This is a genomic window from Nostoc sp. (assembly GCF_036918015.1).
Lineage (GTDB): Bacteria > Cyanobacteriota > Cyanobacteriia > Cyanobacteriales > Nostocaceae > Nostoc.
In genome coordinates this window covers 1-53218 of record NZ_JBALEO010000015.1, presented here as the reverse complement: position 1 = coordinate 53218, position 53218 = coordinate 1, and the positions used below count along the sequence as shown (strand labels likewise).

Here is a 53218-nt window from a genome sequence, read left to right as displayed (position 1 = left end):
TCAGCCTTTATTGACAGTAATCTGCTGTCGGGCTGGATTAGTTATTTGCGGACTGGATACCGTGATTTACTAATCAACGAATCGCACTATTTTTTGTCCTCTACCATCAATAAAGACTACTGCGCTGTAAATAAGAGGCCAGATACCCATAAGGTTGAATAGTGCTATGACTAACGGGTTAATATCTTGCCACTGGCCAATAGAAAGGTTTTTAATTAACTCGAATGTACCGGGTTGATCGGGAGGCGCGAGGAAAAAAGCATAGACCACAAATCCTAGCCACAGCAAGCCAAAGGCAATTTTTCTAACCATGAAAGATTTTGGTAGTATTAATTATTGATTTTGCCGCTATAAATTGGGCTATCTGCCTGCTATTATATTGTCTATTCGTTTACACCCTTAGTAGTTTATCCCTAAATATCACCTGATATGATTTAAGGATTGAAATAACTGAAAGCTTCTGAGAGGTAATCAGCAGCAGATGCTACTACTGCGATCGCACTTTCATAATCTAGGCGCGTTGGCCCCAAAACTCCCACACTTCCTACGGGTATCGAACCTCGGCGATAGTTAGAAGAAATCAAGGTGCAGGTGCGTATCGGTTCTAATGGATTTTCTGCGCCAATGCGAACCGTTACCTTTGGTTTTCCACCATCCTCTGGTTCTGGTTCTTCAAATATTAATCGCCACAGTTGGTCTTGTTCTTCTTCCAGCAGGTGGATAATTGTTTGTACTTGCTGTAACTGGGAAAATTCTGGCTGGCGCAAAACTTCTGACACACCCCGAACCATAATTTGGGTTGCAGTCGGCGCGAGAGTGCGACGAGTCAATTCGGCAACTGAGTTTTTCAAAAATTCCCCGTAGCGTTGGAATTCTTGATCTAGTTCGCTCCAGTTGAGGTTGCCTAATTCCAACAGACTTCGCCCCCGCAAGTGGGTATTCAAAAAGTTAGAAACAATCTGTAACTCGCGATCGATTACCTCTGAATCCCGCTGGGTTTCTTCTGGTGTTGGCGACAAATCCATCAATTTGGAATGTGTCTCGTAACCATCAGTCACCACAATCAACATGATCCGCCCAGCTTCAATTTGCACTAATTGCAGATGTCGCAATAACGCTGTAGTCGTTTGCGGCATTGTGATCAAGCTAATGCAACCACTCAAGGTTGCTAAAATCTGCGCGGCTCCTTGCAGCAAGGTTTCTAAACTGCGATCTTCCCACTGGAGATGCTTTTGCAGTGCTACCTCTACTTCTCGCCCTAAAGTTTCAGCACCACTTCCCTGCGGAACGCTGCGCGAACGCAGAGAAGGTGTAATTAGCTGGTCAACATAAATGCGATAGCCTGAATCTGAAGGTACACGTCCAGCAGAAGCGTGTGGTTGGTAGAGTAATCCAGACTTTTCTAAAACGCCCATCACATTGCGAATTGTCGCCGAGCTTACACCCAGATCGTACTCCTCAACCAAAGCCTTTGAACCAACTGGCTCTGCCGTAGCAATATAGTGACGTACCGTTGCCCAAAGTATATGCTGTTGTCGATTTGTTAACTGAACTTCCATTATGGTATGTTTTGCTGAAGGCAAATTTTAATCAAACTCTGAAGAAATTTTTGGATTTAATCGAAAACAGAGAATATTAATAATTTATTAAGGTATCAAATTATATAACTATATTATGATAAGTATTTTTAAAGTTTGTGTACAAAGCATTTTTTAAGAGTAGGGTTAGAATAGTAGCTCAATTTTTTTGCAAAAGCTGCTAGTTATAATGTACCCTTGTGATGCTTTTTCCTAACCGTACTTTTGCATAAATTTGTGATTGCAACAGTATTGTTAGATACGTATTTCTTGCAGGGGGCACTACCGAATTGTAATTTAGGGCAATCCAACATTTTTGTGCAGATGTACTTGATGCCCAAATTTCAAACTTTCCGGCAAGCCTCTAAACTGATGTACTTCTATCTTTAGCATAGCAAAAGTCAGATGGAAGAGTAAGTTCCATCTGAATGACGTATCCGAGCAGAAGCTAATACTGGGGAATTAAAGGGTCTACTAATTGGGAATAGGCATCAATACCACCCGAAATATTTTGCACATTTGTAAAACCTTGAGCAATCAACCATTGGCACATTTGGGCAGAGCGGATGCCGTGGTGGCATAGCACAAGGGTTTCAGCTTGGGGATTGAAGAGGGTAGGTACTTGATCTCCCCATTCGGTAAATTGACTTAAAGGTAGGTTGACAAAGCCCTCAATGCTAGCGATCGCCAATTCTCCTGGTTCACGCACATCTACTAGCTGAATACTTGCATCACTAGAAGAAAGACGTTGCGCCAGTTCTTCTACACTAATTTGATTCATGAGTTCCCTGTCATGAGGTTTTTGTAAACAGTCCTAATACTATTTATGGTGACAGAAAATTTCTGCCTTGACATCAGCATCCATTCTCAAGTGGGTTGATTAATTCTGCTAGGCTTTCTGCTTAAATGGCTGTAAACCGTCTTTTTTAATAGGTTTAATGTGAATAGGCAACGTTCATTTATCGGTTTTATCGTCGCTGGGGCGATCGCCCTGCTAGTAATTGCGATCGCAGGCTTTTACTGGTTTTTCGCTAAAAGTCCGGCTAACCTCATTGGTTCTAGCTCTGGGCCTGGTGCAGCCATATTTGTGTCGAAACTTTCTCCTGCAATGGTTTCATTATTGACGAATCCTGACCGTTTGCAGGCGTTGGAGCGCGAAGAGGAACTATCTAAACTCAAAACCAGTTTATTCGCCAAGAGTGGCATAGATTACAAACAAGACATTCAACCCTGGTTAGGGGACGAAATTACATTAGCGATCGCTACCTTAGATATCGATCGCGATCCAGAAAACGGACAACAGCCAGGGTATTTGTTAGCACTAGCAACCAAGCAACCGGAGAAAAGCCGCGAGTTTGTCGAATTGTTGTTTTCTAAACGAGCGTTAGCCGGAGCAACCTTAGCTGTTGAACAATATAAAGGTGTAAAACTGATTTCTGACAATTCTCAACCAGAACAAGATTTGCTTGCTGGTGCTGTTGTCGGTGAAGGCTTCGTCTTATTTGCCAACGATCCGAAAGTACTACGAGATGCTATCAATAACGTCCAAGCGCCCGATTTGAATTTAACTAGCTCCCCCGAATACCAAAAAGCTACCAAAGAACGGCTCAAAGGGGGATTAGCTGTAGCTTTCTTGAATCTTCCCATCGTGGCAAAATGGCAAGGCTTAGAGTTACCAGAACAACTTTATAACAGCCAAATTATATCCTTGGTGTTAAATTCCAAAGGATTACTGGCAGAAACCACCTTTTTGACTTCATCGGAAATTGTCCCTCCATCTGCACCGTTATCTAAACCTGTGGGAGCATTGCAATATGTTCCAGCATCCGCAGGTTTAGCAATTTCTGGCTCAAATTTGAGTAATTTGGGTGATAGCGATCTAGCCAAACTCTGGAAACAAGCCACAGCTACCATATATGGTTCTGGGGAAGATGTGGTTTCGCGGTTAGCAAAACCTTTGGCAGATGTTCAAAAACGCTGGGGTATAAACTTACCAGAGGATATTTTTAGCTGGGTACAAGGAGAATATGCCATAGCATTGTTACCTGCGAAAGACCAAACAATCCCTCATTGGATTTTTGTGGCAGAAAAATCCGAGAGTGTAGAAAAAGGCGTTGCTCGATTAGATGCGATCGCCTCATCCAATGGACTCAGTATTAATCCCTTAACTATAGACAAGCAAAAAATCTTCGCTTGGACAGAGTTAACTACGGCTACAAAAAAAAGTGATGTTAAAGAAGGATCATCTTTCAGCATTGAAACAAAAGTACAGGGATTGCATACAACTTTAGGAAATTACGAAATTTTCACCTCTGACTTAGAAACGATGGATGAAATCCTTACAATCAAGGATAATTCCTTAATTGACAATCCCAATTTCAAAGATAGTATCGCGGCAATTCCCTTACCAAACCAAGGTTATGTATATCTTGACTGGACAAAGAGTCAGAATTTGTTAGAGCGTCAAGTACCTGTTCTCAAACTAGTGGAAGTCTTAGCGAAACCGTTTTTTAATAATCTGCGATCGCTCACAGTCAGTAGTTATGGAACTGACACGCGATCGCTTAAAGGAGGCGTTTTCTTCAAACTCAATAATTCGTGAGATTTTCATAGAAGCTCAGGTGCAGAAGGTAAAGGTAAAAGAATTCTTTACCTTTACCTTCTGTACTTTCTTGCCTCATCACATTTACGTAGGTTTTATGTAATATTTGCTAGTTAATAGTTTGAGTGCCAAAATTCCTCACTCGGATGCGATTTAATGCTGCTGTCGAGATCCAGAAAGAACCTAGCAATTAGCTGTCCACTTTCCAAAACATTAACTGTGGCACATTTGAATGTGGCACAACCAACTGAAATTTCACTGGAATTTTTTCACTAGAATATGTATATATCATCACTAATTTAAAAGCCTGTTGGAGGGCTACTATGAAATACTGTTGCCCCCGACTTCAGTTTCGCGGCAGTTGGCTGTTGGCTATACTTACCACCATCACAGCTACCCCTGCAATAGCACAGACAGCAAACTTTGGCAGTTTCAATTTATCAACAAACTTTGATTCAGCACAAGGAACAGTGCAAGGGTTTACAGGTGGTTCTTACTCATTGTCTGCCATAAGTAACCGCGATCGCGATCAAAAAGCCTGCATTGGCTTTGCCGATCCCAATCCAGATCACATTATGGTTTTGGAAAAAGACTTTTCCCAGCTAACAATCCAAGTCGATAGCAACAACAACGACACCACTTTAATCATTCAAGGCCCAGATAAAACAACAATTCGTTGCGGCGATGACACTGGCAAAAGTAAAGATGCTAGCGTTAGCGATCGCAACTGGAAAAGGGGCACGTATCGGATTTGGGTAGGTACATTTAACCCTGGAGTTAAGCGTGATTATACTCTGAAAGTGGAGCAACAGTGAATTGGGCATGGGGAAGATGAACCAAGCAATGCCCAATGCCCCATTCCCACTTGCCCTGAGCGTACCCCTACGGGGAAGCAAGCTACGCGTAGCGTCTCGCAGAGAAGGGATGCCCAATTTTTAGGTGTAACACCTGAGAGGATAATATGGGAGAGTAGCTTGTTGTGCTTTCCGAGGGTGCTATCTCGTGCTATCTATACTGCGTGCTGACTTTCGTATCATATTTGAACGTGACCCAGCTGCCCGTAACTGGTTGGAAGTTTTATTTTGTTACCCTGGTTTGCAAGCCCTGTTATTCCATAGGCTGGCTCACTGGCTGTATAGTGTTGGTCTTCCCTTTATTCCCCGCCTGATTTCTCACTTGGCTCGGTTTTTGACTGGAATTGAAATTCACCCTGGTGCAACAATTGGGCAAAGTGTGTTTATTGACCACGGGATGGGTGTAGTAATTGGTGAAACTGCGATCGTGGGAGACTATGCTCTAATTTATCAAGGTGTCACCCTTGGAGGTACTGGTAAAGAATGTGGTAAGCGCCATCCTACTGTGGGTGAAAATGTCGTAGTCGGAGCTGGAGCGAAGGTACTGGGCAATATCCAAATTGGCAATAATGTCCGTATTGGTGCTGGTTCTGTTGTTTTAAGAGATGTGCCTTCAGACTGTACTGTGGTAGGTGTGCCTGGGCGCATTATGTATCGTTCTGGAGTTCGGGTTTCACCTCTTGAACACAATAACTTACCAGATTCAGAAGCTCAAGTAATTCGTGCGTTAGTAGACCGCATTGAAGCGTTGGAAGAACAAATACAAACTCTTCAGCGCAATTCTTCAGAGAAAACTCCTGTTTTAGTGGGTTGTTTAGCAGCGAAAGAGGATGAGCTAATCCACGATACTCGCTGGTGCAACCTCAAGGATAAGACTATCCAGGAATTTCTAGATGGTGCTGGCATTTAAAAAGTGAGAAGTTAAGAGTGAGGAGTGAGGAATAAAAATTATAAATGCAGGTTTGCAGTTTCCAACTCCTAACTCCTGTAGAGACGCAATTAATCGCGTCTCTATTCCAATATTTAAGGATTAATCGCTTGGCTAGACCACTCTTGCCGATCGTTACGGTGGTAAAGACATCGATTTTGTGGTTCGCCACGTAATTCTAAGTGATCAACCTGCACTGGATCGAGTAGCAGTAGACAAAAATTAGGCACTGGCTGCACGGGTTCGGGTGCTGGTGGTGCAAAAGCTTCTGGGTTTTCAACTCTGAGTTTTCCAGGATGCGGCCAACCAAACTGTAAACGCGCCGCATCACTTAATTCTTGCCACATGGCAATCCGTGCTGGCTGTAAATCCTGGTCAGAATCATCACCGCTTACCAGAGTCAAACAGCCAGTGATGCGAAATTGTTCTCGTGTATTGGGGAAGTACCAGCAAACTTCTGCCCAAGGTTGTTGCTGTATCTGATCGACTTTGGCGCTACGGTTATCGGTGATAAATTTTAGCTGGTTTGTATTTTCCAGGAAACCGCGAAAGACTAGGGTACGATTGGCGGGGCGACCATTCGCTTGTAGCGTTGCTAGTTGCAGGTAACGGGCATAAACAAGGCTGCGATTGCGATGGAGTGCATGAGCGATCGCACCTCGCCAAGGAGCAAGAGACATATTAATTCGTAATTCGTAATTCGTAATTCGTAATTTTTGAAAGTCAGATTTAATCTGGGTTTTCAGATTTGGGTCTGTTGCCTTATTTTAGACAATTGGTACAACACTAAGTAAATAATTTTGCAATCTTCTCTGTGTCTGTAGGTGAAGCTTATCGCCAATTCAACGCATAATATACAGAATCTTGTATAAATTCGTAGGTGATTTAATGGCAGGAATTCAAGTTGGAATTGAAGGGGAAGGCGCACCAGCAGCAGCCGAAGCTTTGCTAGAAATTCCTGGAATATCGGGAAGCTATGAAGTTCCGACGCAAAAAGAGGGAACTTTGGCGGCGATCGCTACTATTATCGGTATTGTGGGTGGTGTTGCGGCTTTAGCTGAACAAATTCGCAAGTGGTATCAAGAATGGCAGAAATCCCATCCAGGTAAGCAATTTGATGTGGTAATTCTTGACCCTGATACTGGAAACAGGATTTTACTCGAAGAAGCTACTATAGAGGAAATCACGGAAATCCTCAAATCTATCAGCAAATAAGTGCAAACTATCCGCATTCAACTTCGGGAATGTACGCAGGAAACAGTTGAACTCAGGTATTGGCTGCCTCAAATAAAGCACTATGAATCACGTCGCCTGAAATTAGCAGAAATCGCTGATTTCCTCAAGCAAGGTGAACGAGATTACTATAAACTGCTGCCCAATCTACCAGGAATCGGGCAGCAGTTATTTTTTTGGTTGGATGGGGATGGACGCTGGTTGAGTCGGGGAATTGCTAACTGTCGTGGTGAGGGGTTGGTAATTGCTATTGATACCGAGCAAAAACTGGCACATCTACCTTGGGAAGTGCTGCATGATGGTGAGGATTTTTTGGTGAAGCGGGTTAATCCAGTGGTGTTACCTCTGCGCTGGATTGAGAAAGAAACGGAAGGGTTTTCTGTGGAAGCACGACAATTGCGAGTATTGTTTATGGCAACCGACCCGGAAGATGTGGAACCAAAGTTAGAGTTTGAACAGGAAGAGGCGAGAATTCTGGCAGATACGCAAGATTTTGCTGTAGATTTGCGGGTGGAAGAAAGCGGTTGCGTTAGCGAGTTGGGTAAGGTGTGGAGTCGCTATTTTAATGACTTTGATGTGTTTCACCTCACAGGACACGCCTCAATTACTCCTGCTGAAGCGGAAAAGAACCCCACCCCCAACCCCTCCCCGCAAGCGAGGAGGAGAGATTTAGAGCCGAATACGCCTTATTTTGTTACGGAGACGGAAATCGGGGAACGCCACGAAACCACAGCCGCAGAACTGGCGGAAGTCTTTCGGTTTCGCTTTCCTAAGTTGGTGTTTTTGTCTGGGTGTCGGACTGGACAAGCACCAGATAAAGGGGCTGTCCCTTCAATGGCTGAGGCGCTAATTGCACAAGGGGCTAGGGCGGTTTTAAGTTGGGGGCGGCCTGTGGAAGATCGGACAGCTACAGCCGCCGCCGCGCACCTCTACGGGAAATTGGCGGCTGGATATGAATTAGCTGAAGCACTCGCTAGCACTTACCAGCAGTTGTTTAAACAGAATGTGCGTGACTGGCATTTGTTGCGGTTATATGTCCAGGGAGAATGTCCCGGTGCGTTAGTGGATGTGTTGGGAGATGTGCCACCCTCTGCGCCGGAACCTGCTTATCAACAGTTTTTAGATCCCGATACCCAACTGGTGCGGGTGGCGAAACCCTCTGAGTTTGTTGGCAGACGGCGGACTTTGCAACGTTGTCTCAAAGCTATTCGCACTTCATTAGGGGTACTAATTCACGGACTGGGGGGTGTGGGTAAGAGTACTGTGACGGCGCGACTTCTGGAAAGGATGGTTGGCTATCACAGGCTGGTGAACTTTCGGCAACTGGATGAGGACAAACTGCTCAAAACCCTTGCTGAACAATGTACCTCGGAACGGGGGCATGAAATTCTCAATGGCAAGTTACCGTTGATGCAGCGCCTCACCAAGTTTTTCACTGAAGGACTGAATACCAAAGAACAGCGCTTTGCCTTTGTGCTGGATGACTTTGAGGCTAATTTGGATTTACGAAATGGGGTTTATGTCTTGCAACCACAAGTTGTGGATGTACTGCTGGCGTTGCTGAAGGCGATGCAAAATTCCCAACTTCCCCACAAGGTAATTATTACCTGTCGCTACAATTTCACATTGTCGGAACTGAATCATCGTCTGTACCGCGAACCTCTGGGGGCTTTGGGTGGGGCAGATTTAATTAAAAAGTATAATCGTCTGGATTCGTTTAATGGCAGTTGGCAATTTCAGCCAGAATTGCCCGAACGTGCCAAACAAGCAGCTGATGGAAATCCTCGGCTGTTGGAATGGTTAGATAAGATTTTGCAAAATTCCCCGAAGTCGCCAGAAGCCGAGAGGGGAGTTGAGATGATTCTGCAAAAGATGGCAGATAAGGAAAAGGAATTTCGTGAGGATATTTTGGCTGAAGAATTGCTGAAGCAGCAAACTCCAGCTTTGCGTCTTATGCTGGGGAAGTTGTTGGTGTATGAGTTACCTGTTCCTCAAGCTGCGATTTCCCCGATTTGTGAGGATATCTCAAGTTGGGAAAGTCATATTCAACGCGCTGAAATTTTGGGTTTGTTGGAAGTTACCCTCACCAACAACACTGAGAGGTTGTATCGTGTTCCCCGGATTTTGTCACCGTTGCTTGAGTTTCCAGAAAACCCCAAGGGTGAAGAGTTGTATAAACAAGCTGCACAAATTTTGTATCGTCTGTGGTGGGAGGCGGGAACTGCTACGGAAGCACAAAGTTTAGAAATTCATCGCTTGGCTTTGTTGGGGAAGGATGAAGGAATTGCGGGGAAAATAGCTAGTTCATTGGCGATATACTTGCGGGATCAAAGTCGATTTCGGGAAGCAATACATTTGTGCAAATCAACCTTAAAAATTACTAAAAATCATAGTGTTATCAGAGAAATTGCTTATTGTGAACACCAAATGGGTGAGGTTGAGCAAGCATTAAACTATTACCAACAAGCTTTAAATCTTTGTCCCGCAGAAGACGAACAAGAATTAGCATCAATTTATCATTGTTTAGGGATACTGAAAGCCAATAAAGGGGAAGTAGAAGAAGCGTTCGGACTTTTCTATCAGTCTTTGGAAATAACTGAACGCATTGGATATGTCCAAGGCAAAGCATCGACGTTGCAATGTCTGGCAAATATCTACGCCAACAAAGGGGAAATGGAACAAGCGCTCGGACTTTTCAATCAGTCTTTGGAAATCAATGAACACATTGGAAATGTCAAAGGCAAAGCAGCAACATTGCATAATCTCGCAGATATCTACGCCAACAAAGGGGAAGTGGATGAAGCGATCGCACTTTTAAATAAGTCTTTGGAAATAAATGAACGCATTGGAAATGTCCAAGGCAAAGCGGCAACGTTGCACAATCTCGCAGGTATTTACGCTAACAAAGGGGAAGTAGAGCAAGCGATTGCACTTTTCAATCAATCTTTGGAAATAGAAGAACGCATTGGAAATGTCCAAGGCAAAGCGGCAGCGTTGCACAATCTCGCAGGTATTCACTCTAACAAAGGGGAAGTAGAGCAAGCGATTGCACTTTACAATCAGTCTTTGGAAATAAAAGAACGCATTGGTGATGTCCAAGGCAAAGCAATGACGTTGCACCAACTCGCAGCTATCTACGTCAACAAAGGGGAAGTTGATAAAGCGATCGCACTCTACAATCAGTCTTTGGAAATAAAAGAACGCATTGGTGATATCCAAGGTAAAGCGTCGACGTTGCACAATCTGGCAGGTATCTATGCCGACAAAGGGGAATTGGAGGAAGCGATCGCACTTTACAATCAGTCTTTGGAAATAAACGAACGCATTGGTAATGTCCAAACGAAAGCGGCGACGTTGCACCAACTGGCAAGTATCTACGCCAACCAAGGGGAAATAGAGCAAGCGATTGCATTTTTCAATCAGTCTTTGGAAATAAAAGAACACATTGGTAATGTCCAAGGCAAAGCGGCGACATTGCACTATCTAGGATATATCTACGCCAACAAAGGGGATATGGATGAAGCGATCGCACTTTTCAATCAGTCTTTGGAAATAAGTGAACGTATTGGGGATGTCCAAACCAAAGCGGCGACGTTGCACTGGCTGGGACGTATCTACGCCAATAAAGGGGATATGGATGAAGCGATCGCACTTTTCAATCAGTCTTTGGAAATAGAAGAACGCATTGGTGATGTCCAAGGCAAAGCGGCGACGTTGCAATGTCTGGAATATCTACGCCAACAAAGGGGATGTGGATGAAGCGATCGCACTCTACAATCAAGTCCTTGAAATTGATGAACGGATTGAAGATGTCGAAACCAAAGCGGCGACGTTGCACCAACTGGGATATATCTACGCCGACAAAGGGGAAGTGGAAAAAGCGATCGCACTTTTCAATCAGTCTTTGGAAATAACTCAACGCATTGGAGATATCCTAACTCAAGCAAATACTCTGGCGTGGTTAGCACATTTGGCAGAACAGCAGGGTGAATACACTAAAGCGATATCCTATTTGCAACCAGCTTTAGAGATTTTGCAGCGATTGCAGTCACCACACGCTGAAAGTGTGAGTGCAAGCCTTGATAGGGTAATGCGTAATTCGTAATTCGTAATTCGTAATTCGTAATTACAGGACGGAAAGATTTTTTGTCTCACGCAAAGGCGCAAAAAAGAACGCGAGAGTGTTTTCTAAATAAATGAAAATTGCTGTAATGAGTCTTTAATACTCGTGGACGAGTCTTTTATACTCGCGCGAGAGTCTTTTATACTCGTGGACGAGTCTTTTATACTCGCGCGAGAGTCTTTGATACTCGCGGACGAGTCTTTTATACTCGTGAATGAGTCTTTAATACTCGTGGACGAGCCTTTGATACTCGTGAATGAGTCTTTGATACTCGCGGACGAGTCTTTGATACTCGTGAATGAGTCTTTGAACTCCGTTAATGAACCTCGGAGCTTCGTTAATGAAGCTCAGAGCTTTGTTGATAAACCTCGGAGCTTCATTTGTGAACCTCGCAATGTTGTTCGGTTAAGGCAAAAGACGCGATAAATCGCCGTCTCTACAATAATCATTCCTTTGTAGAGACGGCGATTTATCGCGTCTTCGTGATTATGGGATTTATTTCATTAATAGATTTTGATAGCAATTCAAGTGAGAGAATCAGGATCTATGCCGAGCGATGTCTACGACGGGCTACGCCTACGCACTTTTCAATCAGTCTTTGGAAATAACTGAACGCATTGGTGATGTCCAAACCAAAGCAATACGCATAACAAATTGAATAAACAATGCGGTATCTTAATTAATGAACCAATTTTCTATGTTTATACCATCAAAATCTTGAAAATCTGCTACATTATTCGTTACTAAAATCAAGTTATTTGTAACTGCAATACTCGCAATTTGCCCATCAATAAATCCAGGATTTTTACCAATTTTTGATAATCTAGCTCTTTCCTGAGCATGATATTGTGCAGATTTTAGATCGTAATCAAATAAAGGGATTTCTGCTAAAATTACGTTGCTGATATAATCTTCTATATCTTGACGTTTTTTAGAAATAGGAAGACGTAAACAACCATATAACATTTCATGGATAACTAGGATAGCTGTGGCTGTTTCTTGTCTATATAATCTTAGCTTTTCCATTACTTTCTCGTTGGGATAAGGTCGTTTAGCCTCCGACAAAATATTAGTATCTAGTAAATAATTTAGACTCATAAATTAACTTCTCTTCCTGGTGACTTATCCCTTATATTTTCAAAAGTGTCATCATCAATACTTTCTAAATCAACTCTTTGTCTAAAGTCTTGTAAAGCTGACCAAAAATCAGTAACGTCTTTACTTTCTCTTAAACTTTTTTGATGTTCAAATATAGAAAATGGTTTTTTAACTGATAATTTATATTGGAGAAATTGAATAAAATCTAAAACTTCTTGCTGTTTATCTGGTGGTAATTCTCGGAATGTTTGTAGAACTGTTTGTTCAATAGTCATAGTTTTACCTCTGCTAGATGAGATATGATTACATTATAAGAAAATTGCTGTAATGAGGCTTTGATCTTCGTGGATGAATGTTTGAACTCCATTTTAGATTAAATCAGGATCTATGCCGAGCGATGTCTAACGACAAGCTACTCCGCGTCTATGCAATTGTTATGCTTTATTTCATTAATGAATTTTGATAGCAATTCAGGTGAGAGAATCAGGATCTATGCCGAGCGATCGCAACCGTTCTGCTAATAATTGAGTGCGTCGTTGGGCTTGCTGGGCTTCTTGTTTTGCTTGTTGAGCTGCTTGTTGAGCAAGTTTTTTGTCTTCTTCTGGTGTTAAAAACCGTTGTCCTTGTTGGTTATACCAATACATCCACTCCCGTGGTATGCCTAGATAAGTTCCTCGTTCGATGCCAATTCCTAAACCTATTTCTGGCAACCAAACTGGATTACCATCATGTAATTCATAAACATTGTTAACTAATTTGTAAACTTCTAAACGTGGCTTACGGCGACGAAATGGGTTGTAAACTACATAATACAAAATTCCCAATCTTGCATACTCTGCTTTCTTAGTCGAGTACTCACCGCGATATGTCTTAGATACCACTTCTAGCGCGAATACTGGTACTATCCTTTCTTCCCAAAGCACGTAACTGGGGCGGAGGTTTTCATCATAAAATCGCTCTACGCCCAGACTCAAAAACCCATCTGGTACTATTGGTGGTAAGTCTGGGTCATAATAAATACCCATATCTACGCCAAAAAACCAATCCATGCGTTCTGGCCAAGCCATTGCCAGAAGCGCTTTGAGCAAACCGGGAATCAAATCTTGTAATTCGTTATCCACTGGGGTATCGTCAGAGTCTGGCAGTTCCTCTGATGAAGGCAAACAAGCTAATGGATCGTACTTTAGCATGATGGGTTTACTCTTCCTCAGTTATTAGTACATCTTTATTTTATTGATTAATTTTGATAGTAATTCAGGACATTCTAATTTTATTTGCAAACATCGAGAGGTTCAGAACCCCGACTTATTTAAGAATTCGGGGATCTTTTGCTCATTGGGTATTAGTTTTCCACTTGTTTGAGTTTTTGAAAAATTTCATCAAGTGGTGACTCAGATTCATCAGGACAAAATTCTAAAGCAAGTCTAACTTTTCCTTTTTTCCATCCCAAAGTACTAAATTGTAAAACTTCACATTTTAATCCTTGGGTATACAAATTTACTTCGTCTGTTTCTTCTGCTCCAACATATTCTTTAATTGCTGTAATCAAATCACGGACTTTAAAAGTTTTAGCAATATTTAACTTATTAAAAGTGTCCGGCTGTATAGACACAACTTCATCATGGTTTAGTATCTCGAATCCATCTTCCATAAAAATCTCCTGTCAATAAATCTATATTTTCCAGAGATATAACAGTTCATCCGAAATAAAATGATAATTTAGTCATTGGTCACTTGTACTGAGCGACTTGCCCTGAGCGGAGTCGTTGGCGCAGCCTCTCGTAGAGAAGGGAGCCGAAGTATTAGTCATTGATCGTTAGTCCTTGGTTATTATCGTAATAATTTGTGTATTGCACAAAGGGGCGAAGAAAAACTCTTCACCCCTCTGCGTTTCAACTTAAATACTTAACTCACCATAGTTTTACGCGGGATTTTACTAAGTGCTGAGTTATGAGTAAAAGTAAAATACTCAATACTCAGTACTGTCTTAGTGAGGTTCTTAAAAAAACCAACCGTAAGAATGCAAACCTTTACCCAAAAGATTCACACCGAGATAGCAAACCCAAACCACAAGCAAGCCAGTGGAGGCTAAAATTGCGGGACTGCGCCCTTGCCAACCGCGAGTAATTCTGGCGTGAAGGTAGGCGGCGAATACTAACCAGGTGATTAATGCCCAAGTTTCTTTCGGGTCCCAACTCCAGTAAGAACCCCAGGCTTCGTTAGCCCAAACGCCACCGGCAATGATGCCAATTGTCAGCAGGGGAAATCCTAATCCAATGATGCGATAGCTGATGTTGTCAAGGGTTTCGGCAAGGCTAAGGCGTTGGGGTGAAAGAGGTTCAGCAGATGCTACGGCTTGAGATTCAGGGGTAGTTACTAAATTCAAAACAGCAGTGTTACCGTTACCGTTGCCGTTGCTACTAGTTTCAAAACGAGAAAAGCCGTTATTTTCGACAGCAGGGGTTGGTTGAGAAATTAGTTCAGATGCTTTGTGCAAACGGTAGCCGTTGCTGCGATAGCCACCAGTACCAACAGAACTGCCTTGTAGTTGAATATTTTGACCGCGAGTGACTATTAAGAAAGCGATCGCTAATAATGAACCCACCATCAAAGCAGAATAACTCAACATCATGACGCTGACGTGCATCATCAGCCAATTTGACTTCAAGGCAGGTACTAGGGGTTCTGACGCTTGCATCTGGGATGGTAGTGTCATAGTAGCAAAAGCAGTAATAGCCATTGCTACCGGAGCTGTCGCAACTCCTACTAAGCGGCTACGGCTACTATTTTCGGCAATTAAATGGACTGCGGTAATTCCCCAGGTTAAGAAAAACAGGGATTCATAGAGATTACTTAACGGAAAGTAACCAGCTTCGATCCATCGTGCCCCTAATAGAGTCGCAATGCCCAAATTTGCGATCGCCATTCCAGCTGTCCCCAAAGCGGCTAGATAAGGCAGATTCGGAAAAGCCGCTCCTCCCCAATACACCAGCATTGTCAGGAATAATATGGCAAAGGACGCATTGTCCAGCCAGTTCTGGAGTACAACCAAATTCATAAAGTGTTCTCTCCGTGGATGATTTAAAATATCGATTCTGACTGTTTTGATCCTATATGTTTAGAGGAGAATCGGGAATGGGGCATTAGGAGTGCTGAGTGCTGAGTGCTGAGTTAGGAGTTAAGAGTTAGGAGTTAAGAGTTTTGTTTATCTCCTTGTCCCCTCATCTCCCTGCTCCCCTGCTCCCCTACTCCCCTGCACCCCTGCCCCTCTCCTCCCCTGCCCACTCCCTATCTAACAGAGTTACTCTTACTCCCCTCTGGACTAGGCAATGTAGTCGCGTTAGTAACTTTTTTAAGTTCGATAAAAATATCGTAACGGTTACTGCGATTGTCGCTGACAGCAGATGTCATGCCAATTGAGCGCGTTGCATCTAGCAAAGTTTGTTGATTGGGAATTAGAGTTGGTAAAGGGAAATTTTTCACAGTTCGTTCTACATCCAAGAAAAATTGACCATTCGTCGGATTGGGTTCTGTAGGAACTGTTTGTTGGAAGGGAAGAGTGCCAGCTAGTGTGTAGTTAGGTTTGGGAACAATTTTATCGGTGATGGGAGCGCCCACTACCAAGAAGGCGACATCTCCATCTAACCAACCGTGGGTGGCAGTTAATGTACCATAAGGTGATACCCAGTTAACAACTGATTGACCTGCGACTTTCCCCGGTTGCACTTGGAACTGGTATTGATTTTTCATCACTTCATCCAACTTACTGATGGATGTTTCGGCTGATTGGCGTAGGCTTTGCCCACCGTAGGCATCGCTTGTCTGTACCATGAACAGCAAACCCGCACGAAAATCATTTGGTGAACCTTCTTTTGGAGTAGCAGGAATCACTGATAACGAAAACTCCCCTTTCATCCAACTAAGCAAATCCTTCTCTAAATCGAGATCGGTAAGCGATTTTATACCACCTCTAATCTGTTCTGGTGCGATCGGTGATAAAGGATTTCCTTGAGATGTTAAAACATAGTCTCTCCACAACCTCTGTAAGTTACCGCCAGTCAGCATCATTAAGGTTTCGGCTGGTATGCGGCTTTGCATTTTCCCAGCTTTGTTTTCCACCACCAGTACACGTTGACTATTAGGGTTTAACCAAGAAACGCCCTTAAAGCGGATTCCTTCTGACTCTAAGGTTATTGTCCCTGCTAAACCTTGGTTATTTTGCAGTTGAGCCAAAACTTGAGCAGGTAAAGGGCGATTTGGAGAAGCTGCGGCTATTTTCGCTGCTGTTGGCACATTTACATAAAACTGGGCAAAGGGTTGATAGTTGGCAATTTTCGGGAAATTCTCCGCAAAGCCCCCTGTTGTAGCTAGCGATGTTTTATTGTTATAAGCATCGATCGCTCGTTCTGTGGCTTTGGGACTATCAGTGATGACTACAAAACGCCCATCTAGTAATGCAGCCGAGAAGTTTTGCCCTGCTTGCCCCTCACTTTGTTTAATGGCAATCCCTTGATAAATACGGTCAATCCATTTGCCTTGTTTAAGGGTTTTGGGTTGTGCCAAAATGCTTTTAGCGATTTCTGAATTTTTTACTGGTAATACCATTACCATCGACTGCTGATCGCTAGCAGCACTTTCATTAGTGGTAACTGGTTTGGGTGCAGGTTTATTCCCTGTAGTTGGGGCAAGAATTGCGATCGCAATGTCATCGCCTACCCAAGGAGCGATATCTTTTTGGAAGTCATAACCATTATTAGTCAGAAAGCGATCGCGTAACTGGACTAAATTTTTGTCCAGTTCTGTTTGGGTTTCTTTTGTCCCAAACTGCCGCAATTTCTGCCACTGCTGGGGATCTGTTGTTAAGGAAACCGCAAACAGGGCATCACCAGGAATAATATTTGCACCTACTAGCAAATCGCTAGAAGATATTTGTCTCTGGGCTAACAACCAGTAGGCTACACTCCCCGCACCAATCAATAACCCAGCAGCCGAGAGCGTCAGCACCAGAGACGGTTTCTTATTTTTCTTCATCTGAACAGACACAAGAGGCGGCGCCATTGAAACCTGTACCTTATACTTGCAAACTTATTACTTGCTTGATTAGTCAAGTACACCAACAGTATTACCCATTCTTTAGAGCAGTTAATTATATTAAATTTTTCTACCCTAGATGCTGATGGTATTTCGATAATCAACTTTCCGTAGTCTTTTAAAAGCTATGTTTTTGGCTCAGTTACTATTTTTAACACGCTTGGTTGAATTTCGTAGGACGTTTCCCAGAGATTAATTCCTCTGTCGGAAAGTTTCCACAAGTAAATCTGTTATTCCAAGCAATTCAGGGAATATAAGATTTTTTTTGGAGTTACAGAAATTATATACAATCAGAAAACTCTAGGTATTGTAATGGTTTTAGCGATTTCTCTCAATTCTCCTTAAAGTATTACCCCGCTCTAAGAACTCTATTTTTATGCGATTTGGTTGGAAAATCGTCCTATCGGGACTTAAATACTTTGGAGGCAGAAACAAGCCTCAAACCCGTGTAGGGCAAGGGAAATACACCAAATACTCAAAAATAGCCCAAACCCAGATATATCAAGAAACTAAGCAAAAGGATGTCAAAGACTTTCTGTACATAGCTTTGAGGCTCTTTTTTGGGTATTTTTTATCTAAATCCCACTATTTCTTTCCTATCAAGGCATTAATGCCTCTTGCCATCTCAAAATAAGCGAACTTACAGATATAAATTTGAGCTACTTGTCTTTGCTCGGTAGCGATCGCCCACCTATACTTGCAACTCAAATCCAGGTAGTATATCTTCTCCAGAAACAATCGCTGGCATTTGCACAACTTCTACAGCTTTTAAAAGTCGGTAAATTTCAACTTGGCGATCTTGAGGATTAATCAGCCAACCCAAGCGCAGACCATTTTTAATGTATTCCTGCATTTTCTCTTGAATTGGTGCAAGGCGATCTGTGTCCGAACGCAGTTCAATCACAAAGTCGGGTACAAGTGCCGGAAATTTTTTTCGTTGTTCTGGTGTTAAAGCTTCCCAGCGCTCCAATTTTACCCAAGTAGCATCAGGAGAACGTTTTGCACCGTTGGGAAGTATAAAGATAGTTGAAGAACTAAAAACTTTCCCTAATTTAGCTTGACGATTCCAAATTTCTAAATCAGCAATCAGTCCAGCTTCCTGATTTCCGCTTTCTCCTCCTACTGGTGGTACAATTATTAATTCTCCAGATGCGTTCATTTCCAGGCTGACATCACGATTGGCAATACACAATTGATAAAATTGCTCATCGGTTAAATGAGCAATCGGTTCTAGATTTAGCACAACAGTATTCATTAAACCTTTCCTCGTGTCTTTCTTGCTAACATCAGTAGGAAATTATTGCTTGTTGGAAGATTTCTTGAGGTGTAATTTGTCGGGAAGTGCAAGAAATTCTTTGAGGGTGAGTTGGGTTTTGAGTTGAATCATAGTTGATCTTGGGGAATGACTCTATTTTAAAGAGGATGCGATCGCTAAACAACGGCAAACCATCACCGAAAACTCATTAGTTTAACGGCACTACTACCAGAAGCGATCGCTGCAACAATAATTCAACGTTCCTTTGATAATTTCATTGCATGATTTCAGCTATCTTACTGATTTTCGGAATTTAATTGCATAGCCCCCAAATATTTGGTCAAATAAGGTGAAAAAACTTCATAAATTAATGTCAGTGGCTGTCCATGATGCCAAAACAAGTAGTGGCGACCCCAAAAAGGCCCAGTTACACCAAAACCGGACTCTAGTGCCAAAGAGTCACCGTAGTAAATTCCTCGAACATCCCGATACAATTCTGTGCGAAGACGAGCTAAACTTGCCCAAATTGGTAATGAACGGTTTTGTAAGTACTCATCGACATGACTGGCTTCCCACCACGAAGTAGCATAGGCTAATCTTTGACCAGAAGCGGTACGCAGCCATACTTGTCGTCGTAATCGCGGTTCTGGGACAGCTTGGATTAACTCAGGAGCAGCATCCAAATCCGTGCCAATCAATGACATATCAATAACATCGACTTCTACAGCCTCACCTGTGAGCAATTCTAAGTGACGTGTTGGGGAGCCGTCACCCAAAAGCATTAGCTGCCATGCAGGTGCCAGCTGACTGTGAGGTAAACTTTGTTGAATTATTTCCTCCCCTCCTTGCCAAATCGGAGTGAGGCGATGCCAAGCTGGTGGCAGTGTTAGGTTGTTTGTCGGCGGAAAAGAAATAGTCAATGCTTTTTACAAAACTTCACCTATTTCTATAAAAGCATAAAAAACTAGTACTTTGACAAGGCAATGCTTAATATGTAGTAAGCACTGAGTGGTTCCGAAAAGGACTAAAGTCTTCACTACAAACTTAATATTTAAGGGTCAATAGTCTAAGGTTTTTTGACCTGTGACTATTGACCCTATGCTTAAACAAACAAAAATGCGGGTGGGGAGACTCGAACTCCCAAGGCAAAGCCACACGCACCTCAAGCGTGCGCGTATACCAATTCCGCCACATCCGCATGGTTTCTCTAAGAATAGACTATAGCATAAGAAAATAATTATAGTAAGGTGATATCTAAATTCAGTTGCTCAAAAATATAAATTTTCTCCAGGCGGTATCAGACTGACAGAAATTTAGCAGTTGTACAAGTGATATTGAAAAGGGTTGGAGCTACTAGAGCGACTGTGTTCGGCGGGGTGCGATGCCTGCGGCGGGCGTAGCCATCGCGTATCCGTCTGCTGTAGGCGATGTCTACGACGGGCTATGCCTATGCAAAAGCCCAGCTTGGTAGTCTAGCCAAGACTTACAGCAGCAATGTTGTTAGTGTAGTAAGACCCGTAGAGGCAGCAAGCCTGCAATATGCAAGTTTGCTTAGGATCAGGGTGGCGAATCTCCTGCAATAATTTGAAATAATGCGGAAGCGTTGTTTTAAGTTGGATCGGAGAAAATGTCAATCTACTGGTAATGATATCGAAACTAAAAAATGAAGTTTGACAAAATATTAATTGCCAATCGGGGAGAAATCGCCCTTCGCATTCTCCGCGCCTGTGAAGAAATGGGAATTGCCACAGTTGCGGTTCACTCCACCGTTGACCGTAATGCTCTGCACGTCCAACTTGCTGATGAAGCGGTTTGCATTGGCGAACCCGCTAGCAGTAAAAGTTATTTGAATATTCCCAATATTATTGCTGCTGCACTGACGCGCAATGCGACTGCCATTCATCCAGGCTATGGTTTTTTGGCAGAAAATGCCCGGTTTGCGGAAATCTGTGCGGACCATCATATTGCTTTTATCGGCCCAACTCCAGAAGCTATGAGACGGATGGGCGATAAATCCACTGCCAAAGAAACCATGCAAAAAGCTGGAGTACCAACGGTACCAGGTACTGAGGGATTGGTAGAATCCGAGCAAGAAGGATTAAGATTCGCCAAGGATATCGGCTATCCAGTGATGATCAAAGCTACAGCAGGTGGCGGTGGACGGGGTATGCGTCTAGTTCGTTCTGAAGACGAATTTGTGAAACTTTTTCTCGCAGCCCAAGGGGAAGCAGGAGCAGCTTTTGGGAATTCTGGCGTTTACATCGAAAAATTTATTGAACGTCCCCGCCACATCGAATTTCAAATTTTGGCGGATAACTACGGTAATGTCATCCATTTGGGTGAACGGGATTGCTCAATTCAGCGCCGGAATCAAAAGCTGTTAGAAGAGGCTCCTAGTCCGGCTCTCGACCAAGACCTACGTGAGAAAATGGGACAAGCTGCTGTCAAAGCTGCTCAATTCATTAACTACAGTGGGGCGGGTACTATTGAGTTTCTGTTGGATAGATCCGGTAAATTCTACTTTATGGAAATGAACACCCGGATTCAAGTAGAACATCCTGTAACAGAGATGATTACTGGGATTGACTTAGTTGCTGAACAAATTCGCATTGCTCAAGGTGAAAGACTCAAGCTGACCCAAGAGCAAGTAGTATTACGAGGTCATGCGATCGAATGCCGAATCAACGCCGAAGATCCCGACCATGACTTTCGCCCTTCTCCTGGACGGATCAGTAGCTATCTGCCCCCCGGAGGGCCTGGTGTGCGGATTGATTCCCACGTTTACACAGATTACCAAATCCCGCCCTACTACGATTCCTTGATCGGCAAGTTAATTGTTTGGGCGCCAGACCGACCCACTGCGATTAACCGGATGAAACGCGCACTGCGAGAATGTGCCATCACTGGACTACCTACCACCATTGGGTTTCATCAAAAAATTATGGAAACTCCACAGTTTTTACAGGGTAACGTCTATACAAATTTTGTGCAGGAAATGAACGGTTAGGGGAGTAGGGAAGGAAAAAGGTTACAGGGTATAGGTTACAGAGAACAGGGTTCATAAGCTATGGCCTGTAACCTATATTCTGTAACCTAATTTACACGAGATAGCATAGTCAGCAATCCTTGTTGACCTAGTAGGATTTCTCGCAGCAGGCTAAAGATACCAACCCAAATAATAGGTGTAATGTCTACCCCGCCTATAGGTTGCACCAGCTTTCGCAACGGGATTAAAAATGGCTCAGTCGGCCAAGCTATTAAATTAAACGGCAAACGATTCAGATCCACTTGCGGATACCAAGTGAGAATGATACGAAATATAAATAAGAATGTCATCACCCCTAACACAGGGCCAAGAATCCAAGCAGTCAGGTTAACACCAGTCATCGGTTTCAGGTACTATCTATCTGTAAAGAAAGAAAAAACTTAGGCAACGGCTATGTGCATTTTGCGACGCCGATTAGCCCATCGTAGACATCGCTAAAAAGTTTTAAGCTTTGTAAAGCACTCCGATCATCATTTTAACCAAATGCTGTCACTTCCTTCTGAAATAGAAAAGTGAACTCGCCCACGTGGTTAACTCAACAAATGGTGAAAGCAGTTACCAAGTTTGGCAGTTCCGAGTTAGAGGCTTCTCAAGAAAGTAATACACTATTAAAATTAGGATGAACTGTGTAAAAAAAGGTTGAGAAGTATGACGCCTTCTTTAGCAAATTTTCTTTGGAGTCTGCTATGGGGTACAGCAATTGTTGTAATACCCGTTACAGTTGGTCTAATTTTCATTAGCCAGAAAGATAAAATACAGCGTTCATAATGCTTATGAGAGTTAATTTAACTCTCACAATCGATTGTCTGTCAGCTATCTACATTTATTTCACCAAAAGCAGCATAAACTGCGGCTGGTGGCAGTTATAGATGACAGACATAGGTGTTTTTACTTTTCGGTGAATAGCTTCAGAGCTTCTTTGCCAGAGGCTTTGAAGCTTCAATATATCGTGACTAATTAGAGTAGTGATTTTAATTGTGACTCGCTAACATAGATTTGATATTGGGAAAACAGCAATGATAAATTTTGGGCTGAACTCAGCCAGTTTTCTGGCTCAGGTAAATTTTGGGGCAAACTCAGCCAGTATTCTAGGAATTTTCCTGGCTGTGGCTGGGGCAGCACTGTATTTTCTCCGCACTGTGCGCCCAGAATTGTCACGAGATCAAGATATCTTTTTTGCAGCAGTCGGCTTGCTTTGCGGCTTCATTCTTGTCTTTCAAGGATGGCGGCTTGACCCGATTTTACAATTTGGTCAACTGCTTTTAGTTGGTACAACTGTGTTTTTTGCAGTTGAAAGTATTCGCTTGCGGAGTATCGCTACCCAGCAAGCTAAACGCAACACTCCAATTGTGGACGATGAGCGAGAGGTAAGCGGAAATTATTCAATGAACCGCAACCGCAAGAGGTATGGGGCTGAGATGGAGGCAGACTTAGATCCACTGCCTTATGAAGACGAGGAAGAACGCCCAGTGCGTGCCCGCATTCGCGGTAGCAGGGATGAGATTTCAACTCGTGATGACTATTACGAGGAACAACCCCCCCGTCGCACAGAACGCCGCAACAGCAGTAGTGAAAGACAGGCTCCATCTGATAGAACGCGTCGGCGGACTTCTGGTCGTCCCGTGAATCGCCCTTCTGAAAGCTCTGAAGATGAAAATTGGGGTTCTTCATCTAGGCAAGTTGATGATTGGGAAAGTTCGGGTGGGGAAGTCAGAAAACCTTCTCGCCGTAGTAATAACGGGTCACAGCGTCCCGAAAGTCGTGAAGATGATGTTTCTTCCAGACCGAGAAGGCGTCGTCCTTCCACTGACTCAACTCCTCGAAGACCGCGCGAAGATGATGATGCGATCCCAACTGATTATGTGCCATACAATCCAATTGAAAAACCAAATGAGCGGCCAGATAATTTGACCGATTTTGATGACGATGTTTAAAACATTTGGTGTGGAAGTAAGTTTAGAGGCGACGGAAAACAGTTGAGGTGGAAAAATTTACGCCGACATTTTGGCTCCAAAGACCAATTCATTGGAGCCTGGTTTTTGGTTTAACAAGTTTGCTTGTATCTTGTGGTACTAGCGATATTCCTATAGGGACTACTTCTCTTAACAGTCGCTACACCGAGGAGCAACCTGCTTTGAGTGGAAATGGGCGCTTTTTAGCGTTTGTATCTAATCGGAATGGTAATCAGCAGCTACTAGTGTACGATTTGGAGAGGCAACTGTTTATTAGCACACCGGGGATAAACCGACAAGAGACAATTGCCGAAAGTCCAAGTTTGAGCTACACCGGGCGTTATATTTCTTATCTTACTAGCGATCAAGGTAGACCAGTGGTAGCGCTTTACGATCGCGCTACACAACAGTCTCAAATTGTCACACCAATTTATCGCGGCTGGGTCAGAAAACCAAATATCAGTCCAGATGGACGTTATGTTGTCTTTGAAACCGCCACTCGTGGTCAGTGGGATATTGAAGTCCTAGACCGGGGGCCAAATATTGAGTTAGATATTCCCAACGGTGCAACTGTAGGTTCACCTCCGTAGGGAAGAAAGTTAGGAGTTAGGAGTTAAGAGTTGTGAGACTATTGACTAATTACTAATGACTAATTATATGAAACGTGTTTTTTTTATACCTGTATTTTTCTGTTTAAGTTTATTGACTGGATGTTTTGGCTACCCTCGTCTTTTGAGTTATCCCTTTGATCCAGGGGGTCGGAGTCTCAATAGTTTAGCGTCGGAATTAAACCCCCAAATTTCTGGGAGATACATTGTTTTTATTACTGACCGACGCGGTAGCCAAGATGTTTATATGTTTGATACGGTAAATCGTGATTTGGTTGATTTGCCAGGTTTAAATTCCTTTGATGCGATCGCAAATCATCCTAGCGTTTCACAAGATGGTCGTTATATTGTGTTTGCTGCTAGCCGTCAGGGGCGATCGGCTATTTTTCTCTACGACAGAGAAACACGCCAATCGCGGAATTTGACCAATAACCTGCAAGCGGAAGTCCGCAACCCTACAATTAGCGCTGATGGTAGCAGAATCGCTTTTGAGTCTAGTAACAATGGTCAGTGGGATGTTTTAGTATATGACCGTTATGGACAGCCGTTAAATATACCTCAAGAACCGCGTTGAATTATAGTTAGGAGTTAGAAGTGAGGAGTTATGAGTTAAAAATTCCTAACTTCTAACTCATAACTCATAACTCCTAACTTTTACTTCTAACTCCTCACTCCTAACTTTTATTTTCTACTTGTTGCACAGATTCAATGAGCGATCGCACTTGTTCTGTACCCTCTGAAGGTTCAAATGATAGGGGAAACTTACCTCGGAGGATCATTCGCAAACCGAGGGGTGCAAGACTGAGTAATCCTTTCAAATCACGAAAATAATTACCGACTACTTGTACACCAAATTGACGTTCATCAATCCAACCACCTTCTTTAACCAAATCTACCAATACTTTCCGGTGACGAATTGAGCGACTATCGCTGGCTTGTTTCTGGGTGAGAATTTCTTGTTTAACTTTGGTGATTTGTTCTAATGGCGCAACTTCCATTGGACAAACTGAATCGCAGTACAAACAACGAGTGCAACCCCATACGCCTTTAGTACCTTCGTTGTAGCTTGCTAAACGATTTTCGGTATCGCTATCGCGGGAGTCTGCTACCATTCGGTAAGCTTTGGCAAGGGCATGGGGACCTACAAAGTCTGGATTAACTTCACGAGCGTTGCATTCAGAGTAACAAGCACCGCACATAATACAGTTACCAGTTTGATCGAGGCGCGATCGCTCTTGTGGTGTTTGCAAAAATTCTCTTTCTGGTACTTGTCGTGCTGCTGTACTCACATAAGGGGCAACTGCCTCTAGATTATTCCAAAAGCTGCTCATATCTACAACCAAATCTTTAATCACGGGCATATTGCCAAGAGGCGCGATCGTGATTTCACCAATAGCATTTACTTTACTTTGGGATGACGGTATTTGTTGTAATCTGGCAAGTTCACTCCCAACATTTTCTTTACAAGCTAAAGCCGAACGCCCATTAATTCGCATAGCACAGCTACCACAAATAGTATTGCGGCAATTTTTGCGAAATGCCAAAGTTCCATCTTGCTCCCACTTAATTTGATTGAGGCAATCCAAGATTGTATTACCTGGCTCGGCTTCCACAAGGTAGGTTTGCACAACAGGGGAGGAATTTTGTTGCTGTCGAATGACCTTAAAAATAACTTCCATAACTACTAACCAAAATTTTAAAATTACTTCGCCAGCCTCAACAATCATGAATCAAAGCAGGTAGTTGCGAAAAGTGAGTTATACTTTTTCGCCCGGAATTTAAACCCTGGTGTTAATAGGCTGACGATTCAAGGGCGACTGATTCTAGTTTAAGGATAACCATTCAAATTTTACTTGTAGTAGCGTTGTAGGCAAGATTTTCGTCAAATTCTGAGTTAAACGCCAAAAATGTAATTGCAGCTTTGCATTAAATTTCCCTGTTTAGGAATGTAAAGGAAAGAGGGTTTGCTTAAAAAGTAACTTAAGTTGATCTTTGACCTAGCGATCGTATCCAAATGAAATGTATGTGAAGTTAGCCACACGTCTTGATGTCAACTTGAGTCAAGCAGTCCTGACAGTAAAATTTCGTCAATTGGTAGCAAAGGCAGGATTTTTTGATTATATAGATGTGTGAAAGCCCATGTTTAATATATAGTAGTGGCAATCAAGCACTAGGCAGATGTTAAGAGATTTGTTCTTCCCATAGACAGACGTGCAAAATTCTCTGACTGCTTTTGACCTGAAGATAATAAACCGAAGAAAAATCCCCACCACTTTCAAAGAAAAGTTAGGACACCGCGAAACCCGGAGGTGAGAGACTTTTCGCTTTTTGGCTTGCTCTCAATCAAGAAAATATGGGATTGAACTCATTGGTCAAAACTGCTCGTCTCAATTATATAAATTTTTATAAAAGCCAGATAGCAATGCTCACGCTTGCAATAAAGGGTTAAGAAAATCGTCACTGCTTTTTTCTTCTTTTAGTCCAGGAATTTAAATAAAAATTTACCAGCAACTTTAATTCAAAATTAAACAACTATTTTGCTATTATTAGTCCATGCTAGTATTTAATATAAAATTACGAAGTAGCAAAACCAGAATCAATAGCCGTATCAGCGCGGTTACTACTGCTTTGTTGATTCGTAATGTAGAGACAAGAAAATTCGCGTCTCTACTGGTAGGACAAAAGGGTGTATGCCCGTAGGACTCTATTGAAATACTATGCTGTCCTAAGCTTGAGAGGACGAGTGGAGAAAACTCTACTTGCTCATTGCCAAGAAAGGCAAGCACTGAAAGTGAAAAACCTGCAATTTTTTGGGTCTACGACTTATTTGCAGTAGAACCTAACCCCATTTGTAAAGGTGGCTGAAAGTTACACCGCTACAGTAGCGCCAAAGGAGAAAATAGTTTTCTTTCTGATGGCGAATAATGGTTAAAAGTGCCGTAAGATCGCCAAAATTAATGTCTGTGGCAACTATGGCCTCTAGTTGGTTGTGGACAACCATATATAGAAGTGCTTTTGGCTCCTATCGGCAGGAATTCACCCGTTACACTAGGGTCTTCAGTAGCTCTATGCAAATGCTAAAAAATTAAATGCTGGCATAAGACTACATAGTTTATCAGTTTGGAGAGAGTAAGGAAAATTTGAGCATAATGACTGAAACTGCAACCGCGCCATTAACTGGAAAAGCACTACTTGCTAAAGTAAAAGAACTTTCCACATTACCACGCCGAGAAAGAGCTAAACAGTGCGGCTATTACACTGTTACTAAGAATAATCAAGTTCGTGTCAATCTCACCGATTTTTATGACGCTTTGCTATCTGCTAGAGGAATTCCTCTAAGTCCAGAAGCACCTAAAGATGGTCGTGGTCGTGAACCGACATATCGGGTTAGTGTCCATCAAAATGGTCAAATTGTAATTGGTGCTACATATACCAAAGCAATGGGCTTGAAGGCTGGAGATGAGTTTGAAATTAGGCTGGGATACAAACATATTCACCTGATTCAACTAGGTGAAAGCGATAAAAAACTAACCTCACAAGATATAGATTCTGACGAATCAGACGAAGATTTGGAAGACGAAGAGTAAATTTGCTGATGGTAGGGATAAGTTTCAGTTGATGATAACCTGTCCTTACCCCGACAGCAAATTGGTAGCCAGGTAAAAAATACGATTAGACCCCTTGCAGAATTCACCAAATTTAGTAGAGTCTTGATTAATCAGCAAGAAATCTATAATGCAAGAAGTCTATCGTGTTTTTTTTGTTTATTTTGATAACTTTCTTTGAGTCTTCAGTCAACGCCTTACTGGCGTTTATAGAAAATGCACCGCCACTAGTTATAGTGACGGCATTTTTTGTTTGCTGGATAGTTTGCTGGTTGCCAGTAGCAACAGTATCAGCAATATTGCTTAATTGGCAACCTCCTAAACCTTTACAGCCAGAGCAAAAAATGCCGTTATTGGTGTCACTTTACCTATTAGCTCCCCCGATGCTCTGGGGAGTTGCTTGGTTGACTAATAAATCTTTTTCAGATTACGGCTTTGTTGGCAATCTTTCAACTCTTGGTTTTTTAGCACTAGGTTTTGGTTTGGGAGTGCTGAGTCTCGCTATTGTATTTAGTGGGCAATTCTGGTTAGGTTGGTGTTCTTTTGAAAAGTCGAATTTCAAGTTACTACTGCCCATATTGCTACCAATTTTCTTGATAGCGTTGTTAGTCGGTGGGATAGAAGAGTTAGTTTTTCGCGGTTTCCTGTTCACAGAATTAGTGCAGGATTACCCAGTTTGGGTAGCAGCAGCAATTTCTAGCTTGATTTTTGCCTTGTTACACCTGATTTGGGAGCAACGCGAAACTGCACCCCAACTTCCTGGATTATGGCTGATGGGAATGGTGTTGGTGTTAGCACGCTTTGCCTCTGGTGGTAATTTGGGTTTAGCTTGGGGATTGCACGCGGGATGGGTATGGGCGATCGCTACCATAGATACAGCAGAACTAATTACTTACACTGGTATTGTCTCTGACTGGTTTACAGGTAAAAATAAGAAACCCCTGGCTGGCTTGGCGGGAATTATTTGTGTGTTGGGAACTGGAGTAATTATCTGGTTTAACTCTAAGTATTTTAATTTTCTGTAAAAAGTTGCTACCTAGATCGCCGACTTCTTTGAGAAGTCGGCGATCTAAATCCACTCTTAGTACTAAAAACTACTCATTCCTTCTAATTCTGTCGATTTCCCGTTGTAATTCTTCAATTTGACGGCGTAAAATTTCTGTTTGATTTTCGGAAGATTCTGCTGAAACATTTACCGATCCAGAAGCAGGCGATCGCTGATAATTTCCTCGGCGAATTTGCTGGTATTCTTCGGATACTGCCCACGATCGTAAGTAATGTAAGCGTTCAACAGGGAAAGGATGACTCAACATCGTACCCTGAGCGCCATTGTAGATCAAGAATTTATATATCTGATTCAGTCCATCCTCATCCAATGCCTGATAATTTTCTGACTGCTTGATAAACTCTTGTAAACTACATTCATTGGCATATTTGTTACTACCGCCAGAGAGTTTCATCATCGTTGACATCACGGGATTCAAGTCATCCATTACTAATAGTGCAGCGCGATCTGACGATAACTCGGCTTTGCGCCGCCACTCAAAAAAGGCGTAAATCAAGCCTTGGGTGACAATATTACCGATGCCAAAGGTCAATTCTCCCAAAGCAGAAGCAGCACTCATCGCCCACATCGCCATTTGAATTAAAATAGTATGACCACATTTAATATGCCCCAGTTCATGGGCTAGCACCGTCCTCATCTCGGCTTCGTCTAGTAAGTCTAGTATCCCTGTATTTATTACTATGTAAGGATTCTCTTGCCCCAGCGCATAGCTATTTGCTTGGGGATTTTGTGAGACAAACAGTGTTGGTTCTGGGTAAATGTCCAAATCTCGGACGCATTCCCGAAACATCTGGTAAATAGTGGAATATTGACGCGGCCCGACTTGGATGGTGTTACCCATTAGATAGACTAATTGAGGGCGTTCGTAGATAAATTCCACAAATTTACGAGCGATTAAATCAAATCCTGGTAAATTTCGTAAAGCTTGCTCGGCTTGGCGATCTAGTGGATGCCTAAAGGCTTCGCTAGAAATTCCTGTGTAAGTTGGCATAATTATAGGGTATTGGGTGATTGGTCATTAGTCATTGGTCATTAGCAAAGGACAAAGGACAAATGACAAATGACAAATAACAAGATAATAGAAATGGGGCAATTGGAAGTAAAAATCACTTTGTATGGAATTGAAAGCGTGTGATTGAGGCAGAAGTTCATTTGTCACTACATAACTTTTTGCGATCGCAAGCGGGGTTCCCTTCCTGGCCCCATCATTTGACGATGGCACGGTTGGTAGCACGCGCCTTGCGCCTGGGACGTAGCGCCCTAATTCAAGTAGGGGCAGTTAGTGGCTATCAAGGGCGGTATCGTACTAGTTTCGTAGCATCAGCCCTGATGTGGCATGGCCCTGTAATTATTGTTGCTCAAGAAACAGTGCAGCAACTTCTACTGCGGGTGGAAATTCCCCGTCTACAGCAATGGCTACCAACCAATAAATCGATTAGGACAGGTGATGTTTGGCCTAATGCTGAGTTCCAAGGGCTACTCTTAACTTCCCCAGAAGCTTGGTTAAAAGGACAATTGGCTGGTGGCTCACGCTTTCCCCAAGGCATCCCCACAATTATTGATGGGGTAGACGATCTCGAAGACTGGGTGCGTCATCAACTTACCCAAGATATTCAACCCGATGATTGGGATCAACTCATGCTTGCTTGTCCCAACCAAGCTGAGACAATTCACGAAGCACGGATACAACTAACACACGAACTTTTTCAGCATCCTGCTAATCCATATCATTGCTATCTAATTTCCCAGCCAGAAATAGAAATTTTGAGTCACCTGTATTTGGCTTTAGACCAAGTAAACCTCCCAGATAAGTGGAAAAATTTCTGGCAACAATTTCAAACCCTTAATGAAAATCTTTCCCCCCCTGCCTCCCCTGCCCCCCCTCCTCTCTTCTGGGCGACTATTGCCCATCGACAAGGTTTATTTTCTTTGCACTACGCCCCAATGGAATTAGGGGAAATACTTTCACCTGTTTGGCAGCGACAACCAGTAGTTTTAATTGGTAGCGCTATCGAACCGGAAACTGAGGCTCCCCTTTTTCACCAGCGCTTGGGTTTGGACGATTTAACTTGCCTGAAGTTCTCTTCGGAGAGTCAAGCGGAAGCAATTCAACTGTATGTACCTTATAAGTTGCCCCTACCCAACACACCAGAATTTCAAGCGGCATTTATTCACAAAGTCCGCACACTGGTTTGTCTAAGTGCGACAGCGCCAGGATTAACTGTTGTCTTGGTGGGGGATGTACCACTAAAGGCTCAAGTGGCGACAATTCTGGCTTCAGAGTTTGGTTCGCGGGTGCAAGTAGAAAAAACTTGTTTAGATGAAAATGGTATTTTGATTAGCGGTTGGGAATTTTGGCGAGAACATCAACGAGTCTTGCCAGCACCTCATCTATTAATCATTGCGACTTTGCCCCTACCATCTTTGGAAAATCCCCTGGTAGCTGGTAGGGTAGCTCTTTATAAGCGATCGCATCAAGATTGGTTCCGTTTATACTTGTTGCCAGCAGCTTTAAATGAATTACAACGGGCGATCGCTCCAGTACGAGAAAGTCAAGGTATCGTGGCTTTACTTGATAGTCGTGTAGTTAACCGCAGCTACGGCGCTCAAATTCTCGCAGCCTTAAGTCCTCTGGCACGCATTAACTATCTCGATCCCAGCCTGTTTTCCAATACCAATGAGGAAAATTCTGCCTAAAGTTCAGTTACCAGTGCCCAATTTAAATTTTGTCAACCAAAGCGCGATCGCCCAGAAGTAAGCACTATTATCAGCTTATAGAAGGTGATGCAATTCATCGCCTCTGGAGTAGGCATGATTCCTGTCAAAATAAATTTAGAACTTAAGTAGAATTTGAGTTGCTGATTATGGGTGAAGCAAAACGTCGTAAAACCACACTAGGAGAAACATACGGTCAAGAGACTCGCATCTTGTCTTGGGTTCCAATCACAAAAACTCAAGGCGAACAATTTGTCACTTGGACTACTCGTGGTGCTTGGATAGGCATTGGTCTTATGGTTGTAGGATGGGCAACAATCCGTTTTATCGGCCCAGCTTTCGGTTGGTGGCAAGTAGTCTATTAATTCTTAATTCATAATTGAATTAGTTGGATATCTAGACTCCAACTAATTCAAGACCACTAAAAAAGACAATTACGCGCGACTGTTTCGCCAATCATTACGAATTACGTTAGCGCAAGGGTAGCGAGTTTGCGTACCCCTATGGGAAGCAAACTAGGCGCAGCCTCTCGTATAGAGCGTTATGACTAATTAGGAATTAATAAAAAATAATTACTCTCTTTGGATAGATAATTGAAATATATTATATATACATTAAATTTGGCAAAACCAAACTAAGATAAGAATTCTTATCAATTATCGTGCTTTGGTTCATACAACTTTTTAAAAATAATCCGAAAATACCTGGAAATATTGCCTAAATGGCAACATTGTTCTGCTGAGTTTAGGTATTGTCAGTGTTAAGTTTTCCCATTGTGGATTCTACACTCAAACTTCTCTACTAATTACGTTGGCTTTGTATAAAGTGTTGCCTTTATTCTATCTCAACTACTTAGTCTATAATTTGCACTGTCATCTTCTTAACTTTACATAATATAGGAGGAACGAACTTGGTATAACTAATCATTTGTCTATACCAAAATCTACGTTAGAAAGAGAACAGATTAAAAATTTAAGCAAGAGACACTATAACGATGAAAAACTACATTACGGCCTTTAATAACAGTGTATTTGACTGCACATAGCCAATATAAACCAAATATGTAGCTTTTCTGTAGTTGACTAGTGCTAAATTTAAGTTACTCTTAAAGCGGATCGTTTACTCTAAGAATCTACTCTGACAGAAGTGTATAAAGATATAGTTAAATTTAGCAATTCTGTCCGAAATTTTGAATTTGCAAACTGAATAGTTTGATACGGCTCTCAAAACCCCGATCCACTACCCTAAACAAGGTAGCCAATTAACGACTCAATCTCATCTGTCTGGTAATTGTAATGAATAGCTTACAATACCAATGGGTGAGAAAATCTAAAGAAAATATAAAAGAAACTCAAATTACTGTGGTGTCTGGAGGACAAAAGTGTTTCTGAGACTAGCACATCAACATCGACAATTCGTCCAAGACTTAGTAATGAACCTGCAAGCCTTGGCAATTGTATTAGAGCGGCGTGGGTATCCTGCATCCTGCTATACTTGTGGCGACCAAATGAATAGTGCATCGTTTATGGTTAGCTTGGGTGATAACCATTTGATTCGATTTTTAGTGTCCGATTACGGCATTACTTGGACGGAAATGCGGGATGACCGCGAATTAATGAAGCTAGAGGGTGCGGAGGCAATTAGCCAACTAGATGAACTGGCCGATCTTGTCAAGCAATCTATGCAAAGCGATACAGGCTCTAAAACTCTTGCTAAGAAGTATTAAGGTTTCAGAGATCGATAGCAAATTAGAAATTGATTACCGATAACTGTTAATCAGTAATAGTGGCTTAGTTAGCGATCGCTCTTACCTATCTTCTCCATTATCATGAAGTGATTGGCTATGGCTAGCCCATCGCATATTTTTTTGTATCTGCCAAACCCTCTCACAATCTTGATTTTCAGCCTCTAGCTAGAAGGTGTTAAAACACAGCAAAGTCAGAGGTTAGTTAGTTGAGCGCTCCTCTTTTGCCATAATTTCATCAAAACGCGATAACTTCTTTACGAGACACTGCGCGAATATCTAAAGTCCATTGCCAATTAAAATAAAGGGTGCCCAATAGTACGGATGACTAAAGTCATTAACTGCTGCTACGGGTGCATTATGACTTATTTCCTTCCACTTTCCAGTAATTAATGAGACTTGAGCTTGACGTAAAGCTTCAGTTTTACTCAGCTTTTCAGTAGAGAGAATACCATAAAAAGCACTCATAAGTGCTTGCGTACCACCATCATCTACAGACCACAAAGAGGCGATCGCGGCTCTAGCGCCAGTTTGTTGCATCTGATAGCCAAAGCCCAAAATTTCCTCACCGTTACCTAACTTGCCTCCCAAGCCGGTTTCACAGGCGCTCAACACTACCAAATCGACATTTGGGAGTGACCAAGTGGCGACATTTCTAAAATTAACGCGATCGCCATTCCCGAATAAAATAAACGAATCTTCTGGTTTACCCACCACAAAGGCTGCATGAGTCGCTAAATGGACAATTGTATAATCATCCATTTGGGGTACAGCGACTTTAGGAGTAAAGGCATCGTCTAAAAGCTTCGTAGTTTCAGGAACCGCAGCTGCTAGATTTTCCACTTCCCGCGTTGCAAAGGGTAAGCCAGCAAAAGCAACCTGTCGATTACCAATTTTGATTTGATAATTACCTTTAGTAAAAGCACCCGCTAAAACCCGCAAAGTCGATTGTTTTGGGGTGTTTAAGTTAGTCAGACTAGCAGATGTAATGTGATTCACATTGAAGCGCTGCACTAGCCATTGTTTAACATCATATAAAGCAGTTAAAGGAATATAGCGTAAGCGATCGTCTGGAGCGTAAATCAGAGTTTGCGTACCTGATAGCTTCAAGTCTTTCTCTATCGGTTTAATGAGCCAGTCATATAATTGGCGTGCAGGTGCTTTGATATTTCGACTGGGATTGATTAAAGCTTGGCGGAAAGCATCAATTGTTTGATAGAGGTTTTCGCGCTTTACAGCAACGGTGCGATGGATTGGTGGAGATTCAGGAGTTACCAATACCAATTCCAAGCTATCTTTTAAAATTAGTGGGTAGAGTAGTGCCGATTTTTGAGGTAATCGGGCTAAATTATCCCGAAGTTCGTTGAGACTCTCCAAATCCAAATTTTGCCGCCTAGCTGTACGGCTAATTTGCTCTACCTGTGTTTTCACTGAGGGACTATTGATAAATTCGTTAAATTTATCCAGGTGTTGCTGTTGCTCTAGGACTAATTGCTCGATGCGTTGTTTCTGTTCGAGCGATCGCTCTTTAGGGGAAATTTTCCGTAGTGTTGTCAGTTCTTTACCCAGCACAACAGCATTATCTACACTTTGATCCAACTTTTGTTTAATTGGTTTTTCTGTTGCCGCTATATTAATACCTTTGACAGTACGTTGATTACCTGGCACAGTCTGGAGATATTCCTCTAGTTCTTCAACTTTGAGTAAATCCATTGTCCTTTGTGCTTCAGCAACACGTTCCTGTTTCAGCAATCGTTCACCCAAAATGCGATATGTCTGGCTAACAGTTATGCTGTAAGCTTCTGGTTGCGGCGCACTCAGTGCTGATGGATTCAAGCGAGCTTTCTCACGATTAATCAAACAATGCTTGTAGAAAAAAATTGCTAACTCTGGCTGGTTTTGGATATCGAATAAGTAACCTATGTTACTGTAGGTTTTGCCAAGTCGAACCAGATCCCCAAGTTCTTTGTTAATCAATAAAGCTTGCTGATAGGATTGAAGTGCTTCAGAATACTTTTTTTGACTTTGGTAGATTCTGCCAATATTGTTGAATGTTACCGCTTCCCAAGAGCGCTCTCCAAAGTCCCTGCTGATGGCTAATGCTTTCTGTAATCTCTGCAACGCTTCTTTCGATTGACCTTGCCGAGATTCTTTGATAGCTTCTTCGTTAAGCCTTGCAATTTCTGAGAGTTGATTATTCTTGGGTAAAGCTTGAGCTTTTTCTCCAGATTCGTACCTCAACCTTGCATTTGTGTTTACCTGGTTATTGTCTGGGTATACCATCCCAAAACCTAGTAAGCTAAGTAGAGATAAAGTAACAACACTCACATGCCGGAGATTAGGCTGCATAACAAGACACTCCCTATACTCGGAAGGTAAATATTAAATCAATAAGTCCGGCAACGCAATTAATTTTTATGCTATTCAATAATTTGGAAAATTTATAGGTAGTGAGAAATTTGAAGATGTCAGAAGAAGAACCTAGCCAACCAAAATTGCCACCAACCAGCGCCCTTGACAATCCATCCAGTCACGAGTTTGGGAATTGGTTTGAATATCCTGTCAGAGTGCAACCCCACCACACAGACTATGCCGGTCTTGTCTGGCACGGTTCCTATATAGCTTGGATGGAAGAAGCGCGGATTGAATGTTTGCGCTCTATAGGGATTGAATTTGCTGATTTAGTCGCTATAGGCTGCGATTTACCAGTTGTAGAACTGTCGGTGCGCTATCACCGTTCAATTCAATTGGGTATGGCAGTGCTGGTAAAAACCCGCATGGCTGAGGTGACAGGTGTGCGAATCAATTGGGATTATGCCATTGTTTCAATTGATGGACAAGAATTATACGTCACGGCTAAGGTGACATTAGTGGCTTTAGATCGTGAAAGAGGCAAGATTATGCGTCAGTTGCCGCCGAGTTTTAAAGATGCCTTAGCCAAGATTTCAGCATTAAATAATTATTGACCAAGAAAGATTGTTATTTCATGTTTTATACTTCACCTTTCATTAGTAAAAGTGAAGTATAGATTGTTACTTTCCAGTTTGGATCTGCGACAGATTTTGAGCAAACTGCGTTACATAATGCCAAATATCTTGTGGAGTAATGCCAAAACTAATATTTAATAAAACAAGGATTGCCGCAAGAGTTAATGCAGTACTCACCGTTGCTTTCAACAATTTCCATAATATTATGAAGACTATCCAAGCTATAATCAACGTAATAATCATATATATTAATTCCTTAATAATTGCCCTTGTTTGAGAAGGTCTTTATTTAGAAAGGGTAAATTTTTATCTGAAGTCAAAATTACTATTGCTAAAGCTATTAGACCTAATTTGGAATAGATACTAAAGCTAAGATTTTTGTCTAACTATGCCAATGCCATCTTAGCTGAAAATGATCCAATTATTCGGGTAAAAGGCAACTTATTTGGCAATTTGGCAGAATTACTGGAAAGACTTTTTTGAATTTTTTGTATCAATAATCACAAGATACAAGAGTTATATTAGGACTCCGATTTGATTTTTGAAAACATCCTGAGACTGAAAAAGCTTTTGTCTTAGGGTTGCATTTGAAATTTTGTTCAGAAATCAGACAGGAGTCCTAATAGTTGCTAAAAAAATCTATTCAGCAACTAGTAAGATAATTACTGTATCAACTCGAAGGAGTCAAAAAACTTTCTGACATCACTGACTTGAGGATTTTTATCGCTTCCAACGAAGAGTATATACAACCGTTGATTAACAATAAAAACTCTACCCGTCATAAAAATCCCTTCTTTTTCATCCCACAGCTTCATTTCTATGCCGGGATATGCACCTAGAGTAATATTTTCCTGACTTAGTAATTTTTTCCCATCTTCTAATATCCCTTGTACAGCGAAATCCAATAATTCACTTGAAGGAATCTGAGTCACATCATTGTTAAAGTCAGCATAGCTAACCATAAACACATTTGTTTCATTAGTACTCAGATACATTTTTGTAGACTCAACACCTTCATGCATCTCGCTATTATCTGGTGTCATGTCTGAAATTTCTTCACCGGGCATGAGAATAGAAAATTTACCTTCATCTGGAGAAAATTCTTTCCATTCTGATGTTGCTGCGATACCTTCGGTGCTGCACGCAGCGCAGATTTCATTTGATGTCGGTAATTGGGTTAGATTTAGATTCTGGCTATTTCTTGCATCAACTTTGGGACTATTGAATGTTGCTGCTGATACCAAAACCAAAGCTGCTAGAAGTAATTTGTTGGACTTGATGATTGTTTGTAACATTGAATTGCCTGTTGAACTCGACAATTCCATCATCTACAAGTGATACTTGGGTACAAACTGGCGTTGTAATTGAGTTAATTTAGTTAAATAGTCTTTTTAATGACTGCGAAAATATTGACGGTATAACTCACATCTTGGCGTTACTTCATCACCTTGTAACTTTACTAGTCCTAGACTATATAGTTTAAATCTAATAACATTGGGCAAATGTACTGGACTATTACTAGAAGCAACCTCTTGCATTGCATCCCATAATTCTGGTTGTTGCTGCAAAATAGATTCTAGGCGTTGCAGATGTTTACTATAAATGCCTTCTGCTGTGGCTGCGGTTTGCAAAAATTCCGCTAAATTGATTTCTTGCCGAGCAATTTGATACAGAGCTAAACGCACTAAAAATGGATGCCCTCCCACCAATCCTGTCAACTTTTCTACCTCTGTATCGCTCCAATTGAGTTGATGCCGTTGGGCTAAATCCTTTACTTGCTCGTGGCGAAATTCTAGTAATTCCACTGCTAAACCAACGTTAAATGATGATTGGTTGATATCTACTGGTACATAAGCTTCGGTGGAATATACTAATACCAATCGAAGTTTTTTCCAGATATCTCGACGCTTGGCTTCTTCGTGTAAAGCGCGTAATAATCCAAAAAAATCCCTGTAGATTTTGGGATATTCAAATAATCTATCGACTGTTTCTAAGCCTAAAACTAACGGTTGGTTGATTTCTGGAAATAAATACCGCTCAAAGTAATTTTTACAAGTTTTCATATAGCCAAATCGCTGTCCCGATTTCCAATGCTCATCGAGTTGTTGCAGCAATTTTTCGAGTAATTCTCGATTATTTCCCGCAACTGCTTCGGTGACGGTATCGCAAAACCAGCGCAGAAATTTATTTAAGTCGGAGAAAAACTCCTCTTCTGCTAGCTGAAAATCGATAGCTACTGTTATATTTCCTTGATTTTCTGATTGATGCAGAATCCGCGCTAGGAGTGAAGATTTACCCATCTGCTGCGGTGCTTTGATGCGAATTAGGAAACCTGGTTTTTTGATTTCTTCGTAACAACGCTGTTCGATGGGAGGACGTTCTACATAAAAGGGAGAATCTAATGCTACTTCCCCTTCTGGATATTCAAGTTCGCAAGTAGAGAGTAAGGAAGGAGGAAATGATGGAGAATTATTTATTTTTTCTATTTTTTGGGGGTTTTGTGTATATGTATCTGCGAGTACTTCAAAATCGGCAATTTCCTGGACTTCAAAATCTAATACATTGCAAAATTCTAAAAAGTTTAGGTAGTCAACTGGTTTTCCATTAAGGAAATTGTAAGCTGTTGATTGTTTGCGATCGATTCTCTCGGCTAAATCAATTTGACGGACAAAGCCTTTTTGTCTCATCCTTTGCTTGAGGAGGGTAATGCACTCTGTACGAACTTTAATTCCGCGTGGCATAGCTGGGTGATAAAAAACTATGCAATTTACATTACAGGATAAGTGTTTATTTGGTAAAGTCAATTACAACTCAATAGCAACTCAATAAAAACTCAATACGTACTCAATATTCTCGAAATTAAACTCAAGATAGGCATCCATGTAATTGTTCTCTATTGGAAATTAAATTATGACTGGAGACTACGAGTATAAAGTTGGTGGCAGTTTAGGAGAAGATGCTCCCAGCTATGTAACACGGCAAGCGGATTATGACCTTTATTACGGATTGAGGGCACGGGAGCTTTGTTATGTTTTTAACTCCCGGCAGATGGGAAAAACGAGTTTGTTGGTGCGGACGATGAAACAGTTACAAGCTGATGGTTTTGCTTGTGCTGTGATTGATATTTCGGGATTGGGTAGTCAGGATATCAGCCTTGAGCAGTGGTATGCAAGTATTGTTGATAGCCTGTTGACTGAACTTAATTTTATTGAACCAGAAGATTTGGTTGTGTGGTGGGACAAATCTATCGAAATTGCTCCGGTGCGACGTTTGGCGAAACTTTTTGATGAGTTGTTACTGCCAAATATTAGCCAAAATATTGTGATTTTTCTCGATGAAATCGATAGTATCCTTCGCTTGGAGTTTCCGGCGGATGATTTTTTTGCTTTGATTAGAAGTTGCTATCAAAGACGCTCTTTTAAAGCTGAATATAGACGTTTGACTTTTGCTTTAGTTGGGGTAGCAACACCTTCAGATTTAATTAAAGATGAAGAAAGAACGCCGTTTAATATTGGTACAGCAATTCAACTTTATGGTTTTAAATTAGATGAAATTGCACCTTTGGCAAAGGGGTTAGAGGGGAAGGTGGAGAATCCTCAAGGTTTGATACGAGAGGTTTTGGCTTGGACGGGGGGACAGCCTTTATTGACGCAGAAGGTTTGTAATTTGTTAATTCGGGATTTGAAGAACCCCAATCTGCTAGCGAGGAGGGGAGAAAAATGGGTGGAAGGGGTGGTGAGGAGTGGAATTATTGATAATTGGGAAGCGGAGGATGAGCAAGAGCATTTAAAAACTATTCGGGATAGGATGCTTGCTAAGGAGCAGATTGCTGTGGGTTTGTTGGGTTTATATCAGCAAATTTTGCAGCAGGGTGAGATTAATGTCGATCGTAGTCTCGAAGAAATGAGGTTACGTTTGACTGGTTTGGTGGTAGAGCAGCAGGGAAGGTTGAGGGTTTATAACCAAATTTATGCGAATATTTTTGATTTAAATTGGGTTGAGAATGAGTTAGGTAAATTACGTTTTTATGCTGATAATTTAAAGGCTTGGGAAGAGAGTGGATATCAGGATGAGTCCTATGTGTTGCGGGGGGAAGAATTAGAAAAGGCTCGTCTTTGGGCTGATGGAAGGAGATTAAGCGATGCTGATTATCGGTTTTTGTCTGCGAGTGTGCAAGCAGAGTTAAATCAGAAGGTTGAGGAGGCGGAAGGGAGACAAAATCAGGCTTTGGAGAAAGAGAGGAAAGCGAAGCAGCGTTTCACGGATGTGGAGAGAAAAACAAAGCGACTGGTTCGCATTGGTGGAAGCATTTTAGCTGTGTCCGTAATTGGAGCAATTATTGCTGGGATATTTGCAAGTAATGGAATTAAACAAGCGCAGGAAGCACAGGAAGGTACAAGGTTAGAACGAACGGCAAATATAGCTTTAGGGCAATTTGAAAAACAACATCAAGAAATAGATGCTTTACTAGTAGCAATGGATGCAGGACAAAGGTTGAAAGAATTAGTGACGGACGGACGATCTTTAGAAAAATATCCTGCCGTTAGACCTATCCTGGCCTTACAAACAATTATTGATAATATACAAGAACGGGCGCAATTTAAAGGGCATCAGGGTACGCTTCACAGTGCAACTTTTAGCCCTGATGGACAACGCATTGTCACTGCTTCAGATGACAAAACTGCTAAAGTGTGGGACGCGAAAGGTAATTTACTCGCTGACCTCAAAGGACATAAGAACGAAGTTACAAGTGCTGTCTTTAGCCTTGATGGACAACGCATTGTCACTGCTTCAGATGACAAAACTGCTAAAGTGTGGGACACCAAAGGCAATTTGCTCGCTGACCTCAAGGAAAATTATCCTTACGTTAGGAGTACCATTAGTCCTGATGGAGAGCTTATCGTTACTACTTCATCTAATATTGTTCGAGTTAATGGTGCTAATGCAGATTGGCCGTACCGCACAATTGTTGGGAATCCAAAGTTATGGGATACGAAAGGTAATTTGGTTGCTGAACTCAAAGGGCATCAAGGTGTAGTCAACAGTGTTGTTTTTAGCCCTGATGGACAGCGCATCGTTACTGCTTCACTTGACAACACCGCTAAAGTGTGGGATGTGAAAGGTAATTTGGTTGCTGAACTCAAAGGACATCAGGAAGCAGTCACAAGTGCTGTTTTTAGCCCTGATGGACAGCGCATCGTCACTGCTTCAGATGACGGTACTGCCAAGGTGTGGGACATAGACGCAAAACGGATAAAACAAATAAAAGACAAGCTATTAGGAAATCAGGTACATTTATTCGATTTCGATGTCGCTTTTAGCCCCGATAAACAACGTATCTTTATCGGAACATTTGATACTACAGCACAAGTGTGGGATGTCAAAGGTAATTTGCTCAGTGATTTCAAAGGGCATAAAGATCGATTTCATCGCGCAGCATTTAGCCCTAATGGGGAACGTATCGTCATTGGAACACTTGACGGTACAGCAAAGGTCTGGGATATGAAAGGTAATTTGTTAGCTGAGATGAAAGGGCACAATGGCGAACTCAGCAGTATTACATTTAGCCCTGATGGACAGCTTATACTTACGACTTCTGGGTATGAACCCCCCAAGGTGTGGGATACCAAAGGCAATTTCCTTGCTAACCTATGGCACAAAGGAGAGGTTACAAATGCTGTTTTTAGCCCTGATGGACAACGCATTGTCACCGCATCAGATGATGGTAGCGTTAAGGTGTGGGATGTGAAAGGTAATTTGCTCACTAACTTTCAAGGTCATAGTGACAGAGTGAGGAGTATTGCCTTTAGTCCTGACGGGCAATGGATTGTCACTACGTCATTTGACAACACCGCTAAGGTATGGGACACAAAAGGCAATTTGCAAACTAACCTCAAAGGACACCAGAAATTTGTCATCAGTGCCGCTTTTAGCCCCGATGGACAGCATATTGTTACTGCTTCAGATGATGGTACTGCCAAAATGTGGGATAGGACAGGTAATTTAATCGCTGACTTGAAAGGACATCAGCAAACAGTCATAAGTGCTGTTTTTAGTCCTGATGGAAAGCGCATACTTACTGAATCATCGGACGACACGGCGAAGGTATGGGACACTAAAGGTAATTTGCTTGCCGATCTTAAAGAGTATAATAAAAAAGTCAGCCGCGCCGCTTTTAGCTCTGATGGTAAGCGTGTATTCACAGTATTTAGTGACGGTAGTATAAATGCATGGCAAGTTGGTGGGTTAGATGATTTACTTGCACGGGGTTGCAATTGGCTGCAAGATTATTTGGTTAACCATCCAGAAACACAAGAAAGCTTGAAGGTTTGCCAAGTAAAGAGTTAAGGTGCAATACTTTGTGTCTTTAAAAATAAGAATAATAAGGAAGAAGTGAAGGGTTAGTGGTGAGCGATCGCATTTATTGTTGATGGGATAGATTGCGATCGCATTTGTGGTATCGGGGAAGTGCGATCGCATTTGTGGTATCGGGGAAGTGCGATCGCGTTTTGGTTTTTGAGAAGTGCGATCGCCTTTGTGATGTTGGGGAAGTGCGATCGCATTTTGGTTGGTTTGTGGGAAAGTGCGATGTCTGATGACAAGCCTTACGGCTACGCACTACCTGTCATCAGACGGATTGGAGAGTTCCGCTAAAATAAGTAACACAGTCATTAGGCGCAAAGTTATGAGCAATCAAGAACTAGAGCAACAACTCCTCAGCCTCGACTTAGCAGAAAGGATTCGCATCCTTCAACTTTTGGCTCAAAGCCTGACAGTGGAATCATCACAGCCATCCCGAACCCCTGACGAACTTGATTTAACCTGCGATCGTAGTCCTCAGCATCCTCTACGCAAAATCCCCATAACAATTCCTCCAGATTTTGACGAACCCATGCCTGAATTATGGGATGCAATGGATCAATGATTTTACTAGACACCCACATTTGGCTTTGGTGGCTCCATACCCCAGAACAGCTTTCTGAGCGTGGACGTACCCTATTAACCATAGGCGAAAACCAAAATGCCCTCATCGTTTCTGCCATTTCTGTTTGGGAAATCGCAGTCAAGCATAGTAGCGGGAAACTACCACTCCCCCTTCCCGTCAATGAATGGTTTGCGCTTGCAAAAACTCGACCTGGAATTACCATAGAACCACTCGATCCACTAGATGCAATCGCTAGCACCCAATTACCCGGCGACTTCCACAAAGACCCAGCTGATCGTATTATTGTTGCGATCGCCTACCGCCGCAATATAGAACTTATGACCTGCGATCAAAAAATTCTCAACTATCCACACGTCAAAACATTTTGGTAAGTGCGATGTCTAACGAGAAGCCTTACGGCTACGCATTTGTGATATTAGGGAAGTGCGATCGCCTTTGTGATTTTGGGGAAGTGCGATCGCATTTCTTGGGTTGATGGATTAGTGCGATCGCGTTTTGGTTTTTGAGAAGTGCGATCGCCTTTGTGATTTTGGGGAAGTGCGATCGCCTTTTGGTTTTTGAGAAGTGCGATCGCCTTTGTGATATTGGGGAAGTGCGATCGCATTTGTTGGGTTTGTAGATGGCGATCGCCTTTTGGTTTTTTGGAAAGTGCGTTAGCGCAGCTTAACGAAGTTATCGCTTTTGTTGGGTTTACGGGAGAGAGTGCGTTAGCGCAGCTTAACGTTCGCGCAGCGTCTCGTAGAGAAGTTATCGCCTAAAACAGAGTTTTGCTTACCGCCACAACCACTCATGCAAGGATATAACATCTAAAATACTAACAATTAATCTGAGATTTTTGGCTTTTAAGCAGAGAAAATAAATGAGAAGTTGGCGGTGAGGAGTAATGCCGAAAAAAGTAAGAGAGTTGAAAGCAATGGTGTCAAAAGTTGGCTATATTCTTCAACCAAGAAGAGGTAAAGGAAGTCATACATATTGGAAGCATCCGTTGTTACCCGAAGAACCCCTGACCATACCAGGTAAAGACGGCGATGATGCTCCGTTATATTTAGAAAAAAACATCCAACGGGTGCTGAAAAAACTGCAAGAAATGGAAAACACAGAAAACGAAGCAAAACAGGAGCCAGAAGAATGAACTATCACTACAGCATGGTAATTCAATGGTCGGAGGAAGATAGACTTTTTTTAGTACACTTACCTGAGTTCCCCTGGCAACAATTTCATACGCATGGTAGGACTTATGAAGAAGCAGCAAAAAATGGTCAGGAAGTAATTGAGACTTTTGTGGAAATGTTGAAAGAAGAAAACAAACCACTACCAGAACCGAGAATGCTTCCTAAAAAACCGTTGCAAGTTGCGTAAGTTAAGTGGGGGCTACGCATTTATTGTAGTTGGGGAAGTGTGTTAGCGCAGCTTAACGTCCGCGTAGCGTCTCGTTGGCGTAGCCTCTCGCAGAGAAGAGAAGTTATCGCATTTTGGTTTTGAGGAGTGCGATCGCGTCTGGTTTTAGAGATGTGCGATCGCATTTGTGATGTTGGGAAAGTGCGATCGCATTTATTGTTGATGAGATGAAGTGCGATGTCTGACGACAAGCCTTACAGGCTACGCATTTTTGATATTGGGGAAGTGTGATATTTGACTGTTAGCCTTCAGCCTAATGCTGAAGGCTAAACAAGAATTGGTCAAGAGCCAGAAAATCTGACTTTTGGGTATCTGTAATTAAAGGTTTTTATCGCAGAGAAATTATCTGCGATTGAGTTTCTAACTTTTCAGTAGCTGTTAAAACTTCTTGTCTTGCCCATTTATCTGCTGCCAAAATGTCATCTAAAGAGGGATTTGTACGGTTATCATTTTGATGGCGATCGCACACCAATTCGATACACCGAGGAATATCTAAAAACCGAATTTTTTCATCTAAAAATAAAGCTACAGCTTGCTCATTGGCGGCATTTAACACAGCTGGCATCGAACCACCAGCTTTACCCACAGCATAAGCCAACTGCATACAAGGATACTTCTGGTGATCTGGTTCGCGGAAGGTTAAATTTCCAGCTTTGACTAAATCTAGTCGTTCCCAGTTGGTGTAGATGCGATCAGGCCAAGATAGGGCATACAGCAAGGGTAAGCGCATATCTGGCCAACCGAGTTGAGCTAAAACTGAAGTATCTTGCAGTTCAATCAGTGAGTGAATAATGCTCTGGGGATGAATGACAATTTCGATATTGTCATAATCCAACCCAAACAGGAAGTGAGCCTCAATTACTTCCAGTCCTTTATTCATCAAAGTAGCAGAGTCTACTGTGATTTTTCGTCCCATTGACCAATTAGGATGCTTCAGGGCGTCAGCAACGGTTACATCTGCTAACTTTTCTACATCCCAGTCGCGGAAAGCCCCACCAGATGCAGTGAGCAAAATTTTCCGCAAGCCATCTTTGGGAACACCTTGGAGGCATTGAAAGATTGCGGAATGTTCGGAATCGGCTGGGAGTAATTTGACACCGTGTTTTTCGACTAGGGGTAGAACCACAGGGCCGCCAGCAATCAGAGTTTCTTTGTTTGCTAAGGCAATATCTTTACCAGCTTCAATTGCTGCGATCGTGGGTAGCAAACCAGCACAACCTACAATACCAGTGACAACGGTTTGGGAATCGCCGTAACGGGCAACTTCTATCACCCCGGCATCACCTGCCAGTAGAATCGGTTGAGGATCGAGGTCAATGATAGCTTCTTTGAGCGCTGGTAATTTATCTTCTGAGCAAATGGCTGCTATTTCCGGCCGAAACTGCCGAATTTGAGCAGCCAACATCTCTACATTGCTCCCAGCTGCCAATCCCACAATCCGAAACCGATCTGGGTACTGAGTGACAATATCTAAAGTCTGAGTACCAATAGAACCAGTAGAACCAACGAGAGTAATCGCTTTCACAATTGCTTAAGGATTTACAGACAACTCTCACTATAAATTGCTTAGGACTCTTTAATCACAGCAATCACAATAATCGATACACTGATCCAAGAAAGCAAAGAAGTTTCCCCGTGCCCGTGTCCCTGCACCAGTTCCAATCCGTTAATTTCAACTCGATAGACTGTTAGCTAATAAGTAAGTAGACGTAACTAAATGTAAGATAAAACTTTTGTTCGTAGTAAGGGATTTATCGCTCTATGTAAGATTCTCAACGACTAAAGCCGTTTACTACGAGCTTTAATTTAATCAAGCCGTTCTACTTAAAAGTACTAACAGCGATTCTCATTTGAATGAGGTACACGGGTAGGGACACACAGCTTGCTGTGCGCTCCTGAGTGATTAATTTTTTCTTTCAGTATCTTTCCCCCAGTGGTAACTGCTGTAACTAGACAAAAATTGTATTTATAAATACTATATTTTAAAGATAAATTCCGAGAAAATTGGCAAAAGTAACCAAATAGGAAATAATTTCAATTGATTGGTAATTTGTCCAGTTTGTTAATTGTGTTGGTGGAGGATTTAATATGCAAAAGATTACTCAGAAACTGCTGTGTTACAGCCATAGGTAAAAAGATGCACAAAGGAGTTTGTTGAAGCACTCAACCCTATGGTCAAAGTTCAGATAGCTATAAAAAAAGTCTTATGGAAAAATGATTTCCTGTTTCCAGCAGCAATATGGCTTGGCAGTCGAATATTTATTTGGACAGCTATGTTGCTGGTTGCGCCAAAGCTACCGTTAGCAACAGAGGAATTTTTGCCTCGTTTTAGCTGGGGAGTTTTTGATGCCTGGGATAGTATACATTACCGTGCGATCGCAACTTCTGGTTATGAATTTGTGAATGACGGCAAGCAACATAATCTAGCCTTCTTTCCCCTATTTCCCTTAAGCATCTGGTTTTTGATGAAGTTGGGCTTACCGTTTGAATTGGCAGGCACCTTAGTCAACAACTTGGCATTTTTTGCAGCGCTTTACTGTTTGTACTTTTGGGTCAAGGAACATCATGGCATCAATACAGCGCATTGGGTAACTGCTGTGCTTTCTTTGTATCCATCGTCCATGTTTACGGGAGTGATTTACACGGAAGGGCTGTATTTGTTTTTGAGTACGGCGACTTTGCGGGCGTTCGATCAAAAGCAGTATGGCTGGACTGCCCTTTGGGGAGCGATGGCAACAGCAACTCGTCCTACAGGTATGGCACTAATTCCAGCATTGGCGATCGCAGCCTGGAAAGAACGCCGACCACCCATTGCCTATATAGCTGGTTTGACTACCGCTATTGGCACACTTCTATTCAGTTTGTATTGTGCGATTTATTTTGGCAACCCTTTAGCTTTTATCGAAGCACAGCGGGGATGGCGACCAACTCTAGGGTTTGATTGGCAGGGTTGGTTAAATATGTTCATGCAAATTGCCGTTGGCAGTAAAAATTGGCAATTTGGCTGGGTTCAAAACTCCTCTGGTGCAATTCAAGACCCCTGGTATCTCTTGTTATTTGGCCTGATTGTTGCCAGTGGCTATCTTTTATGGCATTTCCGTCAACGTTTTAGTTCTGTAAAATTATTTTATGGGTTTTATGGTTTAGTCTTATTTTTGTTGATTTTGGCAAGCGAACAGTGGATCAATAACTTCCTCAACTTGTTTATGGTCTTAGGTGGTGGCTATGTGTTGTGGCGCTTACATACGCAACTGACCCCAGTTACGGTTATTTATGGCTTTTGTGGTATTGGTTTACTGTTGGCCTCTGGAGGCACTATTTCCTTGAGCCGTCTCGCCTACGGTATTGTACCTTTGAACATAGCAATTGGTGTGCTGCTATCTCGCCATCCTCGTCAAGGATATTTAATATTGGGCGCTTTTGTGACACTACTAGCCAAAATAGCTGTAGGATTTGCCCAAGAGCACTGGGTTGGTTAGAAGGTTTGATCCATATATTTGTATTTGGTTCTTTCTTGGTAAGAAGTTGAATTTAAATTTCCTAATGAATCTATCCAATCAAACGAAGATAGCCCTTGCTTCATTATTTGTAGGTGTTGGTGCCATATCTTTTGGCTCTATTTTCGTAAGATTGAGTGAAACTGAGCTTAGTCCCAATGCCACTGTATTTAATCGCCTTTGGCTTGGTAGTGCGATCTTCTTGCTCTGGAATGGATACAAGGCGATTCGTCAGCAACTTTCCTTAGAAAAACCTGTACAACAGCAACCCTACACCAGTCAGGATCTGTGGCTATTGCTTGGTGCTGGTATTTTTTGGGCTGCTACTTTAGTCTTCTTGGCTTGGTCGCTGACTCAAACTAGCGTTGCGATCTCTAGTGTCTTACATAATCTTGCTCCCATATTTACTAGTTTAGGGGTGTGGCTACTATTTCGTAAGGGTTTTGAGAAGCAATTCCTGATTGGCATGGTCATCGCCCTTGGGGGAGCGATCGCCATTGAATTTGAGGAGCTGCAAATTGCCACAGGCGAAGTTAAAGGAGGGCTGGCTGCAATTATTTCGGCGATTTTCTTGAGTGCATACCTGCTGATCGTAGAAAAACTACGAACCAAATTTTCTCCGGCGACAATTCAGTTGTGGATCTGTGCGATCGCGGCTCTAGCTATCTTCCCCATACTTTTGTTCACTCAAGATCGGCTTTTCCCCTCTACAGTCAGTGGGTGGCTATGGGTAATTTTCCTGGCGCTGATTTGCCAAGTTTTAGGTCATGGGCTTTTGACCTATAGCCTTGCTAGGTTTTCCTCTGTGGTTGTCTCCTTGGTGCATCTCTTAGAGCCAGTATTTAGCGGCATTTTCGCTCTGGTAATCTTTTCAGAAAAATTAACTTTCTCGAATTGGGTAGGTTTCGCTGTAGTTTTAATGGGTTTATACTTAGCCGTATCTAGCCAAGCTGCTGTTAATTACCCGTTCCAGGAATCAGTCAAAAATATAGTTAACACTTTCGTTAAAAGTATGACGATCAAACTGTCATTACTAAAGCAACAATTCTCCGAAACACCAGCTTTATTAGGAACTGTCTCATTATTGTTTGCTCTAATTCCCATATCTTTAGCACCATCTCTGACCAAATTGTGTCAACAAGAAATTGGTGCAAATGCTGTAGTATTTCATCGCAGTTGGATTGCGACAGTTGTCTTTGGTTTGTGGAATGGACTTGAGGCTTTCCGCTACCAACAGTCCGATAACCAATCTATAGAACAGAAGCCTTTTACAAGTAAAGAAGTGTGGCTATTGTTGGCAATGGGAACCTCTGCTGGAACCTATCTTCTATTGTGGGCTTGGTCGCTGAGTCAAACTAGTGTTGCCAACGTGGCTTTACTATCTAATTTGAATTCATTATTTGTTGCTTTGGCTGGGTATCTGTTATTTGGTCGGCGTTTCGACAACAGATTCGTGATTGGTCTGGTCATAGCCTTGGGAGGAGCGATCGCATTTGAACTCAATAAGGTGCAATTTGCAACCGATCAAATACTAGGTGATGCATTAGCATTGCTAACTGCGGTTTTCATGGCTACGTGTATGCTGCTGATAGAAAGACTCCGAACCAGATTTAGTACTGCAACTATCATGCTGTGGCGCTGTGGAGTGACAACAATGTTTCTACTACCAGTGCTACCATTCCTCGAAAATAGACTATTCCCCTATTCCTGGACGGGTTGGTTTTTCATCATTTTCCAAGCTCTTTTCTGTCAAGTGCTGGGTCAGGGACTTTTAGCTTATAGCCTCAGTAGAATATCTTCAGGCGTTGTCGCCGTCACACTTCTTGTAGAACCAGTTCTAGCTTCCATTTTTGCTTGGTTCATTTTTGCAGAACAAGTAGGTTTGTTTGACTGGGCTACTTTTGCCGTAGTTTTAGCGGGTATCTATCTAGCCCAATCTAGTCAATCAATTGTTCAAGTAACGCATGAAGGCTCGTAGTAGCATGACGGTAGTAAACAAAGATAAGCTGTTAAGTAGGTGGATCTAAATAAATATAAGATATAGGATTACTATTTGATTTTTGAACAACACGTAGGGTGTGTTATAGCGAAGCGTAACGCACCATTTTCAAGGGTTTGGTGCGTTAGACTAAAGTCATAACGCACCCTACAAATACTTAATTTTTTTCAGAAATCAAACCGGATTCCTATAGTTTGTCATTGCGTACTCCTTTGGAGAACCCGAAGGGTACGAAGTGAAGCAATCGCAAAGACTGAGATTGCCACGCTTCACTTCGTTCCGCTCGCAATGACATCTTATATTTAATTGCGTCTGCTTACTTAACACTATGGTGAAATCAGTGTAAATCCTTTAGCCGATCCGATAATTTTACTACCAGTTAAGTTAATTTGCTGCAAAGCCCCATTGTCTAACAGTAAATAAGATTTATTAGATAACATTTGTTGTAAAGTTGGCACAGGTGCAGTAGTTACTTTGCAATCACAGTAAAAGTTTAAACTGGGACGCCCATAAGCAAAAGAAGTATAAATTTGTGTTCCTGTTGAAACATTTGCCCGAATTAATTCTGCTACTGGTTTAACTGGAAAAGCTTCTTTTAATTCCCAAATCCATGATTGCGAACTCATTAACAGTGCTAAAACTAAGTACATTCCAGAAAATAACACTGGAATAAAGTTGCGATCGCGTTGTCTAATTAGCCATACTGTGATGCTCATGCTTATTGCCAAAACAATGCTCATGACTATTAAAGTAGGCTCTTTCTTGGCAAGAATAAAGTAAACACAACCTCCTAAACCAGCAACAGCAATAATAGCCAGAAATATTGTCAAACTTCGCACCTTAAAACGATCGTACTGCCAAATTTCGCTAAGTTTAGCACCAATTGCCAAAGCTAAAAATGGATATACAGGCATAACATACCACGGGAGCTTAGTTCTCATTAAAGAGATAGTTCCTAAGTAAATAATTGTGCCAATAATAATTAAACTACCCCAGGAAGTATGACGTTTTTTCCAAGCTAGATAAAAACCTCCTGGTAAAAATAATAGCCAAGGAAAACTATACTTAATTAACTCAATTAAATAGTACCAAGGTGGCCCGCTATGACCTTCAACAGGTTGTGTAAGGCGATCGAAAGTTTGTGTTTGAAAGTTCACTTGGAAGAAAGTTTCGCCATAATGTTGCCATTGGGCAGCAAACCAAGCGATCGCAGGTGCATTTCCTAAAAACATTCCCACTAATAAATAAGGGCTTGTTAACAAAGCAAACTGCCGATCTGCAATCAGGAATAAACAAGCGATCGCTCCTAGCGGTAAAACTATCATCCCTTTCGTGAGAGTGATTAACCCTAGACAAAATCCCACACCTAGAGCATACTGACGATTCTGACGTGCTTTTAGCAAACAAAATAACAGCAGCAAGAAAAAGGTAATAGTTGTACCATCTAGCATTGCTAGCCTTCCGTGACGCAGCACAGGCAACATCGTCAGGTAAACTAAAGCGCTAAACAGAGCTGGTAAATTTTGGTTAAAAAGCAAACATCCCACCAAGTAAAGCAAAGGCACTCCCAAGGCAGTTAACACTGCACCCGGTAGACGTGTTGTCCACTCATTCACGCCTGCGATCGAGTAAGTCCAAGCAATTAATAAGTGCATCAGGGGTGGCTTATTATGATAGGGTTCTCCTCCCAAGGTGGGGTAAAGCCAATGCATTGAACCAAATGGGGCACGCCAAATTTCACGGGCAACCTGTGCCACAGTACCTTCATCCCAATCCCGCAAAGGGGAGTTTCCTAAAAATATCAGCCATAAAAATAGAGATATTACCAGTAGGCTAAATAACCATTCTTTTTCTCGGAATAGACGCATATTTAAAATCGGAATAATCATCTCAAACCTCACTAATTGTTAGATGATTTCCATCAGAAATCATTGCTAATAATTAATAATGCTCCAAACTGCCAAAGTTCAACCCTCCTTTTGCTGAAACTGGCTTAGTAACCAAGCGCAAACTTCAGATTGACTTATTTCACGACTTCGGCGTAAGGCTTCTTCTAAAATTGCAATTACCAATCCAGGCAATACCTGTGATTCTTGAATACGTTTACTGCCTTGATCTGCGATCGCATAAGCGATGATTTGGGCATTTTGGACATCTACTACCCAGTATTCAGCAATACCTAACTCTTCGTAGAGCGATCGCTTTGTACCCAAATCATCCAACAGAGATGTTTTCGCAATTTCAATCACTAAATCCGGTGCAGGATAGCGATCGAGGTTGACGATTCCTGTACCTGCTGGGATAGTTTGGGCGCGTTCTCTAAGGTAATACGCCACATCGGGCTGACAATCCTGAACTCCGGTTTTACGAAAGGTGGTTGTGTCTAAACCTGTGGCTAGAATGCCTTGAAGTGCCGCAAATAAAGTTACCGCAAAAATAATTACAACATGGTCTTTACCATGATCGAAACTAACTGGTGGCATTTCCAGCCTCATGTGTCCTTTGTAGTAGTAACTCTTTGCCTTCTCGTTGAGCAAGTTAGCGACTATCTGCTCATACTCCTGCCAAGAAGCACAAATCCATATATCTGTCGGTAACTGGGTCTGAGTTTCACTCATTGCCTAACCCTTGTGCCAGTAATCTATATCTCTTGTAACTTAAATTCTAAACTCCTAGCTCGACTCTTTAACCTCTGAAGTGCAACCTTCGAGTTCTGAGGTTAGATGATGAGGGTTGAAAGGCGATCGCTGCTGTAAAAAAACTAAACTACGATTTCCCCCCCTTTTTAAGGGGGGTTAGGGCAGGGTGGTTTCATACAAAGAAAGAAAAAACCTTTTGGATTTGATTGGCTAAAGCACGTTGAGCTTGAGGGATAGTGCGAAAACCGAGAAATC

49 protein-coding genes, 1 tRNA gene and 1 pseudogene are annotated in these 53218 nt (G+C 42.1%); 24 read left to right on the top strand and 27 right to left on the bottom strand.

The window, feature by feature from the left end; all coding sequences use genetic code 11:
* Nucleotides 1-87: 87 nt before the first annotated feature.
* The 3 genes and pseudogenes from V7K61_RS04250 to V7K61_RS04240 form a co-directional block, all read right to left on the bottom strand.
* A pseudogene (locus V7K61_RS04250) lies at nt 88-312 on the bottom strand (DUF2834 domain-containing protein); the annotation flags it as partial.
* Nucleotides 313-434: 122 nt separating this feature from the next.
* Nucleotides 435-1559: a heat-inducible transcriptional repressor HrcA gene (hrcA, locus tag V7K61_RS04245; RefSeq protein ID WP_335051217.1), complete on the bottom strand. Its 1125-nt coding sequence runs from the start codon at nt 1557-1559 to the stop codon at nt 435-437.
* Nucleotides 1560-2025: 466 nt separating this feature from the next.
* Nucleotides 2026-2358: a rhodanese-like domain-containing protein gene (locus V7K61_RS04240; protein ID WP_335051215.1), complete on the bottom strand. Its 333-nt coding sequence runs from the start codon at nt 2356-2358 to the stop codon at nt 2026-2028.
* Between the two features lie 159 nt (nt 2359-2517).
* Here V7K61_RS04240 and V7K61_RS04235 point away from each other — a divergent pair, with 159 nt between their 5' ends.
* The 3 genes from V7K61_RS04235 (at nt 2518) to cysE (ending at nt 5943) form a co-directional block, all read left to right on the top strand.
* The gene (locus tag V7K61_RS04235) at nt 2518-4179 is read left to right on the top strand and encodes a DUF3352 domain-containing protein (protein WP_335051213.1); all 1662 of its coding nucleotides are present in this window, start codon (nt 2518-2520) and stop codon (nt 4177-4179) included.
* A gap of 323 nt (nt 4180-4502) precedes the next feature.
* A complete protein-coding gene (locus tag V7K61_RS04230) occupies nt 4503-4994 on the top strand; it encodes a hypothetical protein (protein WP_335051211.1) in 492 nt (163 codons plus the stop codon).
* Nucleotides 4995-5181: 187 nt separating this feature from the next.
* Nucleotides 5182-5943 (top strand): serine O-acetyltransferase, encoded by a 762-nt coding sequence (gene cysE / locus V7K61_RS04225; RefSeq protein ID WP_335051209.1) that lies wholly within the window; start codon nt 5182-5184, stop codon nt 5941-5943.
* Nucleotides 5944-6056: 113 nt separating this feature from the next.
* Here the strand turns inward: cysE and V7K61_RS04220 are convergent, their stop codons facing one another.
* On the bottom strand, nt 6057-6641 hold the full coding sequence (locus V7K61_RS04220) for an Npun_F5749 family FMN-dependent PPOX-type flavoprotein (RefSeq protein WP_335051207.1): 585 nt from the start codon (nt 6639-6641) through the stop codon (nt 6057-6059).
* Nucleotides 6642-6849: 208 nt separating this feature from the next.
* Here V7K61_RS04220 and V7K61_RS04215 point away from each other — a divergent pair, with 208 nt between their 5' ends.
* The 3 genes from V7K61_RS04215 to V7K61_RS04205 are packed head-to-tail and all read left to right on the top strand — an operon-like array spanning nt 6850 to nt 11299.
* Nucleotides 6850-7176, top strand: a complete 327-nt coding sequence (locus V7K61_RS04215) for a hypothetical protein (protein WP_335051205.1) — start codon at nt 6850-6852, stop codon at nt 7174-7176.
* Nucleotides 7177-10953 carry a tetratricopeptide repeat protein gene (locus V7K61_RS04210; protein WP_335051203.1) on the top strand — a complete coding sequence of 1259 codons (3777 nt, stop codon included), beginning with the start codon at nt 7177-7179 and terminating at the stop codon, nt 10951-10953.
* Complete coding sequence (locus V7K61_RS04205; RefSeq protein WP_335051201.1) at nt 10886-11299, top strand: tetratricopeptide repeat protein; 414 nt, start codon at nt 10886-10888, stop codon at nt 11297-11299. The genes V7K61_RS04210 and V7K61_RS04205 overlap by 68 nt, the downstream gene beginning before the upstream one ends.
* 693 nt (nt 11300-11992) lie before the next feature.
* Here the strand turns inward: V7K61_RS04205 and V7K61_RS04200 are convergent.
* From V7K61_RS04200 to V7K61_RS04160, 9 genes are all read right to left on the bottom strand, one after another.
* Entirely contained in the window at nt 11993-12415 is a 423-nt protein-coding gene (locus V7K61_RS04200) for a type II toxin-antitoxin system VapC family toxin (RefSeq protein ID WP_335051199.1), read from the bottom strand.
* Complete coding sequence (locus tag V7K61_RS04195) at nt 12412-12690, bottom strand: DUF2281 domain-containing protein (protein WP_335051197.1); 279 nt, start codon at nt 12688-12690, stop codon at nt 12412-12414. The genes V7K61_RS04200 and V7K61_RS04195 overlap by 4 nt, the downstream gene beginning before the upstream one ends.
* A 195-nt stretch (nt 12691-12885) precedes the next feature.
* Nucleotides 12886-13605, bottom strand: coding sequence for a Uma2 family endonuclease (locus tag V7K61_RS04190; RefSeq protein ID WP_335051195.1), 720 nt, complete (start codon nt 13603-13605; stop codon nt 12886-12888).
* Nucleotides 13606-13757: 152 nt separating this feature from the next.
* A complete protein-coding gene (locus V7K61_RS04185) occupies nt 13758-14066 on the bottom strand; it encodes a KGK domain-containing protein (RefSeq protein ID WP_335051192.1) in 309 nt (102 codons plus the stop codon).
* A 348-nt stretch (nt 14067-14414) separates the two neighbouring features.
* Entirely contained in the window at nt 14415-15473 is a 1059-nt protein-coding gene (ccsB, locus tag V7K61_RS04180; protein WP_335051190.1) for a c-type cytochrome biogenesis protein CcsB, read from the bottom strand.
* A 230-nt stretch (nt 15474-15703) separates the two neighbouring features.
* Nucleotides 15704-17473: a DUF3352 domain-containing protein gene (locus V7K61_RS04175; protein ID WP_335051188.1), complete on the bottom strand. Its 1770-nt coding sequence runs from the start codon at nt 17471-17473 to the stop codon at nt 15704-15706.
* A gap of 724 nt (nt 17474-18197) precedes the next feature.
* Nucleotides 18198-18761 (bottom strand): Uma2 family endonuclease, encoded by a 564-nt coding sequence (locus V7K61_RS04170; protein ID WP_335051186.1) that lies wholly within the window; start codon nt 18759-18761, stop codon nt 18198-18200.
* A gap of 296 nt (nt 18762-19057) precedes the next feature.
* Entirely contained in the window at nt 19058-19681 is a 624-nt protein-coding gene (locus tag V7K61_RS04165) for a chorismate lyase (RefSeq protein WP_335051184.1), read from the bottom strand.
* Nucleotides 19682-19878: 197 nt separating this feature from the next.
* Nucleotides 19879-19959: transfer RNA gene (locus V7K61_RS04160), tRNA-Leu, on the bottom strand.
* A 465-nt stretch (nt 19960-20424) separates the two neighbouring features.
* On the opposite strand from V7K61_RS04160, the gene accC reads away from it, so the two are divergent.
* Entirely contained in the window at nt 20425-21768 is a 1344-nt protein-coding gene (gene accC, locus V7K61_RS04155; RefSeq protein WP_335051182.1) for an acetyl-CoA carboxylase biotin carboxylase subunit, read from the top strand.
* Between the two features lie 86 nt (nt 21769-21854).
* On the opposite strand, the gene V7K61_RS04150 is transcribed toward accC, so the two are convergent.
* Nucleotides 21855-22148: a YggT family protein gene (locus V7K61_RS04150; protein WP_094350101.1), complete on the bottom strand. Its 294-nt coding sequence runs from the start codon at nt 22146-22148 to the stop codon at nt 21855-21857.
* 307 nt (nt 22149-22455) lie between these two features.
* Here V7K61_RS04150 and psbX point away from each other — a divergent pair, with 307 nt between their 5' ends.
* From psbX to V7K61_RS04130, 4 genes are all read left to right on the top strand, one after another.
* Nucleotides 22456-22575 (top strand): photosystem II reaction center X protein, encoded by a 120-nt coding sequence (gene psbX / locus V7K61_RS04145; protein ID WP_012412183.1) that lies wholly within the window; start codon nt 22456-22458, stop codon nt 22573-22575.
* A gap of 248 nt (nt 22576-22823) precedes the next feature.
* Nucleotides 22824-23741: a Ycf66 family protein gene (locus tag V7K61_RS04140; protein ID WP_335051179.1), complete on the top strand. Its 918-nt coding sequence runs from the start codon at nt 22824-22826 to the stop codon at nt 23739-23741.
* Nucleotides 23742-23788: 47 nt separating this feature from the next.
* On the top strand, nt 23789-24349 hold the full coding sequence (locus V7K61_RS04135) for a TolB family protein (protein WP_335051178.1): 561 nt from the start codon (nt 23789-23791) through the stop codon (nt 24347-24349).
* A 67-nt stretch (nt 24350-24416) separates the two neighbouring features.
* Nucleotides 24417-24941: a TolB family protein gene (locus V7K61_RS04130; RefSeq protein WP_334836585.1), complete on the top strand. Its 525-nt coding sequence runs from the start codon at nt 24417-24419 to the stop codon at nt 24939-24941.
* Nucleotides 24942-25041: 100 nt separating this feature from the next.
* On the opposite strand, the gene V7K61_RS04125 is transcribed toward V7K61_RS04130, so the two are convergent.
* Complete coding sequence (locus tag V7K61_RS04125) at nt 25042-26046, bottom strand: succinate dehydrogenase/fumarate reductase iron-sulfur subunit (protein WP_335051176.1); 1005 nt, start codon at nt 26044-26046, stop codon at nt 25042-25044.
* A 1160-nt stretch (nt 26047-27206) separates the two neighbouring features.
* Nucleotides 27207-27368 carry a hypothetical protein gene (locus tag V7K61_RS04120; RefSeq protein WP_335051173.1) on the bottom strand — a complete coding sequence of 54 codons (162 nt, stop codon included), beginning with the start codon at nt 27366-27368 and terminating at the stop codon, nt 27207-27209.
* Between the two features lie 148 nt (nt 27369-27516).
* Here V7K61_RS04120 and V7K61_RS04115 point away from each other — a divergent pair, with 148 nt between their 5' ends.
* Together V7K61_RS04115 and V7K61_RS04110 are read left to right on the top strand one after the other, a co-directional pair.
* Nucleotides 27517-27954 (top strand): AbrB family transcriptional regulator, encoded by a 438-nt coding sequence (locus V7K61_RS04115; protein WP_094350106.1) that lies wholly within the window; start codon nt 27517-27519, stop codon nt 27952-27954.
* Between the two features lie 164 nt (nt 27955-28118).
* A complete protein-coding gene (locus V7K61_RS04110) occupies nt 28119-28997 on the top strand; it encodes a CPBP family intramembrane glutamic endopeptidase (protein ID WP_335051171.1) in 879 nt (292 codons plus the stop codon).
* A 69-nt stretch (nt 28998-29066) separates the two neighbouring features.
* Here V7K61_RS04110 and V7K61_RS04105 read toward each other — a convergent pair whose 3' ends face one another.
* Nucleotides 29067-30029, bottom strand: coding sequence for a M48 family metallopeptidase (locus tag V7K61_RS04105; protein ID WP_335051169.1), 963 nt, complete (start codon nt 30027-30029; stop codon nt 29067-29069).
* A gap of 140 nt (nt 30030-30169) precedes the next feature.
* Between V7K61_RS04105 and V7K61_RS04100 the strand changes: the two genes are divergently transcribed.
* From V7K61_RS04100 to V7K61_RS04090, 3 genes are all read left to right on the top strand, one after another.
* Nucleotides 30170-31735 carry an ATP-dependent DNA helicase gene (locus V7K61_RS04100; RefSeq protein WP_335051166.1) on the top strand — a complete coding sequence of 522 codons (1566 nt, stop codon included), beginning with the start codon at nt 30170-30172 and terminating at the stop codon, nt 31733-31735.
* A gap of 167 nt (nt 31736-31902) precedes the next feature.
* Nucleotides 31903-32118, top strand: coding sequence for a DUF2839 domain-containing protein (locus tag V7K61_RS04095; protein ID WP_099101660.1), 216 nt, complete (start codon nt 31903-31905; stop codon nt 32116-32118).
* Nucleotides 32119-33134: 1016 nt separating this feature from the next.
* Nucleotides 33135-33479, top strand: a complete 345-nt coding sequence (locus V7K61_RS04090; RefSeq protein WP_094350113.1) for a DUF1815 family protein — start codon at nt 33135-33137, stop codon at nt 33477-33479.
* 297 nt (nt 33480-33776) lie between these two features.
* Here the strand turns inward: V7K61_RS04090 and V7K61_RS04085 are convergent, their stop codons facing one another.
* Complete coding sequence (locus tag V7K61_RS04085) at nt 33777-35846, bottom strand: CHAT domain-containing protein (RefSeq protein WP_335051163.1); 2070 nt, start codon at nt 35844-35846, stop codon at nt 33777-33779.
* Between the two features lie 116 nt (nt 35847-35962).
* Here V7K61_RS04085 and V7K61_RS04080 point away from each other — a divergent pair, with 116 nt between their 5' ends.
* Nucleotides 35963-36463: an acyl-CoA thioesterase gene (locus V7K61_RS04080; protein WP_335051161.1), complete on the top strand. Its 501-nt coding sequence runs from the start codon at nt 35963-35965 to the stop codon at nt 36461-36463.
* A 66-nt stretch (nt 36464-36529) separates the two neighbouring features.
* Here V7K61_RS04080 and V7K61_RS04075 read toward each other — a convergent pair whose 3' ends face one another.
* The 3 genes from V7K61_RS04075 to V7K61_RS04065 form a co-directional block, all read right to left on the bottom strand.
* A complete protein-coding gene (locus tag V7K61_RS04075; protein ID WP_118162507.1) occupies nt 36530-36727 on the bottom strand; it encodes a hypothetical protein in 198 nt (65 codons plus the stop codon).
* Nucleotides 36728-37146: 419 nt separating this feature from the next.
* Nucleotides 37147-37779 carry a hypothetical protein gene (locus tag V7K61_RS04070; protein WP_335051159.1) on the bottom strand — a complete coding sequence of 211 codons (633 nt, stop codon included), beginning with the start codon at nt 37777-37779 and terminating at the stop codon, nt 37147-37149.
* Nucleotides 37780-37875: 96 nt separating this feature from the next.
* Nucleotides 37876-39225, bottom strand: a complete 1350-nt coding sequence (locus V7K61_RS04065; RefSeq protein ID WP_335051157.1) for an AAA-like domain-containing protein — start codon at nt 39223-39225, stop codon at nt 37876-37878.
* A gap of 169 nt (nt 39226-39394) precedes the next feature.
* Here V7K61_RS04065 and V7K61_RS04060 point away from each other — a divergent pair, with 169 nt between their 5' ends.
* Nucleotides 39395-42832 carry an AAA-like domain-containing protein gene (locus V7K61_RS04060; RefSeq protein ID WP_335051155.1) on the top strand — a complete coding sequence of 1146 codons (3438 nt, stop codon included), beginning with the start codon at nt 39395-39397 and terminating at the stop codon, nt 42830-42832.
* A 53-nt stretch (nt 42833-42885) separates the two neighbouring features.
* Here the strand turns inward: V7K61_RS04060 and V7K61_RS04055 are convergent, their stop codons facing one another.
* Nucleotides 42886-43086, bottom strand: a complete 201-nt coding sequence (locus tag V7K61_RS04055; RefSeq protein WP_335051153.1) for a hypothetical protein — start codon at nt 43084-43086, stop codon at nt 42886-42888.
* An 83-nt stretch (nt 43087-43169) separates the two neighbouring features.
* Between V7K61_RS04055 and V7K61_RS04050 the strand changes: the two genes are divergently transcribed.
* Nucleotides 43170-43409, top strand: a complete 240-nt coding sequence (locus V7K61_RS04050) for a hypothetical protein (protein WP_335051151.1) — start codon at nt 43170-43172, stop codon at nt 43407-43409.
* Nucleotides 43406-43801, top strand: a complete 396-nt coding sequence (locus V7K61_RS04045) for a type II toxin-antitoxin system VapC family toxin (protein ID WP_335051149.1) — start codon at nt 43406-43408, stop codon at nt 43799-43801. The genes V7K61_RS04050 and V7K61_RS04045 overlap by 4 nt, the downstream gene beginning before the upstream one ends.
* A gap of 44 nt (nt 43802-43845) precedes the next feature.
* On the opposite strand, the gene V7K61_RS04040 is transcribed toward V7K61_RS04045, so the two are convergent.
* Complete coding sequence (locus tag V7K61_RS04040) at nt 43846-44034, bottom strand: hypothetical protein (RefSeq protein WP_335051147.1); 189 nt, start codon at nt 44032-44034, stop codon at nt 43846-43848.
* 279 nt (nt 44035-44313) lie between these two features.
* Here V7K61_RS04040 and V7K61_RS04035 point away from each other — a divergent pair, with 279 nt between their 5' ends.
* Both V7K61_RS04035 and V7K61_RS04030 read left to right on the top strand, forming a co-directional pair.
* Entirely contained in the window at nt 44314-44562 is a 249-nt protein-coding gene (locus V7K61_RS04035; RefSeq protein WP_335051145.1) for a type II toxin-antitoxin system HicA family toxin, read from the top strand.
* Nucleotides 44559-44789: a type II toxin-antitoxin system HicB family antitoxin gene (locus V7K61_RS04030; RefSeq protein ID WP_096575287.1), complete on the top strand. Its 231-nt coding sequence runs from the start codon at nt 44559-44561 to the stop codon at nt 44787-44789. Before V7K61_RS04035 ends, V7K61_RS04030 begins: the two co-directional genes overlap by 4 nt.
* Nucleotides 44790-44809: 20 nt before the next feature.
* Here V7K61_RS04030 and V7K61_RS04025 read toward each other — a convergent pair whose 3' ends face one another.
* Nucleotides 44810-45019 carry a hypothetical protein gene (locus V7K61_RS04025; protein ID WP_335051143.1) on the bottom strand — a complete coding sequence of 70 codons (210 nt, stop codon included), beginning with the start codon at nt 45017-45019 and terminating at the stop codon, nt 44810-44812.
* Between the two features lie 137 nt (nt 45020-45156).
* Nucleotides 45157-46353 (bottom strand): 1-deoxy-D-xylulose-5-phosphate reductoisomerase, encoded by a 1197-nt coding sequence (locus V7K61_RS04020; RefSeq protein WP_335051140.1) that lies wholly within the window; start codon nt 46351-46353, stop codon nt 45157-45159.
* A gap of 646 nt (nt 46354-46999) precedes the next feature.
* Here V7K61_RS04020 and V7K61_RS04015 point away from each other — a divergent pair.
* Both V7K61_RS04015 and V7K61_RS04010 read left to right on the top strand, forming a co-directional pair.
* Nucleotides 47000-48307: a mannosyltransferase family protein gene (locus tag V7K61_RS04015; protein ID WP_335051138.1), complete on the top strand. Its 1308-nt coding sequence runs from the start codon at nt 47000-47002 to the stop codon at nt 48305-48307.
* 64 nt (nt 48308-48371) lie between these two features.
* On the top strand, nt 48372-50303 hold the full coding sequence (locus V7K61_RS04010; protein ID WP_335051136.1) for a DMT family transporter: 1932 nt from the start codon (nt 48372-48374) through the stop codon (nt 50301-50303).
* A 347-nt stretch (nt 50304-50650) separates the two neighbouring features.
* On the opposite strand, the gene V7K61_RS04005 is transcribed toward V7K61_RS04010, so the two are convergent.
* Entirely contained in the window at nt 50651-52192 is a 1542-nt protein-coding gene (locus V7K61_RS04005; RefSeq protein WP_335051219.1) for an ArnT family glycosyltransferase, read from the bottom strand.
* Nucleotides 52193-52291: 99 nt separating this feature from the next.
* Nucleotides 52292-52942: a Uma2 family endonuclease gene (locus V7K61_RS04000; RefSeq protein WP_335051134.1), complete on the bottom strand. Its 651-nt coding sequence runs from the start codon at nt 52940-52942 to the stop codon at nt 52292-52294.
* Between the last annotated feature and the right edge of the window lie 276 nt (nt 52943-53218).

What these genes read in the sequence shown, in the direction of transcription:
- hrcA (WP_335051217.1), bottom strand. Translation starts at nt 1,559, where the DNA reads ATGGAAGTTCAGTTAACAAATCGACAACAGCATATACTTTGGGCAACG.
- V7K61_RS04240 (WP_335051215.1), bottom strand. Translation starts at nt 2,358, where the DNA reads ATGAATCAAATTAGTGTAGAAGAACTGGCGCAACGTCTTTCTTCTAGT.
- V7K61_RS04230 (WP_335051211.1), top strand. Translation starts at nt 4,503, where the DNA reads ATGAAATACTGTTGCCCCCGACTTCAGTTTCGCGGCAGTTGGCTGTTG.
- V7K61_RS04220 (WP_335051207.1), bottom strand. Translation starts at nt 6,641, where the DNA reads ATGTCTCTTGCTCCTTGGCGAGGTGCGATCGCTCATGCACTCCATCGC.
- V7K61_RS04215 (WP_335051205.1), top strand. Translation starts at nt 6,850, where the DNA reads ATGGCAGGAATTCAAGTTGGAATTGAAGGGGAAGGCGCACCAGCAGCA.
- V7K61_RS04205 (WP_335051201.1), top strand. Translation starts at nt 10,886, where the DNA reads ATGTCCAAGGCAAAGCGGCGACGTTGCAATGTCTGGAATATCTACGCC.
- V7K61_RS04200 (WP_335051199.1), bottom strand. Translation starts at nt 12,415, where the DNA reads ATGAGTCTAAATTATTTACTAGATACTAATATTTTGTCGGAGGCTAAA.
- V7K61_RS04195 (WP_335051197.1), bottom strand. Translation starts at nt 12,690, where the DNA reads ATGACTATTGAACAAACAGTTCTACAAACATTCCGAGAATTACCACCA.
- V7K61_RS04190 (WP_335051195.1), bottom strand. Translation starts at nt 13,605, where the DNA reads ATGCTAAAGTACGATCCATTAGCTTGTTTGCCTTCATCAGAGGAACTG.
- V7K61_RS04185 (WP_335051192.1), bottom strand. Translation starts at nt 14,066, where the DNA reads ATGGAAGATGGATTCGAGATACTAAACCATGATGAAGTTGTGTCTATA.
- ccsB (WP_335051190.1), bottom strand. Translation starts at nt 15,473, where the DNA reads ATGAATTTGGTTGTACTCCAGAACTGGCTGGACAATGCGTCCTTTGCC.
- V7K61_RS04175 (WP_335051188.1), bottom strand. Translation starts at nt 17,473, where the DNA reads ATGGCGCCGCCTCTTGTGTCTGTTCAGATGAAGAAAAATAAGAAACCG.
- V7K61_RS04170 (WP_335051186.1), bottom strand. Translation starts at nt 18,761, where the DNA reads ATGAATACTGTTGTGCTAAATCTAGAACCGATTGCTCATTTAACCGAT.
- accC (WP_335051182.1), top strand. Translation starts at nt 20,425, where the DNA reads ATGAAGTTTGACAAAATATTAATTGCCAATCGGGGAGAAATCGCCCTT.
- V7K61_RS04150 (WP_094350101.1), bottom strand. Translation starts at nt 22,148, where the DNA reads ATGACTGGTGTTAACCTGACTGCTTGGATTCTTGGCCCTGTGTTAGGG.
- psbX (WP_012412183.1), top strand. Translation starts at nt 22,456, where the DNA reads ATGACGCCTTCTTTAGCAAATTTTCTTTGGAGTCTGCTATGGGGTACA.
- V7K61_RS04140 (WP_335051179.1), top strand. Translation starts at nt 22,824, where the DNA reads ATGATAAATTTTGGGCTGAACTCAGCCAGTTTTCTGGCTCAGGTAAAT.
- V7K61_RS04130 (WP_334836585.1), top strand. Translation starts at nt 24,417, where the DNA reads ATGAAACGTGTTTTTTTTATACCTGTATTTTTCTGTTTAAGTTTATTG.
- V7K61_RS04125 (WP_335051176.1), bottom strand. Translation starts at nt 26,046, where the DNA reads ATGGAAGTTATTTTTAAGGTCATTCGACAGCAACAAAATTCCTCCCCT.
- V7K61_RS04120 (WP_335051173.1), bottom strand. Translation starts at nt 27,368, where the DNA reads ATGGTTGTCCACAACCAACTAGAGGCCATAGTTGCCACAGACATTAAT.
- V7K61_RS04115 (WP_094350106.1), top strand. Translation starts at nt 27,517, where the DNA reads ATGACTGAAACTGCAACCGCGCCATTAACTGGAAAAGCACTACTTGCT.
- V7K61_RS04105 (WP_335051169.1), bottom strand. Translation starts at nt 30,029, where the DNA reads ATGCCAACTTACACAGGAATTTCTAGCGAAGCCTTTAGGCATCCACTA.
- V7K61_RS04095 (WP_099101660.1), top strand. Translation starts at nt 31,903, where the DNA reads ATGGGTGAAGCAAAACGTCGTAAAACCACACTAGGAGAAACATACGGT.
- V7K61_RS04085 (WP_335051163.1), bottom strand. Translation starts at nt 35,846, where the DNA reads ATGCAGCCTAATCTCCGGCATGTGAGTGTTGTTACTTTATCTCTACTT.
- V7K61_RS04080 (WP_335051161.1), top strand. Translation starts at nt 35,963, where the DNA reads ATGTCAGAAGAAGAACCTAGCCAACCAAAATTGCCACCAACCAGCGCC.
- V7K61_RS04075 (WP_118162507.1), bottom strand. Translation starts at nt 36,727, where the DNA reads ATGATTATTACGTTGATTATAGCTTGGATAGTCTTCATAATATTATGG.
- V7K61_RS04070 (WP_335051159.1), bottom strand. Translation starts at nt 37,779, where the DNA reads ATGTTACAAACAATCATCAAGTCCAACAAATTACTTCTAGCAGCTTTG.
- V7K61_RS04065 (WP_335051157.1), bottom strand. Translation starts at nt 39,225, where the DNA reads ATGCCACGCGGAATTAAAGTTCGTACAGAGTGCATTACCCTCCTCAAG.
- V7K61_RS04060 (WP_335051155.1), top strand. Translation starts at nt 39,395, where the DNA reads ATGACTGGAGACTACGAGTATAAAGTTGGTGGCAGTTTAGGAGAAGAT.
- V7K61_RS04050 (WP_335051151.1), top strand. Translation starts at nt 43,170, where the DNA reads ATGAGCAATCAAGAACTAGAGCAACAACTCCTCAGCCTCGACTTAGCA.
- V7K61_RS04045 (WP_335051149.1), top strand. Translation starts at nt 43,406, where the DNA reads ATGATTTTACTAGACACCCACATTTGGCTTTGGTGGCTCCATACCCCA.
- V7K61_RS04040 (WP_335051147.1), bottom strand. Translation starts at nt 44,034, where the DNA reads ATGCGATCGCACTTCCCCAATATCACAAAGGCGATCGCACTTCTCAAA.
- V7K61_RS04035 (WP_335051145.1), top strand. Translation starts at nt 44,314, where the DNA reads ATGCCGAAAAAAGTAAGAGAGTTGAAAGCAATGGTGTCAAAAGTTGGC.
- V7K61_RS04030 (WP_096575287.1), top strand. Translation starts at nt 44,559, where the DNA reads ATGAACTATCACTACAGCATGGTAATTCAATGGTCGGAGGAAGATAGA.
- V7K61_RS04015 (WP_335051138.1), top strand. Translation starts at nt 47,000, where the DNA reads ATGGTCAAAGTTCAGATAGCTATAAAAAAAGTCTTATGGAAAAATGAT.
- V7K61_RS04010 (WP_335051136.1), top strand. Translation starts at nt 48,372, where the DNA reads ATGAATCTATCCAATCAAACGAAGATAGCCCTTGCTTCATTATTTGTA.
- V7K61_RS04005 (WP_335051219.1), bottom strand. Translation starts at nt 52,192, where the DNA reads ATGCGTCTATTCCGAGAAAAAGAATGGTTATTTAGCCTACTGGTAATA.
- V7K61_RS04000 (WP_335051134.1), bottom strand. Translation starts at nt 52,942, where the DNA reads ATGAGTGAAACTCAGACCCAGTTACCGACAGATATATGGATTTGTGCT.